The organism is Flavobacterium aquatile LMG 4008 = ATCC 11947 (assembly GCF_000757385.1).
GTDB lineage: Bacteria > Bacteroidota > Bacteroidia > Flavobacteriales > Flavobacteriaceae > Flavobacterium > Flavobacterium aquatile.
Window position 1 is genome coordinate 519043 of sequence record NZ_JRHH01000005.1, and the last position, 57671, is coordinate 576713.

General features: G+C 31.9%; 48 protein-coding genes and 1 pseudogene (2 of these 49 only partly in view). 31 read left to right on the top strand and 18 right to left on the bottom strand.

Going from position 1 to position 57671, the window contains the following annotated elements; translation table 11 throughout:
* The 3 genes in view from LG45_RS14280 to priA are tightly spaced (at most 52 nt apart) and all read left to right on the top strand, a layout consistent with a single transcriptional unit that may run on beyond the window.
* On the top strand, positions 1-215 hold the final stretch of the coding sequence (locus LG45_RS14280) for a YihY/virulence factor BrkB family protein (protein WP_035128280.1). 739 nt of this gene lie to the left of the window's left edge; the window shows 215 of its 954 coding nt (coding positions 740-954); the start codon falls outside the window, past its left edge; its stop codon occupies positions 213-215.
* On the top strand, positions 208-639 hold the full coding sequence (locus LG45_RS14285) for a DUF2147 domain-containing protein (RefSeq protein WP_035128281.1): 432 nt from the start codon (positions 208-210) through the stop codon (positions 637-639). Before LG45_RS14280 ends, LG45_RS14285 begins: the two co-directional genes overlap by 8 nt.
* 52 nt (positions 640-691) lie before the next feature.
* Positions 692-3142, top strand: a complete 2451-nt coding sequence (gene priA / locus LG45_RS14290; protein ID WP_035128283.1) for a replication restart helicase PriA — start codon at positions 692-694, stop codon at positions 3140-3142.
* Here priA and LG45_RS14295 read toward each other — a convergent pair.
* A complete protein-coding gene (locus LG45_RS14295; protein WP_035128285.1) occupies positions 3139-3834 on the bottom strand; it encodes a LytR/AlgR family response regulator transcription factor in 696 nt (231 codons plus the stop codon). The two genes, priA and LG45_RS14295, sit on opposite strands and share 4 nt — an antisense overlap.
* Before the next feature lie 172 nt (positions 3835-4006).
* On the opposite strand from LG45_RS14295, the gene rpsF reads away from it, so the two are divergent.
* From rpsF to LG45_RS14315, 4 genes are all read left to right on the top strand, one after another.
* Positions 4007-4348, top strand: a complete 342-nt coding sequence (gene rpsF / locus LG45_RS14300) for a 30S ribosomal protein S6 (protein ID WP_035128290.1) — start codon at positions 4007-4009, stop codon at positions 4346-4348.
* 2 nt (positions 4349-4350) lie between these two features.
* Complete coding sequence (gene rpsR, locus LG45_RS14305; RefSeq protein WP_007138295.1) at positions 4351-4647, top strand: 30S ribosomal protein S18; 297 nt, start codon at positions 4351-4353, stop codon at positions 4645-4647.
* A gap of 65 nt (positions 4648-4712) precedes the next feature.
* Positions 4713-5153: a 50S ribosomal protein L9 gene (gene rplI, locus LG45_RS14310; RefSeq protein ID WP_035128292.1), complete on the top strand. Its 441-nt coding sequence runs from the start codon at positions 4713-4715 to the stop codon at positions 5151-5153.
* A gap of 181 nt (positions 5154-5334) precedes the next feature.
* Entirely contained in the window at positions 5335-5808 is a 474-nt protein-coding gene (locus LG45_RS14315) for a DUF6495 family protein (protein ID WP_035128294.1), read from the top strand.
* A gap of 4 nt (positions 5809-5812) precedes the next feature.
* Here LG45_RS14315 and LG45_RS16180 read toward each other — a convergent pair whose 3' ends face one another.
* A complete protein-coding gene (locus LG45_RS16180) occupies positions 5813-6529 on the bottom strand; it encodes a LexA family transcriptional regulator (RefSeq protein ID WP_052087609.1) in 717 nt (238 codons plus the stop codon).
* Between the two features lie 362 nt (positions 6530-6891).
* Between LG45_RS16180 and LG45_RS14325 the strand changes: the two genes are divergently transcribed.
* From LG45_RS14325 to LG45_RS14355, 7 genes are all read left to right on the top strand, one after another.
* On the top strand, positions 6892-12546 hold the full coding sequence (locus LG45_RS14325) for an Ig-like domain-containing protein (RefSeq protein WP_165570812.1): 5655 nt from the start codon (positions 6892-6894) through the stop codon (positions 12544-12546).
* Between the two features lie 54 nt (positions 12547-12600).
* On the top strand, positions 12601-13533 hold the full coding sequence (locus LG45_RS14330; protein ID WP_035128297.1) for a PorP/SprF family type IX secretion system membrane protein: 933 nt from the start codon (positions 12601-12603) through the stop codon (positions 13531-13533).
* An 11-nt stretch (positions 13534-13544) separates the two neighbouring features.
* Positions 13545-15479: an OmpA family protein gene (locus tag LG45_RS14335; RefSeq protein ID WP_035128299.1), complete on the top strand. Its 1935-nt coding sequence runs from the start codon at positions 13545-13547 to the stop codon at positions 15477-15479.
* A gap of 113 nt (positions 15480-15592) precedes the next feature.
* Positions 15593-17590, top strand: coding sequence for an NAD-dependent DNA ligase LigA (ligA, locus tag LG45_RS14340; RefSeq protein ID WP_035128301.1), 1998 nt, complete (start codon positions 15593-15595; stop codon positions 17588-17590).
* Positions 17580-18257, top strand: a complete 678-nt coding sequence (locus LG45_RS14345; RefSeq protein WP_035128303.1) for a lysoplasmalogenase family protein — start codon at positions 17580-17582, stop codon at positions 18255-18257. The genes ligA and LG45_RS14345 overlap by 11 nt, the downstream gene beginning before the upstream one ends.
* Positions 18258-18941, top strand: a complete 684-nt coding sequence (locus LG45_RS14350; protein WP_035128304.1) for a hypothetical protein — start codon at positions 18258-18260, stop codon at positions 18939-18941. It abuts the gene before it with no gap.
* 67 nt (positions 18942-19008) lie between these two features.
* A complete protein-coding gene (locus tag LG45_RS14355; RefSeq protein ID WP_035128306.1) occupies positions 19009-19707 on the top strand; it encodes a hypothetical protein in 699 nt (232 codons plus the stop codon).
* Here LG45_RS14355 and LG45_RS14360 read toward each other — a convergent pair.
* Together LG45_RS14360 and LG45_RS14365 are read right to left on the bottom strand one after the other, a co-directional pair.
* Positions 19693-20607 carry a bifunctional metallophosphatase/5'-nucleotidase gene (locus LG45_RS14360; RefSeq protein WP_035128308.1) on the bottom strand — a complete coding sequence of 305 codons (915 nt, stop codon included), beginning with the start codon at positions 20605-20607 and terminating at the stop codon, positions 19693-19695. The two genes, LG45_RS14355 and LG45_RS14360, sit on opposite strands and share 15 nt — an antisense overlap.
* 5 nt (positions 20608-20612) lie before the next feature.
* Positions 20613-21362, bottom strand: a complete 750-nt coding sequence (locus LG45_RS14365; RefSeq protein ID WP_307725781.1) for a 5'-nucleotidase C-terminal domain-containing protein — start codon at positions 21360-21362, stop codon at positions 20613-20615.
* A 79-nt stretch (positions 21363-21441) separates the two neighbouring features.
* On the opposite strand from LG45_RS14365, the gene LG45_RS14370 reads away from it, so the two are divergent.
* From LG45_RS14370 to LG45_RS14425, 13 genes and pseudogenes are all read left to right on the top strand, one after another.
* Positions 21442-21960, top strand: a complete 519-nt coding sequence (locus tag LG45_RS14370; protein ID WP_035128312.1) for a DUF6913 domain-containing protein — start codon at positions 21442-21444, stop codon at positions 21958-21960.
* Between the two features lie 2 nt (positions 21961-21962).
* Positions 21963-22838: a 4-hydroxy-tetrahydrodipicolinate synthase gene (dapA, locus tag LG45_RS14375; protein WP_035128314.1), complete on the top strand. Its 876-nt coding sequence runs from the start codon at positions 21963-21965 to the stop codon at positions 22836-22838.
* Between the two features lie 105 nt (positions 22839-22943).
* Complete coding sequence (locus LG45_RS14380) at positions 22944-23738, top strand: outer membrane protein assembly factor BamD (protein ID WP_035128315.1); 795 nt, start codon at positions 22944-22946, stop codon at positions 23736-23738.
* Between the two features lie 6 nt (positions 23739-23744).
* The gene (locus tag LG45_RS14385; protein ID WP_035128317.1) at positions 23745-24062 is read left to right on the top strand and encodes a DNA-directed RNA polymerase subunit omega; all 318 of its coding nucleotides are present in this window, start codon (positions 23745-23747) and stop codon (positions 24060-24062) included.
* Positions 24063-24070: 8 nt separating this feature from the next.
* Positions 24071-25282, top strand: a complete 1212-nt coding sequence (gene coaBC / locus LG45_RS14390) for a bifunctional phosphopantothenoylcysteine decarboxylase/phosphopantothenate--cysteine ligase CoaBC (protein WP_035128319.1) — start codon at positions 24071-24073, stop codon at positions 25280-25282.
* Positions 25275-26162 (top strand): type IX secretion system protein PorD, encoded by an 888-nt coding sequence (porD, locus tag LG45_RS14395; RefSeq protein ID WP_035128321.1) that lies wholly within the window; start codon positions 25275-25277, stop codon positions 26160-26162. Before coaBC ends, porD begins: the two co-directional genes overlap by 8 nt.
* 21 nt (positions 26163-26183) lie before the next feature.
* On the top strand, positions 26184-27836 hold the full coding sequence (gene recN, locus LG45_RS14400; RefSeq protein ID WP_035128323.1) for a DNA repair protein RecN: 1653 nt from the start codon (positions 26184-26186) through the stop codon (positions 27834-27836).
* A gap of 64 nt (positions 27837-27900) precedes the next feature.
* Complete coding sequence (gene fabV, locus LG45_RS14405) at positions 27901-29091, top strand: enoyl-ACP reductase FabV (protein WP_035128325.1); 1191 nt, start codon at positions 27901-27903, stop codon at positions 29089-29091.
* 141 nt (positions 29092-29232) lie between these two features.
* On the top strand, positions 29233-36039 hold the full coding sequence (locus tag LG45_RS14410; protein WP_081932089.1) for a fibronectin type III domain-containing protein: 6807 nt from the start codon (positions 29233-29235) through the stop codon (positions 36037-36039).
* A gap of 85 nt (positions 36040-36124) precedes the next feature.
* Positions 36125-37120, top strand: a pseudogene (locus LG45_RS16680) (glycosyltransferase family 2 protein); the annotation flags it as partial.
* 147 nt (positions 37121-37267) lie between these two features.
* Entirely contained in the window at positions 37268-37843 is a 576-nt protein-coding gene (gene coaE / locus LG45_RS16685; protein WP_262493955.1) for a dephospho-CoA kinase, read from the top strand.
* A 71-nt stretch (positions 37844-37914) separates the two neighbouring features.
* The gene (locus tag LG45_RS14420) at positions 37915-39501 is read left to right on the top strand and encodes a sensor histidine kinase (protein ID WP_035128329.1); all 1587 of its coding nucleotides are present in this window, start codon (positions 37915-37917) and stop codon (positions 39499-39501) included.
* 7 nt (positions 39502-39508) lie between these two features.
* Complete coding sequence (locus LG45_RS14425; protein WP_035128331.1) at positions 39509-40213, top strand: response regulator transcription factor; 705 nt, start codon at positions 39509-39511, stop codon at positions 40211-40213.
* Positions 40214-40414: 201 nt separating this feature from the next.
* Here LG45_RS14425 and LG45_RS14430 read toward each other — a convergent pair whose 3' ends face one another.
* From LG45_RS14430 to LG45_RS14470, 9 genes are all read right to left on the bottom strand, one after another.
* A complete protein-coding gene (locus tag LG45_RS14430) occupies positions 40415-41146 on the bottom strand; it encodes an acyl-[acyl-carrier-protein] thioesterase (protein ID WP_035128332.1) in 732 nt (243 codons plus the stop codon).
* A 28-nt stretch (positions 41147-41174) separates the two neighbouring features.
* Complete coding sequence (miaA, locus tag LG45_RS14435) at positions 41175-42101, bottom strand: tRNA (adenosine(37)-N6)-dimethylallyltransferase MiaA (RefSeq protein WP_035128334.1); 927 nt, start codon at positions 42099-42101, stop codon at positions 41175-41177.
* Positions 42094-42927, bottom strand: a complete 834-nt coding sequence (locus LG45_RS14440) for an ion transporter (protein WP_035128336.1) — start codon at positions 42925-42927, stop codon at positions 42094-42096. Before LG45_RS14440 ends, miaA begins: the two co-directional genes overlap by 8 nt.
* A gap of 15 nt (positions 42928-42942) precedes the next feature.
* Positions 42943-44304, bottom strand: coding sequence for an exonuclease domain-containing protein (locus tag LG45_RS14445; protein ID WP_035128338.1), 1362 nt, complete (start codon positions 44302-44304; stop codon positions 42943-42945).
* A gap of 44 nt (positions 44305-44348) precedes the next feature.
* Complete coding sequence (locus tag LG45_RS14450; protein ID WP_035128340.1) at positions 44349-45011, bottom strand: YggS family pyridoxal phosphate-dependent enzyme; 663 nt, start codon at positions 45009-45011, stop codon at positions 44349-44351.
* Complete coding sequence (locus LG45_RS14455) at positions 45008-45538, bottom strand: hypothetical protein (protein ID WP_035128342.1); 531 nt, start codon at positions 45536-45538, stop codon at positions 45008-45010. Before LG45_RS14455 ends, LG45_RS14450 begins: the two co-directional genes overlap by 4 nt.
* Before the next feature lie 115 nt (positions 45539-45653).
* A complete protein-coding gene (locus LG45_RS14460) occupies positions 45654-46871 on the bottom strand; it encodes a DUF1015 domain-containing protein (RefSeq protein ID WP_035128344.1) in 1218 nt (405 codons plus the stop codon).
* Between the two features lie 85 nt (positions 46872-46956).
* Positions 46957-47847, bottom strand: coding sequence for a 3-hydroxyacyl-CoA dehydrogenase family protein (locus LG45_RS14465; protein WP_035128346.1), 891 nt, complete (start codon positions 47845-47847; stop codon positions 46957-46959).
* An 81-nt stretch (positions 47848-47928) separates the two neighbouring features.
* Complete coding sequence (locus LG45_RS14470; protein ID WP_035128347.1) at positions 47929-48897, bottom strand: Gfo/Idh/MocA family protein; 969 nt, start codon at positions 48895-48897, stop codon at positions 47929-47931.
* Positions 48898-49029: 132 nt separating this feature from the next.
* Between LG45_RS14470 and LG45_RS14475 the strand changes: the two genes are divergently transcribed.
* Entirely contained in the window at positions 49030-49671 is a 642-nt protein-coding gene (locus LG45_RS14475; RefSeq protein ID WP_035128489.1) for a protein-L-isoaspartate(D-aspartate) O-methyltransferase, read from the top strand.
* A gap of 27 nt (positions 49672-49698) precedes the next feature.
* Here LG45_RS14475 and LG45_RS14480 read toward each other — a convergent pair whose 3' ends face one another.
* Positions 49699-50748: a Fic family protein gene (locus LG45_RS14480; protein ID WP_035128349.1), complete on the bottom strand. Its 1050-nt coding sequence runs from the start codon at positions 50746-50748 to the stop codon at positions 49699-49701.
* A 78-nt stretch (positions 50749-50826) separates the two neighbouring features.
* Entirely contained in the window at positions 50827-51282 is a 456-nt protein-coding gene (gene smpB, locus LG45_RS14485) for an SsrA-binding protein SmpB (RefSeq protein WP_035128351.1), read from the bottom strand.
* 142 nt (positions 51283-51424) lie between these two features.
* Here smpB and LG45_RS14490 point away from each other — a divergent pair, with 142 nt between their 5' ends.
* Positions 51425-52066: a porin family protein gene (locus tag LG45_RS14490; RefSeq protein WP_035128353.1), complete on the top strand. Its 642-nt coding sequence runs from the start codon at positions 51425-51427 to the stop codon at positions 52064-52066.
* Positions 52067-52187: 121 nt separating this feature from the next.
* Positions 52188-52412 carry a VF530 family protein gene (locus LG45_RS14495; RefSeq protein WP_035128355.1) on the top strand — a complete coding sequence of 75 codons (225 nt, stop codon included), beginning with the start codon at positions 52188-52190 and terminating at the stop codon, positions 52410-52412.
* Between the two features lie 130 nt (positions 52413-52542).
* Here LG45_RS14495 and LG45_RS14500 read toward each other — a convergent pair whose 3' ends face one another.
* The 3 genes from LG45_RS14500 to LG45_RS14510 are packed head-to-tail and all read right to left on the bottom strand — an operon-like array spanning position 52543 to position 55830.
* Positions 52543-54063, bottom strand: a complete 1521-nt coding sequence (locus tag LG45_RS14500) for a hypothetical protein (RefSeq protein WP_035128356.1) — start codon at positions 54061-54063, stop codon at positions 52543-52545.
* 11 nt (positions 54064-54074) lie between these two features.
* Positions 54075-55238 (bottom strand): ABC transporter ATP-binding protein, encoded by a 1164-nt coding sequence (locus LG45_RS14505; RefSeq protein WP_035128358.1) that lies wholly within the window; start codon positions 55236-55238, stop codon positions 54075-54077.
* Between the two features lie 31 nt (positions 55239-55269).
* On the bottom strand, positions 55270-55830 hold the full coding sequence (locus LG45_RS14510) for a GNAT family N-acetyltransferase (RefSeq protein ID WP_035128360.1): 561 nt from the start codon (positions 55828-55830) through the stop codon (positions 55270-55272).
* Between the two features lie 92 nt (positions 55831-55922).
* Here LG45_RS14510 and LG45_RS14515 point away from each other — a divergent pair, with 92 nt between their 5' ends.
* Positions 55923-57671: the 5' portion of a M1 family metallopeptidase gene (locus LG45_RS14515; RefSeq protein ID WP_035128362.1), read on the top strand. 498 nt of this gene lie beyond the right edge of the window; only the first 1749 of its 2247 coding nucleotides appear in the window; it begins with the start codon at positions 55923-55925; its stop codon lies off the right edge, out of view.

Below are 57671 nucleotides of genomic sequence, written 5' to 3' on the forward strand. Positions count from 1 at the left end.
TAATTTTATCATCGTATTTCTTTGGAATTTGGGTTGTTAAATTTTCACAATACAACGAACTTTATGGTTCTATTGGGACTTTATTGATTGTAATGTTTTACATTTGGATAAACAGCATGATTTTATTACTCGGATTCGAACTAAACGCATCGATTCATAAGTTAAAAAAAATAGAGAATGATAAAGGCAAAAAAAATATATCTGAACATGAATAAGAAATTGACATTAATTACTATTTTGCTTTTATTTTTTCAAATTTCGTTTTCACAATCCGTTGTTGGAAAATGGAAAACAGTTGATGACGAAACCGGAGTTGAAAAAGGCATTGTCGAGATTTATGAAAAAGACGGTGTTTTTTATGGGAAAATCATTGAAATTTTCGAATCGCAACACAAAAATAAAAAATGCGCGTTATGTCAAGGCGAGAATAAAGATAAGCCACTTCTTGGGTTAACTTTCATCAAAGGATTGAAAAAAGATGGACACGAATATAACGGAGGAAAGATTCTTGACCCTAAAAACGGAAAAACTTACAAATGTTACATCACTTTAGAGGAAAAAGATAAACTGAAAGTTAGAGGTTTTATTGGTATTTCTCTTTTTGGAAGAACTCAATATTGGAGTCGTATTAAAAACTAAATCTTAACAGAATTGATTTTTTTCTATTCTCTATTCTATTCTCTTTAATTAAATGCATTTCATAGAAGTAATTTTACCGCTTTCATTACCAAGAACTCTTACTTACAGAGTTTCTGAAGCTGAGTACAATTATATTAAGATTGGAATGAGAGTAGTTGTTCCAGTAAAAAATAAAATTTATACTTCCATTGTTGTTGAACTTCATCAAAATATACCAACTCTTTATGAAGCTATAGAAATTCACGAAATATTAGATGAAAAGCCAATTGTAAATCAGTTTCAAATTAATCATTGGTTTTGGATTTCATCTTACTATATGTGCAACATCGGCGATGTTTATCGAGCTGCATTACCATCTTCATTAGTGTTAGAAAGTGAAACAATTATATCTCTCTGTAAAGATGCATTTGTTGATGAAGCAATTTTAAAAAATGATGAATTTCTAATTTTTGAAGCAATGCAGTATCAGTCATCTTTAAAAATTCAGAACATAGTTGATATTTTAAATAAAAAAACAGTTTTACCAGTTATTCAAAAATTGTTAGAAAAGAATATAATTTCATTGAAGGAAGAAATTATTGAAGAATATAAACCAAGATTGATTAAATATATAAGATTAAGTCAACAATATCAGGATGAAAGTAAGTTAACGGAATTATTAGATAATTTTAATAAGAATTCAATTAAAAGAAAAGAGGTTTTAATGCATTACTTTCAGACAAATGCTCAAGAGAAAAAGCCAATTTCTGTAAAATACCTAACCGAAATTTCAAAATCAACTTCTGCAATAATTAAAGCTTTGGTTGATAAGAATATTTTTGAAGAATATTACATTCAAGAAGACCGAGTAAATTTTGATAAAAATAAAAAAGAGAATAATTTAAATTTAAGTGAAGCACAACATAAGGCTTTTATTGAAATTAAAGAAAGTTTTCTTTCGAAAGAAGTTTCGTTGCTTCATGGTGTTACGTCATCTGGAAAGACCGAAATTTATACCAAACTAATAGAAGAATATATCGCTCAAGGCAAACAAGTTTTGTATTTATTACCCGAAATTGCTTTGACAACGCAACTAGTTTCTAGATTGACACAACATTTTGGTAATGAAGTTGCTGTGTTTCATTCGAAATATTCTAATAACGAACGAGTTGAAGTTTGGAATCAGGTTTTAGAGAATTCTGAAAAGGCTAAAATCGTAATAGGAGCAAGGTCAGCCTTGTTTTTACCGTATTCCAATTTAGGATTAATAATCATTGATGAAGAGCACGAACAAACCTTTAAACAACAAGATCCAGCACCGAGATATCATGCTCGTGATGCTGCAATTGTTTTGGCTCAAGCCCAAAAAGCAAAAGTTTTATTAGGATCAGCAACGCCAAGTATTGAAACGTATTTTAATGCGCAATCGGGAAAGTTTGGTATGATTTCTATTCAAGAACGTTTCGGAAAAGCACCTTTACCCGAAGTGGAATTGGTAGATTTAAAAGAAAATTATTTCAAGAAACGAATGAAAGGTCATTTTAGTTTGACTTTGATTGAGGCAATTACCGAAGCATTGAGTTTGGGCGAGCAAGTGATTTTATTTCAAAATCGACGCGGATTTTCACCAGTTTTAGAATGCATTACTTGTGGTCATATTCCGCAATGTACAAGTTGTAATGTGAGTTTGACCTATCATAAATTTAAAAATCAATTACGTTGTCATTATTGCGGTTATTCAATTGCAAAGCCTACTAATTGTCATGTGTGTTCTAGTGTAGATATTTCTGCTAAAGGATTTGGAACAGAACAAATAGAATTGGAATTGGCTGAGTTATTTCCAACAAAAAACATCAAACGAATGGATCAAGATACCACTCGTGGAAAATACAGTTTTGAGAAATTAATTGATAGTTTCAAAAACAGAGAAATTGATATATTGGTTGGAACCCAAATGCTTGCCAAAGGATTGGATTTTGACAACGTTTCGTTAGTTGGAATTATGAATGCCGATAATATGTTATATCATCCCGATTTTAGAGCTTTTGAAAGAAGTTTCCAAATGATGACGCAGGTTTCAGGTCGCGCTGGTCGTTCTGATAAACGTGGAAAAGTGATTATTCAAACATACAATGTGAATCATAACGTAATTCAGCAAGTAACTCACAATGATTATCTTGGAATGTACAAAGAGCAATTGTATGAACGTCAAATCTATAAATATCCACCTTTTTTTCGTTTGATAAAACTAACATTGAAACACAAAGATTTCGAGAAACTAAAAGAAGGATCGATGTGGTTGTATCAAGTGATGCAGCAAAATTTGAACGTACCAGTTTTAGGTCCTGAAGAACCAGGAATTAATCGAATTAGAAATGAATACATCAGAACGATTATGGTTAAAATTCCGCAAGATTCGTCCGTTTCAAGCACAAAAAAAACTATCCAGAAAATACTGAATAGTTTTGATGTTGTTCCGCAATACAGAGCTATAAAAGTCACTGTAAACGTCGATTTTTATTAAGCTATTGCTAAAGCCTTTATTAAATCTTCTTTCTTGTTTCTGCTTAGAGGAATTTTTGTAACTCCAATTTCGGCAAATTTACTATTGAAGCGTTCTACTTTATCGATATTAATTATGTACGATTTGTGAACTCTAATGAATTTGTCTTTAGATAGGTCTTTTTCAAAAGATTTCATCGTAGAAAGTACAAGATTAGTATCTTCTTCGGTTACTACTTTTACATAATCGCCATAAGCTTCAATCCATTTAATTTTATTTGTAAAAACTTTTAGTTTCTTCAAATTGCTTTTAATGAAGATGTGATCACCTTCATCTTCGTGATTGTCTTGACGTAACATGTATAAGTCTAATGCACGTTTTACTGATGCATTAAAACGTTCTAATACGATTGGTTTTTGTAGGTAATCTGTAGCGTCATAATCAAAAGCTTTCAGGGCATATTCGGCTTTAGATGTTATGAAAATCACTTGAGGTTTAACTTTTAACCCATCAATGAAATCAAATCCGCTAATTACAGGCATTTCTACATCAAGAAAAATTAAATCAACAGCGTGAACTGTCATACAATTTTTCGCTTCAATTGCATTAGAAAAATCACCAACTAAGTTCAAGTTTGGGTGATTATTTACTAACTTTGCAATGACCATCCGCTGAAGCGAACTGTCATCAACAACTACACAATTTAGTTTCATAATTTATTTTTTATTATAGATTTGGTGCTACGAAAATAAATTATTTTTTTCTTTAAAACTAATTTTAATCGGTGTTTTTTGCATTTTGGCGATTAAAGTTGAATTTAGCTTGTTTATTAAAATATTATTATTACTTTTGCACCCAATTTTATATAATTAAAACACATTTATTATGAATCATTACGAAACTGTTTTCATCTTAAATCCCGTTTTATCTGACGTTCAGGTAAAGGAAACAGTAAGCAAGTTTGAAGATTTTCTTACAAGCAGAGGAGCTAAGATGGTATCTAAAGAGGATTGGGGCTTAAAAAAATTAGCTTACGAAATCCAAAACAAAAAAAGTGGTTTTTACCATTTATTTGAATTCCAAGTGTCACCAGAAGTATTAATTGCTTTTGAAACTGAGTTTAGACGTGACGAAAGAATTATGCGTTTCTTAACTGTAAGTTTAGATAAACACGCAATTTCTTGGGCAGAAAGAAGAAGAGAAAAACTTAAAGTAGCAAAAGCTTAATCATGGCAACATTACAACAATCAGCTTCAGGAAAAAAAGACGGAGATATTAGATATTTAACGCCTTTGAACATCGAAACAAACAAAACTAAAAAGTATTGTCGTTTCAAAAAATCTGGAATCAAATATATTGATTATAAAGATGCAGACTTTTTATTGAAATTCGTAAACGAGCAAGGTAAAATTTTACCAAGACGTTTAACAGGAACTTCATTAAAATACCAAAGAAAAGTATCAGTTGCTGTTAAAAGAGCACGTCACTTAGCTTTAATGCCATACGTGGCCGATTTATTAAAATAATTTAAAAAACTCAGTTGTTGGTTTCTCGTAAAAAAGAACCTAACTTCTATAATAAGGACAACAACATGGAACTTATATTAAAACAAGACGTTCAAAACGTAGGATTTAAAGATGATATTGTATCAGTTAAAGCTGGTTACGGTCGTAACTTTTTAATTCCTCAGGGATTTGCTCAATTGGCTACACCTTCTGCAAAGAAAGTTTTAGCTGAAAACTTAAAGCAAAAAGCACACAAAGAAGCTAAAGTTATTGCTGATGCTACTAAAATTGCTGATGCTATTAAAGCTCTTGAAGTTAAAATCACTTCTAAAGCTGGTGGAGAAAAATTATTTGGTTCTGTAACCAATATCAACATCGCTGAAGCTTTAGAAAAAGCAGGTATCTCTATTGATAGAAAATTTATCACTAGCGGAGTTGTTAAAAGAACTGGAAAATACAATGCATCTGTAAGATTACACAGAGACGTAATTGTAGATTTACCTTATGAAATTTTAGCTGAGGTTTAATATCCTGCTATTATAAATATAAAGTCCCGATGAAAGTCGGGATTTTTTTTTAGTTTGCCACTAAGACACAACGACTCAAAGGTTTTAATAATTTAACAATTATCTTTGTTGCTCTTGTTTTTTTTGGTGAATTTAAACAATAAATAAACTTTGTGACTTTGCGCCTTCGTGGCAAATAACTATGAAATACAAAAGATTAACCAAAGAGCAATTTGAAGCATTACATAAAGAGTTTACCAATTTCTTAGCTTCACAATCAATAGATAAAAAAGAGTGGGACGAGATTAAGGTTGCAAAACCCGAAGTTGCCGAACAAGAGTTAGACGTTTTCTCTGATTTAATTTGGGAAGGAGTTTTAACTAGTGCGCAATTTTTAGAACACTTTTCTAAGAATCATATTTTCCTTTTTCATACCCAAGAAAAATTTATTCAATCAATTGTTATAAAATCTTTAGATACTGATGTTGATTTCATGTCTAAAGATGGTTTGCAATGGCTTAGCGACAATTTGTTTACAGAAACGGTAGAAATGCACATTGGTAAAAAAGAATATGGTACAGATCGAAATTTGGATATTTTTAATTTAATCACAGAAGGTGCAATCTTAAGTGATGGACAGTTGTATATTCAAATTAATGGAATAATTTCTACTTAAATCTCTATTTTAATTTTCGAGCAATTTTTGTACTTGGTTTTGGTGTAATACTAGATGCTGCTTTTTGATGCTCTTCCTCTTTAATATTATACGATAACACACCTTTTATTTGCCATATTTCATCAATATCGCTAGCATTTAACAGTACGTTATTGAAAAAAGAATTTTCATTGATCAATACGAAGACATCGTTGTTTTCAGTGCTTCTAGATACTCTATTTATAAAAAATCCTTTTGATTTACTGATAACAACTGCCAAGCTGTTGTTTTTTAAAATATCAATACTTGATAACTCGCAAACAACAAATGAATTTTGTTCAATGCTTGGAAACATGTTATTACTTGTAACTTGAAATACTCTCGTATCGTCACTTTTTATAAACGGAAAACTAAATTTAGGTAAATTATCAATTAGTCCTTCTTTATCGATACAATATTGATATTGCACCTCACTACAAACCAATGGTGTTTCTTGTAAAACACTATTACTATTATTAGTTACTATTTTCTTTTCGTAAAAAATTTCATTTAGATCAATTTCGTACAATTCGCAAATTGCAATTATCGAAGAAAAATCTACACTATTTCTTTTTTTCCAAGTAGATATAGTATTTGGTTTAATATTTAATAATACAGACAACTCAATGTCTGTGCTAATTTTTAAAGATTTCTTTAATCTTTTTAAAATTATATTCGCGTTTTGAGAATTATTTTCTTGCATATTCGCAAAATGATTTGTAAGTTTACCTTGTTTAAAAAATGTATTCGATAATGGGATAATTATTAAATAATTAATCACACAAAATTACAGGCCAAAATACCGAAGTAATTGTTCTTCCATGAATTAGTATAAGCGCAAGTTTGTTTAGCAGAATTGGGACTCTGATAAATATTTTTTTAAAAAAGTGTAAATCACTATTACACAGTTAATAAAGAAATATTGTCAAATATAAATTAAATTTTGACATAACAATAAAAACAACTCTTAATATTTACATAATGGGTATTTTTTTATAAAAAAATAATCTCAAATAGAGAAATTACACCATAAAAATAGATGCTTAACTAAAAAAAATGTTGCTTATGAAATTAATTATTACTAAAATTAGAAAGGTTGATTTAAATTGTTTTGTTTTGTTACTCTTCTTTTTATTTCAAAGTCAACCAATTATTGCGCAATCAATTCCGATTAACGCTTCAATAATTTCAAATCAAAATGAAGTTGATGTTGCAACAAATGCAATAGATAACGATTTAACTACAAAAGCCGATGTTCGCGCAAGTACAGGTGTTCTTCTCGGAATTGGTGCTTATTCTGGTTTTTTAGAACTTGAATTTCCTTCAACTTTACCTGCAAATACTACTTCTTATGTTAAGATTGATACCGATGATAATATTCTGCCAGCATTACTAGGTGGAAGTTTGGGTGGATTACTTTCAGATGTTTTAGGTAGTGTTTTAATTGGTAATCAAGAGTTTACAGTTCAAGCTAAAAACGTTAATACTGTTGTACTTGAAGGAAATAGCCAAATTGCGAATAGTTTTGCGAACAATAATCTTCGAATAGTTATAAATTCACAAAACGAGTATTTTATAGCTTTAACTCCTTCTTTACCTTATAACAGAATTCGATTAACCAATAGAGTAGGATCGCTTCTCGGACTTGGAAATGTGAAACGTTTAGGTGTTTATGGTGCGTTTTACGTAGAAAATCCTGATGTTTGTGGTTCAGCTAGTTATACTTCATTTGATGGTGCTGGTTTGAATCTTGACTTATTAGGTTTGGGTGGCGCTGGTGTTACAAATCCGCATCATGTTATAGATTCTGATGTTAATAATTTTTCGCATTTAAGTCTGGGAGTTATTGCCATTGCTGGATCAATCAATCAGACCGTTTATTTTGATGGACTTTCACAGTCATCAGATCAATTCTTAATTCGACTTAAAGTTGACCCGTCACTTCTCGCTTTAGGAGTTGCCAATAACATACAGATTATAGGTTATAATAATTTAACAGTTGTTCAATCAGCAAATTTGAATTCGCTCTTAAATTTAGATTTACTCACGTTACTTCAAGGAAATCAAATAGCAACAATTCCGTTTGCTCCAAATGCACCAGTTAATAGAATTATGGTGCAATATAATTCGCTTTTAAATGTGCAACTCACTCAAAGTTTAGATTTGTATGACATTAAAAGAGTTCCGCCACCACCAACAATTTCGGATGCATTTACTTTAAATCCTGTAATTTGCTCTGGTGCCGCTGCTTCATTAGTTGCAGAAACCATTACAGATACGGTTATCAATTGGTATTCGCAACCTGTAGGTGGAGTTCTTTTGGCAACTACCAATTCTGGACAACCTTTTGTAACGGGTATTTTAACTGAAAACACCACTTTTTATGCTGCTGCAAAAAGAGCTACTTGTCCCGAAGAATCTTTAAGAATTAAAATTGATGTAGAGGTAACTGATATACCAATTGCTAGTGATATCATAATTAATTCAAATATAGATGCATGTAATGGATTTGCCGTTTTATCACCTTCTTCAACTATTGGTGGAGCGATTTTTAGATATTATAAAGATCAATTAAAAACTCAAGAAATTACAAGTGGTTATGCAGGTGATTTAGGTGTAACTTATGTCGTAAATAGTACTACAGGTCAATTAACAATTTCGGGTTTAACGGCAGTTGGTTCTCCTTATAATTACTACATTTCTTTATCGGTTAATGGCTGTGAGAATGCTATAAATACACTTAAAGAAGTTATTGTTACTTATTCATCTGGATTGACTTTGAATGTTTCATCAACTATTGAAGGCTGTGGTAGCGTTAATTTAGCAGATGCAATTCTAAATTTTGATACTTCTAGCAATATTCAATACCAGTTTTTTGATAGTTCAAATAATCCAATATCATTAGATGCAGCAACAAATATCACAACAAGTGGAATATATTCAATTCAGTCACTAAGCTTGCTTGGCGGATGTTCTTCCTTGGTTGTTCAAGTAAATGCTGTGGTAAATCCGATACCAACATTAACAATTCCAAATTCTAATCTGGTTGTAGATTTAGGAAATTCGGCTACATTAATTGCTACATCAAATAGTCCGATTACTTGGTATGATAGTAATGGAAATGCGCTTCCGTCCAATATTGCTGGACCATTTTCTGCTACAGGAACTTATGCTTTTACGGCTGTAGCAAATAACGGATTTTGTACAGCCATCGGAACTATTTTTGTGACTATTGTCGATACTGCAAATTGTCCTACTATAACCCAACGCGTTTATGCCGATACTCAAAGTTGGAGTTCTATTTTAACCGGAGGCGTATTCGATCAAAATAATGCCATAGACGACAATCCGCAAACATTTTCAACAATAGTAACAGGATTAGGTTTGTTAGGAATAGGAACTACTTGGCAAACATTACAATGGAACACTACTGTTGCAGCTGGAACGCCACTTAATGTAAAATTAGGTTCGCAATACAGCGGATTAATTGTTGCCGGAGCTTATTCTATTGTAGGAACAAAACGAAATTCATCTGGTGTGCCAATTGACATTGGAGCAATTCAGCCAGTTTCGGGAACGTTATTAAATTTATTGCCCGGTGAAAATTCGTTCGAATTCACATTTGTTCCATCCGACAATACAGGTCCAAAAGACTATGATGGAGTAAGAATTATTGTAGGATCGATTGCGAGTGTAGCTCAAAATATTAAAGTTTATGAAGTATATTATGATACAACAATTACACAAGCTAATTGTGCTCTTGGTGATGTAGAAGATGTTTTTAGCGGCGCCGTAGATTTAGGAATTGGAGTGGCAACTGTAACTGTTGGAGTTGACAATCCTTACGATGCTGTAGATGCAAGTTTAACTTCTTACGCAACAATGTATAGCGGCGCCGGAATTTTGGCTGCAGCTGATTTGACTGTTTCTTTTACTACTCCGACTTTAATTGGAGAATCAATTCAAATTATAATGTCACGTCCGAGTACCATTTTAGATTTAAACTTATTGACCGGTTTTTCTATTCAAATGTACTTAGGAAATACTCCAGTTGGATCCATTTTAAATAATTCATCTAGCTTATTAAGTTTAACTCTATTAAATGGCGGATCGGAGGCTTTGGTTACTATTGCACCTCAAACTATGGTTTATGATCGAATCAAAATTAGATTTGGAGGAGTTGCCGGTGTTTTAGATTTTTTAAGAGTTCACGATATCAATCGAATTGCAAATACCGATGTTATTGATGCCGATGCTACCAATACAATAGAAGTTTGCGCAGGCGAAACCATTCAGCTTGAAGTTGTACCGCAAGATTGTGTTAATTTCATTTGGTATGATGCCGAAGTAGGAGGAAACATTGTTTCAACTGGAACATCATTTACAATTCCTTCAACGTTAGCGCCAGGAACTTACAATTTTTATATTCAACCTGTTCGTTACGGATGTGAAACCTTTACTAGAGGAAAAGTTACCGTCATTGTAGGACAAACGACTCCAATAAATGGAATAACTCAAGTTCAAATTAACGGAAATTCAGTTACCAATATTTGCTCATCAACAGGAAATGTTACCTTGTTAGCGCAATTAAATTCCACATTAACTCTTACCAATCCTATTTTTTATTGGTATAGTTTAAACGGGACAACGCAACAATTAATCGCAGGTGAAAGCACCTCTTCATTAGTTCTTACCGGTCTTGCACCAGGAACTTACACTTATTTTGTTGGAGTTAGTTCTGATGAATTTTGTCAAACTGCTCAAGGAGATCGAACACAGGTGACATTTACTATTTTACCTTTTTCACAACCTTCAGATATTGTAGCCGATGATGTTTTAATATGTTCGGCTGTAGATGCCGTTGTAATTCCAACGAGTTCACTTACAAATCCGCAGTTCTTTTGGTTTTTTGCTAATGATGCTACGCAACCGATTGTAAGTGGAAGTACAGTTGGAGGAATCACTTATACAATAGCTTCCAACGGAACTTTAACTGTTTCAGGACTTACAATTTCTGGCGGACCATATACGTATTATGTTGGATTAACCTCAGATGTGAGTTGTTTAAACTTAGCTGGGAACTTTAAGCCAGTAGTAATTTCAGTTGGAAGTGGAACTACACCAACAACAACCGATTCAACTCAAACTTTCTGTCAAAGTACTAATCCAACCATTGCTGATATTCAGGTGAACGAACCAAACGTAACTTGGTACAATTCGCAAACATCAACAACAGCTTTGGCTTCGACTGATGCTTTAGTAAATGGAACAATATATTATGGTTCGATAACAGATGCTTTTGGTTGTGTGAGTTCAGTAAGATTAGAAGTAACCATTTCAATTTCAAATGGAACTACGCCTACAACAACTGCTACAACACAAACATTTTGTCAAAGTACTAATCCAACCATTGCTGATATTCAGGTGAACGAACCAAATGTTACTTGGTACAATTCTCAAACGTCAACAACATCTTTAGCTTCGACTGATGCTTTAGTGAACGGCGCAATTTATTATGGTTCGATAACGGATGCCTTTGGTTGTGTGAGTTCAGTTCGATTAGAAGTAACCATTTCAATTTCAAATGGAACAACGCCAACAACAACTGCTTCAACTCAAACATTCTGTCAAAGCGCTAGTCCAACAATTGCTGATATTCAGGTGAACGAACCAAACGTAACTTGGTACAATTCGCAAACATCAACAACAGCTTTGGCTTCGACTGATGCTTTAGTAAATGGAACAATATATTATGGTTCGATAATTGATGGTTTTGGTTGTGCAAGTTCAATTCGATTAGAGGTGACCATTGATTTCACAGATGAAGCTGCTGCAACAATTACTGGTGGCTCAACCGAAGAATGTTCTTTAAATGAAATTACCTACACAGCAACTACTGGAATGACCAATTATATTTGGACAGTTTCTAACGGAACAATAACTTCTGGCGGATTAACTACAGACGATTTTGTAACCGTTTCCTGGCCAACCGTTGGCGCTGCCTCTATTAGTGTAACCTTTGATAACAATTGTGGACTTCCAAGTAGCGCTACATTAAATTTAGATGTTGTGGTTTGTTCCGATTTGACTATCACTAAAACTGTAGATAATGCAACGCCATCCATTGATGATAATGTAACTTTTACAATTACGGTTAATAATGTAGGAAGTAGTCAATTATCAGATATTGTTGTAAACGATCTTTTACAATCGGGTTATCAATTTGTAAGTGCAACTCCATCTGTTGGAACCTATAACAATTTAAATGGTGTTTGGACTATTCCAGTAATTAATGCAAATGAAAGTGCTACACTTATTGTAGTTGCTAAAGTGTTACCAACCGGAGATTATTCAAATACAGCTACAATTATCTCTTCAACTCCAATAGATTCTGATGTAACGAATAACGTGGCAGGAATTTCTACCGAACCAATTTGTCTATTAGTTTACAACGAATTTAGTCCGAATAATGACGGTGCAAATGAGTTTTTTATTATTGATTGTATCGAAAATTATCCAAACAGTAAATTGGAAGTATTTAATAGATATGGTGTCTTAGTTTACACAAAAAATAAATATATAAATGATTGGGATGGAACCGCAAATGTTTCTGGTACTGTAAATAAAGATGATAAACTACCAACAGGAACGTATTATTATATTCTTGATTTGGGTGAAAATGATGTAAAGAAAAACGGCTGGCTTTCAATTGTAAGATAATCTTTTTCAAATTTTTTACTCAATATAAAATTATTAAATCTAAAATTTATAAGTATGAAACTAGATATAAAACTAAAAATAAGTGCAGTTCTGTTGATGGGTTTATCAGTAATTACAAATGTAAGCGCACAACAAAATCCCGAATACACACAATATATGTACAACACAATGACCGTAAATCCTGGATATGCTGGTTCTGTGGGTACTTTGGAAGCTGTTCTTTTACATCGCTCACAATGGGTAGGGATTGAAGGCGCACCAACAACACAATCTTTTACAGCACACTCACCTTTGGCCAATGAACGAATTGGTTTAGGATTAAGTATCATTAATGATAAACTGGGACCTTCAAATGAGTTGAATTTAGAGGGTAATTTTGCTTACACAATCAATTTTACAAGAGAGAAAAAATTAGCTTTCGGATTAAAAGCTGGTGTTAGAAAACTTGACGTTGACTGGACAAAAGGACGCTACAACGATCCAACCGATGCATTGTTAAATTCAAATATTAGTAACGAAATAAAACCATCTGTTGGTGCAGGATTATTTTATTATTCCGATAAATGGTATCTGGGTGCATCGGTGCCTAATTTTATTCGCGGTAATTATTATGATGATATTCAAGAATCTGTAGATATTGATCGATTGCATTATTACTTTATTGGTGGATATGTTTTTGACTTGTCTAGCGCATTAAAATTTAAACCTGCATTTCTTGTAAAAGCAGTATCTGGTGCACCTCTGTATTATAATGCCTCTTTAAATTTTTTAATTCAAGAAAAATTAACACTTGGTGCATCCTACCAAGTTGATGATTCTGTAAGTGCATTGGCTGGTTTTCAAATATCTAATAGTTTCTACATTGGATATTCATTTGATTACACAGTCACTGAACTAAATAAATACAACGATGGTTCGCACGAAATCATTCTGCGTTATCAATTTCAAAAGAAATCACTTCAAATTCGATCTCCACGTTTCTACTAAAAAATTAAGTTATGAAAAAAATAGTTATACTAAGTTTATTGTTGTGTTTTACATCGGTTTTTTCGCAATCCAAATTAAAGAAAGCAGACAAACTTTTTAAAGAGCTTGCCTACATGGATGCAGCAAAAGCCTACGATGAATATCTTGAAAATGAAAAAAAACCTTCGATTCAAACGCTAAAACATGCTGGCGATGCTTACTATCATATTGACGACAATAGAAATGCATTACAATGGTATCAAAAATTGTATGATATTCAAGGAAATACAATGAGTGATGATTATTTTCTAAAGTACATTCAGTCTATGAAAGGCGTTATGGATTATGACAAAGCCGATAAATTAACTAGAGAATATCTGACTAAAAAAGATGATAAAAACCAAATTGAACGTTACTTATATCAGTTCAAGTACAACGATAGTTTGTCTAAAACTAAACCATTGTACGCATTAAAAAACCTTGATATAAATACAAATAAATCAGAATTTGGGACAGCATTTTACGGAACTCAGATAATTTTTGCATCGACTAAAGACACTACTAAATTAACTACAAATTTGTACAAATGGAACAATCAACCGTTTCTTAATTTGTATGTAGGAGAGCGCAATGTTAATGATGGAAATATTTACAACGACAACTTATTTCTTAAAAATGTAATGACTAAATACCATGAAGCAACCGCTACTTTTTCTGCCGATTTAAAAACAATTTATTACACTACAAATATTGTTGTCAATAAAAAATTGACACTTGATGAATCGCGAACTAATAATTTTCACATAATTAAAGGTCAAATTGAAGAAGGAAAATTAGTAAAACCTGAGAGTGTTTTCTTTAATAGTAAAAATTATTCTAATGGACATCCGTCACTAAGTGAAGATGGTCGATGGCTGTTTTTTGCATCTGATATGCCCGGAGGATTTGGTGAAACCGATTTATATGTGGTTCAAATTGCCGAAGATGGAACGATGGGAACACCACAAAATCTCGGACCAACAATCAATACTTTAGGAAACGAATTGTTTCCTTATTTTAAAAATGGAATTTTATACTTTTCATCCGATGGACATTACGGTTGGGGTGATTTAGATGTTTATCAAAGTACTTTTTTAGGAAAAATGAAATTTACAACGCCTAAAAATTTGGGTTCACCAATCAATAGTAATAAAGACGATTTCGCTTATATTGTAGATTCAACCGATACTTTTGGCTATGTTTCTTCTAATAGAGCTTTGGGTAAAGGCGACGATGATATTTACTATTTTACAAAAACAAAACCCGAGTGCAATCAAACTATTTCTGGTAAAGTTACCAATGTAAAATCTAAAGCTATTATTGCCGACGCTACAATTTCTGTTTATGATGTTTTTGGAACGTTAATTTTAACAACAAAAACCAATTCCGATGGTACTTACAATTTTATTGTTCCTTGTAATACCAAAGTAAAAATTGTCGCTTCTAAAGCCAATCACAGTAATGAAGAAAAGCAAGTTGAAACTAAGAATGTTGATAAAGATGAAATTAAAGACATCAACTTTGAATTAAGTAATTACGACGATTTAATTGTTAATGATAAAGGTCAAGAAAAAATTGCTATTAACCCAATTTTCTTCGAATATGACAAATCCAACATTACACCACAAGCTGCAATTGAATTGGATAAAGTAGTTTTTGTAATGGAGAAATTTCCAAATGTGAAAATCAAAATCGAATCACATACTGATTCACGTGGAAAAGACAGTTACAACATGAAACTTTCTGATGATCGAGCTAAATCGACTCAAACCTATATTTTATCCAAAGGAATTGATGCTTCTCGAGTGGAAAGCGCAATAGGATTTGGCGAAAGCCGATTGACAAATAAATGCAGTAATGGCATAAAATGTACAGAAGAAGAGCATTTTAAAAACAGAAGATCCGATTTTATAATTGTTGAAAAATAGAAGTTAATTTTGTTAGTAATAAGACCACTCCGAAAAGAGTGGTTTTGTTTTTTTTATAAACTAATTTTACTATTTTTAGAGTGTGAAATTTTAAATTTTTACCATTCTATTTTATGGATATTCAAAAAACAATTCTGGATTTACGCGAGGAACTTAACCTCCACAACCACAACTATTATGTGGAAGATAAACCTACAATTTCCGACTTTGAATTTGATCAAAAGTTAAAACAACTTCAAGATTTAGAAGCGCAATATCCTGAATATTTTGATGAAAATTCGCCATCGCAACGTGTTGGTGGAACTATAACCAAGAATTTTCAGACGGTTGTTCATGAAAATAGAATGTATTCGTTAGACAATTCCTATTCTAAAGAAGACTTGCAAGATTGGGAAGTAAAAATCCAAAAAGTTTTAGGAAACGTTCCGTTGCAATATACATGCGAATTGAAATACGACGGAGCATCCATTTCTATAACTTACGAAAATGGAAAGTTGAGTAAAGCAGTAACTCGTGGTGATGGTTTTCAAGGTGATGAGGTTACTAATAATATCAAAACAATTAGATCAATTCCGTTAAAATTAAAAGGAAATTATCCACAAAAATTTGATATTCGAGGTGAAATAATTTTGCCTTTTGAAGGTTTTGAAAAAATGAATCTGGATTTGATAGAAATAGGAGAGACACCTTATTCCAATCCGAGAAATACCGCTTCTGGAAGTTTAAAATTGCAGGATAGTGCTGAGGTTGCCAAACGTCCGCTAGATTGTTTATTGTATTTCATCACTGGAAATAATTTACCCTTTTCTACACAATTTGAAGGATTAGAAACTGCTAGAAATTGGGGTTTTAAAGTGCCAACACAATCTAAATTAGCTAATAATCTCGATGAGGTTTTCGAATTTATAAATTATTGGGATGTTCATCGTCACGATTTACCTTATGAAACCGATGGTGTTGTGATAAAAGTAAACGATTTTAACCATCAAAATGAATTGGGTTACACCGCCAAATCACCGCGTTGGGCAATTGCGTATAAGTTTAAATCAGAGCAAGTTACTACCGTTTTAAATTCTATTTCGTATCAAGTTGGTCGAACAGGTTCTATAACTCCAGTTGCTAATTTGCAACCAGTTCAATTAGCTGGAACCATTGTAAAACGAGCATCTTTGCATAATGCCGATCAAATAGAAAAGTTAGACATTAGAGTAGGAGATAGCGTTTTTGTAGAAAAAGGCGGAGAAATAATCCCTAAAATAATTGGTGTTGCACAAAGAGGAAATCAATTAGAACCAACAAAATATATTTCACATTGTCCAGAATGTCAAACTGAATTGGTAAGAAAAGAAGGAGAAGCGAACCATTTTTGTCCCAATTTTTATGGTTGTCCGCCACAAATCATTGGTAGAATTCAACATTATATTTCTAGAAAAGCCATGGATATTGAAGGTCTTGGTGGCGAAACAGTTGCTTTACTTTTTAATAATAATTTGGTTAAAGATTATTCCGATTTGTATGAATTAACGGTTGATCAAGTGATTCCGCTGGAGCGAATGGCTCAAAAAAGTGCCGAAAATCTTGTAAACGGAATAGAAAAATCGAAGGAAATTCCTTTTGAACGCGTTCTGTTTGCTCTAGGAATTCGTTATGTTGGTGAAACCGTTGCCAAGAAATTAGCGAAACATTATAAAACTATTGATGCTTTAAGTAAGGCATCTCTTATGGATTTAATTTTAGTTGATGAAATTGGTGACAGAATTGCACAAAGTGTAATTGAATTTTTCGAGAATCAAAATAATAGTACTATTATTGCGCGATTAAAAAATTTTGGTGTCCAATTTGAGATTGTTGAAAAGCACAATCCCAATGCTACAGAAAAATTATTGGGTAAAACTTTTGTTGTTTCTGGTGTTTTTGAGCAATTTTCTCGAGACGATTTAAAGAAAGCAATCGAAGATAATGGAGGTAAAGTTGGAAGTTCAATTTCGGCCAAAACCGATTATGTTGTTGCAGGAGAAAATATGGGACCAGCTAAATTAGATAAAGCAAATAAATTGGGAATTTCAATTATTTCAGAAAATGACTTTATAAACATGCTTAATGAAAGCTAGCAAAGTTGCCCTTATACTTTATTTTCTTTGTTGCTTTTTATCTGTTTTAGCCGATATGTTGCGAAATGATACTTTAAAACTAGTTTCACTTCCACTTGTGGTACCAGCGATATCTTTTTATTATTTGATTGAAACCAAAAAGAAAAACTATTTATTGTTCTTGTTTTTATTTTGTTGTTTTGTTGGTGATTCTATAGGAATAATGAATTTTGAAAATGAAGTATACTATATTTTAGTTCCTTTTTTTATTGGAAATCTGGCATTACTAGCAATGGTTTTTCAAAATTTAGAGAAATTTAAATTAAAGATTTTCAATATTGTATCCTTAGTAATATTGGTTTTATTTGTAGGCTATTTGTGCTATTCTATTGTTGATTTATTTTTTTTTCACGAATTATTAATTAGAATATTAATTATAATTTATGGAGGTTTATTGTTTTTTGTAGCCGTTATTGCTGGATATAATTTGATTTGTAAAATGAATAATGCCAATTTGTTTTTAGCTATTGGAGTAACGTGTATAGTAGTTTCTGATTCTTTTTACATAGTATATAATTACCAAACGCAACTTGTTGTTTTAGATGTTCTACATTTTTTAGCTCAAGTACTTTCGTATTATTTTGTTACTAAATATGCTTTAACTAAAGAAGCTTCAAAAAAAGTGTAAATGAAACAATTACTTCACAAAAAAGATATTTTAGAAATTGTAACCTACAGTTTTTTCATTTTGTCCACAATTGAGATTACTGGCGAATTTTTGTACAATGACTTTTTAATTTCACTCACTAAACCATTATTACTACCGTTATTACTTTTTTTATATTGGTATAATTCAGATCAAGTTTCTAAAGTTTACATCATTGCATTGGTGCTCAACTGGTGTGCAAATGTTTTATTTCTTTCGGTAGTTTCAAATTTAATTTTTATTGCTACTATATTATTTATGCTTAGCCGATTTTTTATTTTGCTTACAGTTTACGAAAAACTTAAAGAGCTTAATTTAATCCCTATAATTATTGGTTCTATTCCTTTTTTATTTTTATTTACCTATCTGATTTATTTAATTTACGACGAGATTTTCGGTTCAACCGTTCCAATTGTTTTTCTTCAATGTTTAATTATGTCAATTATTGGCGGTTTTTCTTTAGGAAATTATATGATGAAAAATGATGAAGCGAGTAAATATCTGCTGGTTTGTTCTTTGTGTTTTGCACTTAATATCTTTGCTTTGGGTGTAAAATACTATTACCTTGATTTAGGATTTCTTAAACCAGTTTCTATGATTTTTTTCCTTTCTGGTCATTTTATCTTTCTTCGTTTTGTAGTGATTTCAGAAAGAGAGAAATTATAGCGTAATTATCTAAAAATAAATACGTTATAAGTGTTAATTTTATTTTTTATTTTCGTAAATTTATCAAATGAATTTAGAAATAAAAAACTGTACCGTTAAAATTATTACAATAATGTATTTTTTAAATGCAGTTATTGAGATTTTAGCAGAGACTTTTTCTTTTAAAATTGTTATACTTATTTCAAAACCATTAATACCATTATTGTTAATGATTTTGTATTATTATTCATCAACTAAAAGAAATAAATTATTTTTTGTAATTCTATTTTTGTCTTTGGTAACCAACTTGTTTTTTATACCTAATAGCAAAGAGTATCTATTTTATGGATTGATTGCTTATACTGTTCATAGAATTCTACTGCTAATTCTAATTTTCAAAATAGTGAGAATTAAAGATTATGTTCCATTTTTCCTTTCAACATTACCACTCGGATTTATTTTTTTCTTTTTGATAACATCTTCAGATATTCCTGAAAACTCCTATTATTTGATTGTTTTTCAAAGTATTATGGCGGCTGTTCTTGGCGGTATTGCCATTGCAAGTTATTCAGTAAACGACTCAAAGCAAAATTCTTTATTACTTATAAGTGTTATTTTGTTCCTAGGATTGCAATTAGTTGTTTATATTGAAAGATACTTCTTAGCCGAATTTAATTCTTTTTGCCTACGACCACTTGCAATGACTCTTAATGTTTGTGCTTTTTATATTTTCTATAAATTTGTAATCGCTTCTGAAAAGGAAAAGAAAAAACTAAACAATAATTGATTTTCCTTGCGATGCTACTTGTTTGTCATTGGTTAAATAAAAGTCAATTCGCCCAAGATTTAAACCGTAGCATCCGACCTGATTAATTAAAACTTCTTTTCCTTCAAGGTTTTTTTCAATCACTGGTTTGTCTAAAAAGGTGTGAGTATGTCCACCAATAATTAAATCGATATCTTTAGTTTTTTGGGCAAGAAAAATGTCACTAGGTTTATTTGGTTCGTCCTTGTATTTAAATCCAAGGTGTGACAAACATATTACAAGATCACATTTTTGTTCTGTTTTTAAAACTCTTGCCATGTCAGTTGCAACTTCAATCGGATTATTGTAAACTGTCTCCTTATAGTTTTTCTTGTCTACTAAACCATCCAGTTCAATTCCGAGACCAAAAATTCCAACTTTTATTCCATCAACATGTTTTATAGTGTAAGGTTTTACGTGAGAATCTAAAACAGTATTTTTAAAATCATAATTTGCCGATACAAATTCGAATTTAGCATTTGGTAATTGCGAATAGAAACCATCAATTCCGTTGTCAAAATCATGGTTTCCTAAAGTTGAAACATCGTACTTCATCATGCTCATTAACTTAAACTCCAATTCACCACCATAATAATTAAAGTAAGGTGTTCCTTGAAAAATATCGCCAGCGTCAAGCAATAAAACATTTTTGTTTTCTTTTCTAATAGACTCAATTAATGCAGCGCGTCTTGCAACGCCTCCCATATTTGCATTTCTGGGATGATCTGCAGGAAAAGGATCTATATAACTGTGAACATCATTAGTATGTAAAATAGTGATATGCTTTAAATCGGATGAAGTAAAACTGCTTAAAGAAAATCCTGCAATTCCTAATAAAGCCGAACTTGCTGCTGTATTTTTTATAAAATCTCTTCTTTTCATGACGATTATTCTTTAATTATTCTTTTGTTGGAGTTAATTTTTAAGGTATCAACATCTTTAAAATAATCAATAAGGATGTTTCTTAGTTTGTAATCTAAATCGGTGCGTTTAATTCCTTTTTTGAAAAACGTCATATTATCGCCACCATTTGCCAAATAATCGTTAGTAACAACTTGATAAATTGTGTTATTTTCTAAAGGTTTTCCTTGAATTAAAATATCTTTTGCAACTCCATTTGATCCAATCGTAAATTGAATTCCCGACAAAGGATGTGGTTTTTTCTCAGAAATTAAGTAATTTACCATTTCCAAAATTTGTTCACCTTTTAAAGCAATAACTGTTGCGCTATTTTCAAACGGCATCACTTCATAAGCATTTCGAGCGGTAACATTTCCTTTCGGAATAATAGATCGAATTCCGCCGTGATTTAAAATACACATATCCAACGATTTTTTTTCACGCGATTGAAATACAACGTTACATTTTTCAAAAGTTACATCGGCTAGAAAATTACCAATATTGGTTTGCCATTCACCTTTAGATTTATCAAGAACTTCAGGAGAATAGGCGAGTGTTGTGCTCAAATCTTTATCGATGTGATCTCTATAAGGTTTAATGTAATTCTCAATTTCGGTAACTTCGGATTGATTATTTGTAATACCAATTTTCTTTCCTTCAATTTTAGAAACAGAATATTTGTTATTTCCACATGAAGTAAGAAGTAGAAATGTTAATAATAAAACAAAATGTTTCAATACAATGCTATAGTTTTTTAGATTTACCATCAGATATGCGACTAAAATTAATTAAATTTGTAACCCAAGTAAAAGTAGTATGTTTTTAGATAAGATAAAGGATTTTTGGACCAAAAAAATTGTTAAGAAAAGTTTATCAAATGTAAAACATAATGAATCAGTAAGTTCGATTAAAAAAATCGGAATTATTATTGACGAATCGTATTTTAATGAAAAGAATTTACTTTTAAATCAATTAAAATTAAACGGAATTAGCGAAGAAAATATAGAAATTTTAGCTTTTAGAAACAGAGTGAAAAAGAATGAAACCTTTGATTATACTGTTTTTAGTTACAAAGATTTAAGTTGGAATGCTACTTTTGACAAGAATGAAATAATTGATTTTGTAAATCAAAATTTTGATTTATTAGTAAGTTATTATGATGTAGAAAAAGCACCATTATTATTAGTCACAAGTTTATCTAAAGCCAATTTTAAAGTAGGATTTGCCAATGTTGACAAACGATTAAATCACTTTATGATTGATACACAAGCAGAGAATTACAAGGTTTTTATTGAGGAATTATTCAAATATTTAAAAATATTAAACAAACTTTAAACATGCAATCATTAATTGGAACCGGCGTTGCACTGGTTACACCATTCAAAAAAGATTTTTCTGTTGATACAGAAGCATTAACACGAATTGTAAATTTTCAAATCGATAACGGAATTGACTATCTAGTAGTTCTTGGTACAACTGCCGAAAATGCAACACTCTCGCAAGACGAAAAAGAAGTTGTAATTAAAACTGTAATCGAGGCAAATAATAGTAGATTACCTTTAGTTTTAGGAATTGGAGGAAATAATACGCACGAAGTTGTTACTGAATTAAAAACCAGAGATTTATCTAAATTTGTTGCTGTTCTTTCAGTTTCTCCATATTATAATAAGCCAACTCAAGAAGGTATTTACAGACATTTTGAAGCTATTGCAAATGCATCACCACTTCCAATAATTCTATACAATGTTCCAGGTAGAACTTCTAGTAATATACTTCCTTCAACAGTGATTCGATTGGCTAATGATTTTAAAAATATAGTTGCCATTAAAGAAGCTGCAGGAGATATTGTTCAAGCTATGAAATTAATTCAAAATAAACCCGATGGTTTTCACGTTATCTCTGGAGATGATATGATTACTTTACCAATGGTTTTAGCTGGTGGAAGCGGAGTGATTTCTGTAATTGGAGAAGGTTTTCCACGACAATTTTCAGATATGGTTCGTCTTGGATTACAAAGAAAAGTTGATGAAGCTTATAAATTACATTATCTTTTAGCAGAATCTATAGATATGATTTTCGAACAAGGAAATCCTGCTGGAATTAAAGAAGTGCATAAAACACTAGGTCTTTCAGAGAATACTGTTCGTTTGCCTCTTGTAAATGTTGATGAAAATTTAGCAAAAAGGCTCTCAGATTTTACTAAAAAGTTGTAAAAAATAGCAACTAAAAAAAATATTTTATTGTATCTAATTATTAACTAATTTTGCAGTTCGTTTTTTACGAAAAATAAAATCGATTACGAGCACCGGTAAATTAAAATGAGAAAAATAATATCAATCATCATTCTAGTTCTTTTTGTATCATCATGTAATGAATATCAAAAAGCTTTAAAAACAGAAGATGTGGCTGTGAAATTAGAAACAGCAACAAAATTATACGAAAAAGGAAAGTATTTTAAAGCAATTACATTGTTTGAACAAATAGCTCCTGCATACAAAGGCAAACCACAAGCTGAAAAATTATTTTACATGCACTCAATGGCATACTATAAGAATAAGCAGTACGGTCTATCAGCTTACCACTTTGAAAGCTTTGTTTCTAGTTATCCAAAAAGTGAAAAACAAGAAGAATCGGCTTTTTTAGGAGCCAAAAGTTATTCGAAGCAGTCGACGGTTTATAGTTTAGATCAAACGGATACTGACAAAGCTATTGATAAACTTCAAATATTTATTGACACATATCCAAATTCTCAATATTTTGCAGAAGCAAATACAATAATTAAGGAATTAAAAACAAAATTAGAGAGAAAAGCATACGAAAACGCAAAATTGTACAATTCAATTTCAGATTTTAAAGCTGCAATTGTTGCGTTGGATAATTTTGTTTCAGATTTTCCTGGAACTCCTTATAAGGAAGATGCTTTGTATTATAAATTAGATTCTGCTTATCAATTGGCTATAAACAGTGTTGTTGATAAAATGGAAGCAAGATTAAATACTGCTAAATTATCTTACGGAAGTTTGATCAAATTTAAAGCAGATACAAAATACAAAAAAGAAGCTGACGAAATGTTGGCTAGAATTGATAAAGAATTGAAACAATTTACTAAATAAAAAGTCATGGATTTAAAAAAGACGAATGCTCCTGTAAACACAATAACATATAACAAAAATGTTATCGAAGAACCAACAGGAAATGTATATGAAGCAATAACTATTATCGCTAAGCGTGCTAATCAAATCAATGCAGAGATTAAAAAAGAATTAATTGATAAGCTTGATGAATTTGCTACTTACAACGATAGTTTAGAAGAAGTCTTTGAAAACAAAGAACAAATAGAAGTTTCTAAATTCTATGAAAAATTGCCAAAACCACACGCACTTGCTGTGCAAGAATGGTTAGACGATAAAATTTACCATAGAAACTCAGATAAATAAAAGCTAAAATGTCAGTTTTAAGCGGAAAAAAAATAGTGCTAGGTGTTTCTGGTGGAATTGCCGCATATAAAACAGCAACTTTAGTAAGACTCTTTATAAAAGCAGGTGCACATGTCCAAGTGATAATGACACCTGCTTCTAAGGATTTTGTAACGCCATTAACCTTATCTACGCTATCTAAAAACCCAGTTCATTCTTCTTTTTATAATGAAGAAGATGAGAACGCGCAATGGAATAATCACGTTGAAATTGGATTATGGGCAGACCTAATGGTTATTGCACCAGCAACTGCCAATACCATGTCTAAAATGGTAAACGGAAATTGCGATAATCTATTAATAGCTACGTATCTATCGGCGAAATGTCCGATTTATTTTGCACCTGCAATGGATTTAGATATGTACAAACATCCTTCTACAATTGCCTCATTTAATGCTTTACGTCAATTTGGAAATACTATAATTCCAGCTGAATCGGGTGAACTTGCAAGCGGTTTATCTGGTGAAGGACGAATGGCAGAACCAGAAAATATAATCGCCTTTCTAGAAGCCGATTTAGAGAGTAAATTACCTCTAAAAGGAAAAAAAATACTAATTACCGCTGGTCCTACATACGAAGCAATAGATCCTGTGCGTTTTATAGGTAATCATTCTTCTGGAAAAATGGGTTTTGATATTGCAAATTGTGCTGCCAGTTTAGGTGCAGAGGTGATTTTAGTATCTGGTCCAACTCATTTTAAAGTTAAAAATGATTTTATAAATTTGATTAAAGTAGTTTCAGCACAAGAAATGTATGATACTTGTCATCAATATTATAAAGATGTTGACGTTGCTATTGCAGCTGCCGCTGTTGCTGATTACAGACCCAAAGTTGTTGCTGATCAGAAAATTAAAAAAAGCGATACTTGTTTTTCAATTGAGTTAGAAAAGACAAAAGATATTTTAGCGTCATTAGGCGAAATTAAGAAAAATCAGTTTTTAATTGGTTTTGCTTTAGAAACCGAAAACGAAATTGAAAATGCGAAGTTGAAAATTCAGAAAAAAAACTTAGATTTGATAGTTTTAAATTCGCTTCAAGATGAAGGTGCAGGATTTGGGAAGCCAACCAACAAAATTACCTTTATAGATTCTAATTTCACTATTGAGCCAATGGATTTAAAGTCTAAAGAAGAAGTTGCACAAGACATAATTAACAAAGTAATAGAACATTACCATGCGTAAATTTTTTTTAGTTTCATTTCTATTTATAATTGCATTCGCAAAAGGTCAAGAGTTAAATTGTACGGTTACAGTTAATTATGACAAAATCACTAATGCAAATGTTCAAATATTCAAAAATCTTCAGATATCATTGAATGATTTTGTGAATAAAACAGTTTGGACAGAGCAATCGTACTCGCAAAGAGAAAAAATTAATTGTTCGATGTACATCATTATAAATTCTTATGATTCAAATCAATTCGGAGCAACAATTCAAGTGCAATCTTCACGGCCTGCTTTCAATTCTACTTATTCATCTCCAGTGATTAATATAAATGATAAAGAATTTAATTTTAGATATGTAGAGTTTGAAAATATGATTTATAATCCAAATTCATTTGATACCAATTTAATTTCTGTTTTAGCCTATTATAGTTATCTAATTATTGGTACTGATGCCGATACATTTTCTCCTAAAGGTGGAAGTCCTTATTTTCAAATAGCGCAAGATATCGTTAATCAAGCAGCGCAAAGTGGTTATAAAGGATGGACTCAAGCTGAAAAAAACCAAAATAGATTTTTTCTTATAAATGATATTTTATCACCAGCAATGGTAGCTTATCGTGAAACTTTATATTCTTATCATTTTGATGGAATCGATATGATGCATAAAGATTTAAAATTGGCTAAAGGTGCTATCAAAAACGCATTAATGAATATTTATAAACTAAATACTGTTAGACCAAATTCCTATTTAGCGCGTACTTTCTTTGATGCAAAAGTAGATGAAATTGTTGCTATATATACTGGTGGTCCATCAATTCCAGTAGCAGATTTAGTTGATAATTTGAATAAAATTTCTCCAACTAATTCTAGTAAATGGTCACAAGTTAAATTTTAATTTTTCTATTAAATTTAAAAAATGATTACATCTTTATCTATTGAAAACTTTGCATTGATTGAAAAATTATCAGTCAGTTTTTCTGATGGATTCTCTGTAATTACTGGTGAAACTGGAGCAGGAAAATCAATACTTCTTGGAGCTTTAGGATTGGTTCTTGGTAAACGAGCCGACTTAAATTCTTTAAAAAATAAGGAAGAAAAGTGCATTATTGAAGCACATTTTCAAATTAAAAATTACAATTTAAAGTCTTTTTTCGAAGCCAATGATCTTGATTATGAAGACGAAACCATAATTCGAAGAGAAATTTTGCCTTCTGGAAAATCTAGAGCTTTTATAAACGATACGCCTGTTAACTTAAATGAATTACAAGATTTAAGTAATTATTTAATCGATATTCACTCGCAACATCAGACGCAAGAATTATCTGATGATGGTGTTCAATTTCAAATTATAGATTCGGTGGCATCCAATTTTGATTTGATATCGGACTATTCTTTTAAATTGAAGGAATATAAAAAGTCCAAATCAAATTTAAAATCGAAATCTGAGTTACTTCAGTCGGTTTTAAAAGAACAAGATTACAATACGTTTTTATTGGAAGAATTGCTTTCGGCAAATTTGAAATCGGGAGAACAAGAAGAACTAGAAGTTCAATATGAAAAGCTAAATAATGTTGAATTTATAAAAGAAAATCTTGTAAAATCGCTTGCTTTAGCAAATGAAGAGCAGATTGGTGTTTTGGAAAATCTGAAAGAAATTAAACTTTCATTTCAAAAAATAGCCAATTTTTCACCAGAATACAATCAGTTGTTCGAACGAATTTCAAGTGTTTTAATCGAATTTGATGATGTAGAAAAAGAACTTTCTCAATTATCTGAAAATCTTTTTTCCGATCCTGAAGAGTTAGATTTGATAAACCAAAAGTTACAATTTATTTACACTTTACAGAAAAAACATCAAGTGAATTCTGTTGATGAATTGTTATCAATTCAAAATGATTTAGATAATAAAGTTGTTTCGGTTACCACATTAGAATCAGAAATAGCAACAATAGAAAAGTTCATTCAAGAAATTGAAGTACAACTTAATGAAATTGCATTAAAAATTCATAAAAATAGGGCAGAAGCAGTTCCAGTGTTGACCGATAAATTAGCTGCAATTCTCGAACAATTAGGAATGGCTAATGCTAGATTTAATATTCAGCTTACTGTAAAAGAAGAGTTTTATTCGAATGGAAAAGACGAAATTCAGTTTTTGTTTTCAGCCAATAAAGGTTCCGATTTTGGTTTGTTAAAAAAAGTAGCTTCCGGTGGAGAAATGTCTCGAATTATGTTGGCAGTAAAATCGGTATTATCACAATATTCTAAATTACCTACAATTATATTTGACGAAATTGATACAGGAGTTTCTGGAGAAATCGCTCATAAAATGGGTGAAATTATGAAATCAATGAGTGAAAACATGCAAGTTTTTGCTATCACACATTTGCCGCAAATTGCTGGAAAAGGAAAAGATCACTTTAAAGTCTACAAAGTAATTAAAGAAAATCAAACACAATCGGAATTGAAATTACTGTCTAACGATGAGCGAGTTATAGAAATTGCGCAAATGTTATCGGGTTCTACCATTTCAGATTCGGCTTTAAATCATGCGAAGGAATTGCTTAACTAAAAAATAGAATTATCTTTGTTTGAACAAACTACACAAATAAATAAAACATAATAAATACAAAGTTATGATTATAGAACCAAGAATGCGTGGCTTTATTTGCTTAACAGCACATCCAAAAGGTTGCGAACAAAACGTAAAAAATCAAATTGATTACGTAAAATCAAAAGGATCAATTGATGGTGCTAAACGAGTTTTAGTAATTGGTGCATCAACAGGTTTTGGTTTGGCATCAAGAATATCAAGTGCTTTTGGTTGTAATGCATCAACAATTGGAGTTTTCTTCGAAAAACCGCCAACAGAAGGAAAGACGGCTTCACCTGGTTGGTATAATTCTGCAGCTTTTGAAAATGAAGCACATAAAGCAGGTTTGTATGCAAAAAGTATCAATGGAGATGCGTTTTCTAAAGAGGTAAAGCAACAAACTATCGATATGATTAAAGCCGATTTAGGTCAGATTGATTTGATAATTTACAGTTTAGCGTCGCCAGTTCGTATGCATCCAGAAACTGGTGTTTTACATCGCTCAACATTAAAACCAATCGGCGGAACTTTCACCAATAAAACAGTTGATTTTCATACAGGGAATGTGACCGAAGTTTCTATTGAACCAGCAAATCAAGAGGACATAGATAATACAGTTGTGGTCATGGGTGGCGAGGATTGGACTATGTGGATTGATGCTTTAAAAGCAGAAAATTTATTGGCAGCCGGAGCAACAACTATTGCCTATTCTTATATTGGACCAGCAGTTACAGAAGCGGTTTATAGAAAAGGAACTATTGGTAGAGCGAAAGATCATCTAGAAGCAACAGCATTTACAATAACAGATAGTTTAAAAGATATTAACGGAAAAGCATATGTTTCTGTAAATAAAGCATTGGTAACACAAGCAAGTTCTGCAATTCCAGTTATACCTTTATATATATCACTTTTATACAAAATTATGAAAGCGGATGGAATTCATGAAGGTTGTATTGAGCAAATCCAAAGGTTGTATAGCCAAAGACTTTACAATGGAGGCGAAATTCCTACAGATGAAAATGGTAGAATTAGAATTGATGATTGGGAAATGCGTGCCGATGTACAAGAGCAAGTTGCAAAACTTTGGCAAGAAGCAACTACGGAAACGTTGCCACAAATTGGAGATTTAGCTGGATATAAACAAGACTTTTTAAATTTATTTGGTTTTGGCTTTAGTGGAGTTGATTATGATGCCGATGCAAATGAGATGGTTATGGTTGATAGTATAAATTAATAAAGTATTCATTATAAATATTTTTTTATACTAGGAAATAAATTTCATTAAAAAAATGTTAATAAAAAAAACTCGCTTTTTAGCGAGTTTTTTTTATTTATTTATATATTTATCGCTTATTAACTTAAACTTCATTTTTTTATGAAAAAAATTACTTTATGGTTATTTGCACTCTTTATGTGTATGCAAATAAACGCGCAAGTAAATTCTTATTCATTTACAGCTGGAACATCAGGGGTTTTAGACCCTATGACTGGATCAACGCAACTAGTCGCATCTGCTTCAGATGATGGTGCGTCGGCTGTAACAAGTATAGGATTTACTTTTAATTATGCAGGAACAGATTATACTCAGTTCTCTGCTAATGCAAATGGACTAGTTCGCTTAGGAGCTACCGCGGTAACGACTCAGTGGACTAATACAACAGCTAATGTTGCTCTTTCATCGCCAGCAATTATGCCATATTGGGATGATTTAGCGACAGGTTCAGCAGCTGGTGGCGGAAAGGTTCATTATGTACTTACAGGTACAGCTCCAAATCGAAAGCTTATTATTGAATGGTTTGTTACTATTCCAAGAAACACAACAGGAGATGCTAATGCAAAATTTCAATGCATATTGAATGAGACCTCAAATACTATTGAGTTTGTCTACGGTTCAGGTATGCTTGTAAATACTCCTACAACTGGAGCTACAGTAGGTTTAGCAACTTCGGCAACACTTTTTAATACTGTTGATGTTGTTACAAATACTAATTCAAATGCAACTTTTAAAGTTGATAACACAGCTGCTATTACAGCTGGAACGACTTACACTTGGACTCCTCCAACGTGTCCTAGTCCGGTGACATTAACAACAACTGATATTACTAGTAGTAGTGCTACATTAACTTGGGGTATTCCTTCAGTTGTTCCTTCTTCTGGTTATGAGTACTTTTATTCTACAACAAATGTTGCTCCTACAGGTGCTGGTACAGTGTCTGCAACCAATTCTGTTGCAGTGACTGGATTAACTCCAAACACAGTATATTATGTATTTACTAGATCTAATTGTGGGTCTGAATTTGGAGTTTGGACAGCTACAGGTTCATTTATTACATTGTGCGTAGGTGTTACTGATTTTATTCAAACTTTTGACACTTCTACAACAGGTCTTGGTAACTTACCATCATGTTGGGATAGAACAGGTACGTCTGCAAATGTTTATACAACTACTGGTAGTGTGGCGCCAATGTCTCCTGCAAACAGATTGTACATGAATATTTCTGCAACTACTACTGCTTATGCATTAATGCCTCCTGTAACTAACTTACAAGCAGCAACGCACAAGTTAAAGTTTAAAGCGTATGCAACAGCAGCTTCAAAAAAAGTGCAAGTTGGATATTTTACAAATCCAGCTGATGCTACTACTTTTGTTTTAATTCAAGAATTTGACTTACCTAGTACAGCGGCTACAACAGCGTTAGAGTTTACAGCGATACCAACCGCTATACCAGCTGGAGTTTCTAGATTGGTATTTGGTCTTATAGCAGGTTCAGCAACTACTGTTTACATAGATGATGTTAAATGGGAAGTTAACTCTTCTTGTGTAGAACCTACAGCTTTAAGTACAGCATCTATTACAAGTAATAGTGCTCAATTGTCATGGGTTAATGGTGGTCCTGAAACTGAATGGGAAGTTCAATATGGACTTACAGGTTTTACTTTTGGATCTGGAACAATAGTTCCTGGAGTTACAACTAATCCTTATTTATTATCAGGATTAACTACTGATACTTCATATCAATATTATGTTAGAGGTGTTTGTACGGGTACAATCTATAGTTCATGGTCTGGTCCATATACTTTTAGAACTTTATGTGTTGGAGTTACAGATTTTGTTGAAACATTCGAGACTACTCCTACAGGAACAGCTTTTTTACCAGCTTGCTGGTCAAGATCTGGAACTTCTGCCAATGTTTATAATACTACTGGTAGTGTGGCTCCAATGTCACCTGCAAACAGATTGTACATGAATATTTCTGCAACTACTACTGCTTTTGCTACATTACCTCCAGTAACAAATTTACAAGCAGAAACGCATCGTTTAAAGTTTAAAGCTTATGCAACTGCAGCTGCTAAAAAATTAAGAGTTGGATATTTTACAAATCCAGCAGATGTAAGTACTTTTGTATTTATTGAAGAAATTGATCTACCAAGTACTGCTGCTACTACAGCAACAGAATTTACAGTAATTCCTTATTTAGGTATGGTTCCAGGTATAACAAATTTAGTATTTGCATTAGTACCTGGCACAGCTACTACAGTATATATTGATGATATAAAATGGGAATTCAATTCTACTTGTGTTGAGCCAACTGCATTAAATGTATTGTCTGTCACTAACTCAACTGCTCAATTAAGTTGGGCAAATGGCGGTGGGGAGACTCAATGGCAAGTACAATATGGAGCAAATGGATTTACACTTGGTACTGGAACAACTGTTTCTCCAGTAACAACAAATCCTTATACACTTACAGGATTAGCTGCTAATACAACTTATCAATATTATGTTAGAGGAGAATGTCCAGGACCTGAATTCAGTTCTTGGTCAGGACCATTCACATTCAAAACATTATGTAATGATGTAATGACTTTTACAGAAAATTTTGATACTTGGCCATCAGGTACTAATAGTTTACCAGATTGTTGGAGTAGAGCAGGTTCTTCTACATCAACATACATTACTACAGGAGCGACTACACCAATGTCACCTAGCAACCGTTTATATATGTTTGCTACTTCTGGTGCAGATGGATATGCTATCATGCCTCCAGTTTCAAATTTACAAGCAGGAACTAACAGATTAAGATTTAAAGCTTATGCTACAACTTCTCCAAGAGATTTGATTGTAGGGTATATGACTAATTCAGCTGATGTATCAAGTTTTGTAGCTTTACAAACGTTTACAATTGCAGGAACTGTTATTGCTAATACACAAGAATATGTTGTTTATCCAACTGGAGTTCCAGCAGGTGTAAACACATTGGCTTTAAAAAATGTTGGCTTTACTGGTGCATCTTCAACTTTTTACATTGATGATGTTGCTTGGGAATTAATTCCAGCATGTGCTAATCCAACAGGTGTATCTTCAAGTGCTGTTACCTCTACTTCAGCTTCAATAGCTTGGACAGGTAATCCAACTGATGTTTCTTGGGAAATTGAATATGGTGCTCCAGGTTTCACAGTAGGTACAGGTACAATTGTTCCTGCTGCGACGAATCCTTTCACTATAACTTCTTTAGCATCTTCTACAACATATCAATATTATGTAAGATCTATTTGTGCTGGCCCAGTAACAAGTTCAAGCTCTATTTCTGGAACTTTTACAACTTTATGTGCGGCTTTTACACCTACATACACTCAAGATTTTGCTACTTTTCTACCTTTATGTTGGAGAACAGCAGATGCTGGTACAATTGCAACAGGTCCAACTGGAACTGGAGCTGGATATTGGTTTAGTAGAACTTACTTAAATACAGCAGCACTTGGTCAAGGTATTGTTGCTAATTTATATCAAGATGCAAGAATTGGTTGGATAATATCTCCAATCTTTAATTTATCAGCTGGTGGTTATCAAGTTAAATATGATGTTGGAGCAACTGATTATTTTAATGCAGATCCAGCAGTACTTGATGCTGATGATAAAATTGACTTTTTAATGTCAGTTGATGGAGGAGTAACTTGGACTTCTTTAGAGTTGTTCAATGCGGCAAATACACCATCAAATGTTTCTACTACTAAAGTATATAATATTACAACAGTTACATCTCCAAACGTGTTGTTTGCTTTCCGTGCAGACGAAGGTTCTATAGCTTCTACAACTGACTGGGATTTCTTTGTCGACAACTTTAAGGTAGATCTTCCAGCTGTTGCTGTGCCAGGATGTGCAACTAACGTAGTAGCTAGTCAACCAGCAGGATGTGGAAATTTCCCAATATCTATCTCATGGGATGCGACACCAACTGCAAATGGTTACAGAATTAATGTTGGTACCACAATTGGAGGTACAAATATTGGTAATAATGTAGATTTAGGTTCTGCCTTAACTTACAATTTAGCGGCACCTAATGTTGGTACAACTTATTATTACACAGTTATTCCTTACAATACAATAGGAAATGCTACAGGATGTATTGAGCAATCATTTTCAACTGCTGCTACAGGATGTTATTGTACAGCTGCACCTACTTCAGTAGATGGGACTGGTATTACTAATGTACAACTTGGAACAACAAATTTCCCAAATACAGTAGCAACTTCTCCTGTGTATAATGATCATACTGCAACACTAGTTGATTTAAATCAGGGTTTATTGAATAATTTACAGATTTCATTAAATACTTCAATTTATGACTACAATACTGTTGTTTGGATTGATTTTAATAATGATTATAATTTTGATTCTACTGAGATAGTATTTACTGGAGCATCAAGTGCAGTAAGTCCAAATGTGCAAAATGCATCATTCACACTATCTCCAACAGCTCCTATCGGAAGTCATAGAATGAGAATTGTATCAACTGATGCATTACAAGCACCTGCTAATCCTTGTTATAGTGGTAGTTTTGGTGAAATTGTAGATTTTACAGTTAATGTAATTGCACCACCAACATGTCCAGCTCCAACTGGAAATGCTGCTCAAACAGTTTGCGGTAGTGGTACTTTGGCAGATTTAGTGGTAACAGGAAGTTCAATTGTATGGCATGACGCTGCTACTGCAGGAAACGTTTTACCAAGTACAACTGCTATTGTTTCTGGAACTATTTATTATGCATCTCAAGATTTAACTACTTGTGTTAATGGTGATAGATTAGCTGTAACAGCAACTGTTACTGCAATTCCTGCAACTCCAACTGGTGCTTCTTCTCAAACTTTCTGTAATACAGATAATGATGATTTATCAGATTTAGTTGTAACTGGTACTAATTTAGTATGGTATGATGCTCCAACAGCTGGAAATGTTTTACCTACAACTACTCTTGTTACAGCAACAACATATTACGTAGCTTCAACTGATGGAACTTGTGAAAGTCCAAGACTTGCAATTACAACTACGTTAGATTGTAGTCCAGCTCCATGTTTAACTGCTGCAAACGGTCAATGGCCAGCTACTACTTTTAACCCATCTGCAAACTGTGATGGTTATATAGTTCAAGATATTACTACTTGTGGTTATGCAAGTGAATACTCTGTTGTAGCTGTTGTATCAGGTCAAACTTATACTTTTAGTAGCTCAGTTGTAACTGATATAATTACTTTAAGTGCTGATGCTGGTGTTACTTCTGTAGCAACTGGTACAGGTTCTTTAACTTGGGTATCTACCGTAACAGGTGATATTCGTTTCTATACACATATTGCTGGCTGTTTAGAAGAAGACGTATGTAGAATTAAAAGAGTTACTTGTGGAACTATTACTACAGACTCTCCAGATTATGCTAACTTACAATTTCCAGCTACATTGACAATTGTTCAAGGTGGATCAGGTGTTGTTTATGGTCAAATTTACGAAGGTGGATTAACTGATGTTGCTCCAAATATTACAGGACAAGCTCCTGGTATTATTGCATGGGTTGGTATTAGTCCAATAGGAAGTAATACAAATCCAAATACATGGACAACATGGGTTCCTGCAACTTGGAATTCTGGTAATGTTTCGAATAATGATGAGTATCAAGCTACAATTGGAGCTACCTTACTTCCAGGAACATACTATTATGCAACAAGATTTAGATTAAATTCTGGTGCTTATGTATATGGAGGAATTGATTCATCAAACAATGGTAATTTCTGGAATGGTACTGTTTACAACAGTGGAGTGTTAACAGTAACACCACCACCAGCTCCAGCTAATGACAACTGTTCTGGTGCTTATTCAGTAACTGTTAATCCTACTTTAACTTGTACTGCTGTTACAGCTGGTACTTTAGTTGGAGCAACAGCTTCAACAACTGATGCTGCTGCTTGCTCTGGTACTGAAGATGATGATGTTTGGTTCTCATTTGTTGCAACTGCAACTTCACACCAAATAAGTTTAACTAATGTTTTAGGTAGTACATCTGACTTGTTCCATTCATTATGGACAGGAGCTGATTGTGCAACTTTAGCTTTGGTTCCAGGAACTTGTTCAGATCCAAATACAAGTACTCCTGCAGGTTTAACTATTGGTCAAACATACTACATTAGAGTTTACTCTTATACAGATACAGCTGGACAAACTACAACATTTGATGTTTGTGTGGCTACGTTACCAGCAGTTCCAGCAAATGATGCTTGTGCTAATGCATTTTTGATAGGTGCTATTCCTTACACAAACACACAAGATGCTACTGCTGCAACAAACAATGCTGGATTTATAAATGCTTGTACTGCTAATACTATGAATGATGGTGTTTGGTACACTGTTGTTGGAAATGGTAACGATATTGTTGTTAATATAACTGCTGTTGTTGGTTGGGATCCTCAAGTTGATGTTTATACAGGTTCATGTGGGACATTTACTTGTGTTGGATCTGCAGATGCAGGCGGAACAAGTGGTTCTGAAACTTACACAATTGCTGCATCAACTATTGGTACAACGTACTACATTAACGTAGGACATTATAGTGGATTTACAAATAGTCCAGAAGGACCGTTCACAATTGGAATAACACAAAATTTAGCAAATGATTCATTTGATGATGCTAACTTTGCATTCTATCCAAACCCTGTAAACGATGTGTTAAACTTATCTTACACAGAAAACATTACTAAAGTTCAAGTAATTAATTTACTAGGACAAGAAGTTAAAACAAGCTCAATGGATGCTACTCTAGCTCAAGTTGACATGTCTAATCTTCCATCTGGAACTTATTTAGTAAAAGTTACTGCTAATGATAAAGTGAAAACTATTAAAGTTATCAAACAATAATTTTAATTAATTTTATTTATAAAAAGTCCCGCTTAGGCGGGACTTTTCTTTTATAGAAAGAGTATATTTGTTAAAATTTTTTCAGATGTTTTTTTCAATAATTATTCCAGTCTATAATAGACCAGACGAAATAAAAGAATTACTAGAAAGCTTACTGCAATCAACCTATAAAAACAATTATGAGATTGTAATTGTTGAGGATGGATCTACTGTAACTTGTAAAGAAGTAGTTAAAACTTTTTCTGATAAACTCTCTATATCTTACTATTTTAAAGCAAATTCAGGGCCAGGTGATTCTAGAAATTTTGGAATGCGAAATGCAAAAGGAGATTATTTCATAATATTTGATTCAGATTGTATTATTCCTAACCACTATTTATCTGAAGTTGAAAAAGAGCTAAACCTAAAATATGTTGACTGTTTTGGAGGTCCAGACAAAGCATTAAAATCATTTTCTAACATTCAGAAAGCAATAAATTTTGCAATGACCTCATTTCTAACTACCGGAGGAATTCGTGGCGGATCTGAGAAAATCGATAAATTTCAACCTAGAAGTTTTAATATGGGAATTTCTAAAAAAGCTTTTGAGGCATCAAATGGTTTTGGAAATATTCATCCTGGTGAAGATCCAGATTTATCCATTAGATTGTGGAAATTAGGTTATGAGACACGGTTGTTTAAATCAGCTTTTGTTTATCATAAAAGAAGAATTGATTGGGATAAATTTAGCCTGCAAGTATCAAAATTTGGAAAGGCAAGACCAATTTTAAATCATTGGTATCCCGAATACAAAAAAATCACTTATTGGTTTCCTGCGTTATTTGTAATTGGATTTATAATTTCGGCTTTACTACTTTTTATTTTATTTGATTGGGGTTTAAAGTTATATTTTCTATACTTCGTTATAATTTTCGTTGTTTCTAGTATTCAAAATAGAAATCCTCTTATTGGATTGTTGTCAATTGTCGCCGTTTGGAAACAATTTTTCGGTTATGGATTCGGATTTTTAAACTCCTTTTTCAAAATTAACATTCTACGAAAAAAACCACAAGATGCATTTCCCGAACTATTTTTTAAAGTAAATTCTTCTCAAGAAATTCTTTCAGAAAAATTATCATTTGAAAAAACATCCGAACTTCCAATACAAAAGACATTTGAAAAAGCTATCGATAAGATTGTTACACCAATTCAAAATATTGTTGAACCTATTGCCAAAAAAACTAAAATCATTGGTTTAACCGGCGGAATAGGAAGCGGAAAAACTACAATTGCAAATTACCTTCAATCGAAAGGAGTTCCGGTTTATGTTTCAGATATCGAAGCCAAAAAAGTAATGGAGTTTCCCGATATTGTTCTTAAAATTGCTGAAGTTTTCGGTAAGGAAGTTCTTGATTTGAATAATTTGTTAAATCGAGATAAGTTAGCCGAAATCGTTTTTAACAATCCAGAAAAGTTAAAACAATTAAATGCAATTGTGCATCCGGCCGTGAAAAAACATTTTGATAATTGGATTATACAAAATAAGGATGTTCCAATTATTGTTAAAGAAACTGCCATTTTATTTGAAAGTGGAAGTTATAAAGATTGTGACCAAATTATTACAGTTTCGGCTCCATTGGAAACTAGAATTGCTAGAGTTTTAAAGAGAGATAATTCTACAAGAGAAAAAATACTTCAAAGAATAAATAATCAATTATCTGATGATGAGCGAATTGCAAGAAGTCAATATGTGATTATGAATGAGAATTTCGAAGAAACTAAAAAACAAGTTGATAAAATTCTTATTTTATTGAAAAATAAATAATAAATGGCCTCAATGTTAATGTTTGGTTAATGCATTAACAGAATATATGTTAAAATGCTAATTTTGTTGTGATGAATAAGTTTGTTTTTCGCCTTTTAGTATTCTTAATGAGCATATCCTTATTGGGTATCATTTTCGTACAAGTGTACTGGTTTAATTCCTCATTAGAAAAAAGTGAAGACGAATTCAAATTTCACGTCAAGCAAGTTTTAGGAAATGTAGCAGAAAAATTGCAAAAAAAAGAGCAATATGCTTTTTATAATAAATACAATAAGGTAAAAGAAAGCACTGGTAAACCTCCGCAAAAGGAAGATTTATTAGAATATGGATATTACCAACGGAATTCTAAAACTAACGAAACAATAATATATTCTAATAGCATCATTTCAGATAATTATGATATATTTTCAAAGTTCATTGATAAAAATGCAGATAGTTCTAAAGTAAAAGGATTTTCTGCAAAACGAAAAACAGAAATCTTTAATAACAATAATGCTTTTGATAACTCTGGAATAAATAAATCTATTAATCCAGAAATTACAATAAGTAAAGAAGGTGCAGTTGCCATTTTAGAAAATGCTCAATTTGAAATTTTTTATAAAGATATTGCTGCTGTTACACCAATTCAAGAACGAGTTTCAACAAAAGATTTATACACGCTTTTATCTAATGAATTAAAAGAATACGGAGTAAAAACGCCTTTTGAATTTAATGTTTACAGTAACGGTTTAGCAACAAAACTTAAGTCGGAACATTTTAAATATGATAAATATTCCACTTATTCTATTCCAATTTTTATTGATAATGATAATAACAATAAATACAATCTTCATGTAAATTTTCCTCAAAAGAAGAAATTTTTATTTAGAGAAATTGTTGGAATCACAATGTTATCAATAATTTTTACATTGATAATTATAATTGCTTACGCCAATGCATTGCATCAAGTAATAAAACAACGTCATATTTCTGAAATTAAAACCGATTTCATCAACAATATGACACACGAGTTCAAAACGCCAATAGCCACAATAAATTTAGCTCTTGACGCCATAAAGAACCCTAAAGTAATAGACGATAAAGAAAAAGTTTTTCGATACCTGCAAATGATTCGAGATGAGAATAAGCGAATGCATGCACAGGTAGAAAATGTTCTTAGAATTTCTAAATTAGAAAAGAAAGAACTTGAGATTTCAAAGGAATCGTATGATGTGCAACAAATAATCTATGATGCGATAGATCACGTACATTTAATTATTGAAGATAGAGGCGGAAAAATAACAAAAAATTTCAATGCCAATAGAACAACAGTATTGTTAAACGAAGTGCATTTTACTAATGTAATTGTTAATATTTTAGACAATGCAATAAAATATTCGCCAGATGCACCCGTTATAGATATATACACTGAGAACATTAAAGATTTCGTAGTAATAAAAATAAAAGACCAAGGAACCGGAATGAGTAAAGTGGCTCAGAAACGAATTTTTGAAAAATTCTATCGTGAACACACCGGAGATTTACACAATGTGAAAGGACATGGTTTAGGTTTGGCCTACGTAAAAAGAATTGTTGAAGACCATAACGGTCAAGTTTTCGTTGAAAGCGAAAAAGGAAAAGGAAGTACATTTATTATTAAAGTCCCATTGATAAATTAAAAAAAATATGGAAAAAGAAAACAAAAGAATATTATTGGTAGAAGACGATCAAAACTTTGGTGCCATTTTAAAAGATTATTTAATGCTTAACGACTTCGATGTTGTTTTAGCCAAAAATGGCATGGAAGGTTTTGAAAAATTCAAAAAAGATACTTATGACTTGTGTATTCTTGACGTAATGATGCCATACAAAGACGGTTACACATTAGCCAAAGAAATTCGTGAGAAAAATAAAGAAGTGCCAATCGTGTTCTTAACGGCTAAAACCATGAAAGAAGACGTCCTTAAAGGTTATAAAGTAGGAGCAGACGATTATCTTAATAAACCGTTCGATTCAGAAGTTTTATTGATGAAAATCAAAGCAATTATGCAAAGAAAATCATCAGAAACTAAAGCGGAAAACGTTCAATTCGAATTCCAAATTGGGAAATTTCACTTGAATTCTAAGTTGCGTTTCTTGAATTTCCCTGGTAACGAACCAATAAAATTGTCACCAAAAGAAAACGAATTGCTAAAAATGTTAGCACTTTACGTAGAAGATTTGATGCCTAGAGAATTAGCATTAACTAAAATTTGGAGAGACGATAACTACTTCACATCTAGAAGTATGGACGTTTACATCGCCAAATTAAGAAAATACTTAAAAGACGATCCAAACGTTGAAATTTTAAATATTCACGGCGAAGGATTTAGATTAGTCGTAAAAAAATAAACCATAAAGCTCCAAGAAATTGGGGCTTTTTTTTTACAGCTATTTCCTGCTATTCATTACAATCTTTTGTAAATAAGTCTTCTTTTCTAAGCCATAAAAGGAGCTTCTATGGTCGCTCTTTTATAGCAAGAAAAAAATAGACTTTTTTACAAAAGGATTTCCATTACTATCAGGGCTAGGGTTTTAGTGGAAAATAGAACATTAGTTTTTCAATTCAAGCTCCAATCCAAAGCAAACTTTTCCATCTTTAGTTACCGTAAAAACAGTTCCGTTTTTACCAATTTCTATGGTTTCATTAAGCGAAACTTCTTTTAAATAATTCATTTCAAATGCTTGAATTTCTTGTTTTAAAATCAACTTTGAATCGACATAATCCAAACACCATTCAAGATATTTCACACTATTAGCATGATTAACAATATCCAAATCAGATAATAAAACAGTTCGCGCTGCAACTATTTCAAATTCTTTCTGCAAATCTATTTTAGCGTAACTTTTCTCAGTGGCACTTGCTTCTGGAAATTTTTCAAAATGCTCGTGAGGCAAAGCCAAAGCTTCAGGTCGACGTGTTTTGGTATTGAAAACTGCCCAAAAGGTTTCGCAACCTACAATTTTTTCATCACCAACATACAATTCTAAACAACGTGTAGAACGTGAATTTTCTAAAGATTTTATCCAAGTTTTAACCGTTACTTTATCTTTCCATTTTGGTAATCGTTTAATCTCAACGCGCATTTTACTTAAAACCCAAGCTTGATGAAATTCTTGCATGTCGCTAAAACTAATACCGCCAACTTCAGAATGCGTTGCAGCAGTCAATTGAAATAAATTACACAATTCGGTATATTTCAAGTAGCCGTTAGGATAACATTGTAGAAAATTAATTTCCCAATCTTTGTTTAGAATAGAGGTGAAGTTAGGTGAAATTGGCATTTTTGTAATAAGATAAGAGTATTAAGTATTAAGACTTTATATGCTGATTAATATGATTAATGATTTCTTTTCTATCAACTAAATAATCAAACCAAACTGCATTTTCTGTTCGCTTGAACCATGTTAATTGACGTTTAGAAAATCTTCTTGTGTTTTTCTTGATTTCTTCAATTGCAAAATCCAAAGAAATGTTTCCTTCTAAATATTCGAATAATTCTCTGTAACCAACTGTTTGTAAGGCATTCAAATCTTTATTTGGAAACAACTTTTCGGCTTCTGCCAACAAACCTTCGTGCATCATTATATCAACGCGATGGTTGATTCGGTCGTACATAACTTGTCTTTCGGCTTCCAATCCGATGATTATAGGAGTGAAGTTTCTGCTATTTTTCTTCTGATTTAAAAACGAAGAATAGGGTTGATTACTTCCTAAACAAACTTCCACAAAACGCATCATTCGTTGCGGATTTTGTAGCGTCTGTGGATTATTTGACGAAAGTAAATTGAAATAATCTGAATCTTTTTCTTTTAAAATTGTTTGTAGATATTCTATTCCTAGTTGTTCATAATTTGCACGAACTTCATCACGAATAGTAGAATTAATTTCTGGAAAATCATCAAATCCTTTTAAAACAGCATCAACATATAATCCAGAACCACCAACCATAATTTGAACATTATTTTTTTCAAATAATTCATCTAATTTGGCTATCGCATCACGCTCAAAATCGCCAACAGTGTATTCTTCAAAAATCGATTTATTCTGGATAAAATGATGATTCGCACTTGCCAATTCTTCATCACTTGGAACTGCAGTACCAATTCTCATTTCTTTAAAAAATTGTCGACTGTCACACGAAATAATATCACATCCAAAATGTTGTGCTAAAGCAATACTCAAGGAAGTTTTTCCTATGGCGGTTGGACCAATAATTGTAATTAAATAATTATGCATTTCTAATTTTTTCTCCACAATGATGACAAAATGAGGCGTCTTTTACTACTTCTGATTTGCAAGAAACACACTTTTTCCCATCATTTGGTTTAATGTTATTTTTCATGTTAGAAAATTCGGCAGTTACTATTCCTGTTGGAACCGCGATAATTCCGTAACCCATAATCATTATAAAGGAAGCTATAATTTGGCCTAAAGTTGTAACTGGTGCAATATCGCCATAACCAACTGTCGTTAGTGTTACAATACACCAATAAATACTTGTGGGAATGCTTGTAAATCCGCTTTCTTTTCCTTCAACTACGTACATAATTGAACCAAGTAAAATGGATACAATTAGAATAAAATATACAAATACTATAATCTTCGTTCGGCTGGCTTTAATTGCTAATTTTAATTTGGATTCTTGTCCAGTGAAATGAACTAAATTTAAAATCCCGAATAATCGCAGTAATCGTAAAGCACGAATTACCGATAACATTCTTGAACCCGGAATTATAAACGATAAATACATTGGTAAAATAGAAATTAAATCGACAATTCCATAGAAACTAAAAATATAACTCCACGGTTTTCTATTGGAAAATATTCTTAAAATATATTCAATGGTAAAGAAAATAGTAATAATCCACTCGGATATTATAATAAAATCGTGGTATTGAGCATCCAATCGTTCTACCGATTCTAGCATTACTAAAAGAACGCTTAATAGAATTACGCCAAGTAAAATTAAATCAAATAAGCGTCCAGCAAAGGTATTTGCACCATAAATAATGATGTAAATCTTTTGTCTTAAAATATCAAATTTCGATTTAACTTCTCTCATGGGATTTTAAATTTATTAAAATTTGAGTACTTTCATTACTCTATTTTTCCTTAAATATCCCTGAATTATTGTTCGAGTATCTCTATTGTTTTGCATCGGAATAAGAATATTTTTCATTACTTCGATATTCGATATTTGATAATTCAAATCATAAAAACAGTAGCCTTTGTAAATTCCGTTTTCAATTAGAACAGCGCTTCGTTCATCTACTTTTCTACCGCGATCAATAACAATCATATTATTATTACTAAAAGTCATTTCGTTTATGAATTCTTCAACTCTTTCGTTATAGATTTCAGGTGATTCTATGCCTAGGCAAGCGCCATTACATTCTTTTATTTTATATTGAAAACAGCCGTTTTGAGTTTCATACAAGCCGTTTAGTTTCTGGCATAAATTGTATTTTTCAGTGATTCTGAACAATGCATTTTTTCCTTCTTGAATCGTGGTGAATGCAGTAATTTCTTTCTTTCGTCCATCTGCTTTTTGAAGGCGTAAATTAAGGTAACCATTTTCATCCAAAACCTCATACAAAGCCCATTGGAAAATACTTTTTCGTTGCGCTCGGTTATAGATCGGTTTGTTGATTTTTATCTCTTCACTTTCTTTTAAAAGTGCAATTAGTTCGCTTCCAGTTTCTTCATATGTAACTGCAAAAACTTCTATTTGAATTTTTTTACACTTATTGGTTTTACCAGTAAAATGCTGATTAACACGCTTTTTTATGTTTTTACTTTTGCCAATGTAAATTAAATCACCTTTCTCATTATGAATGTAATAAATCCCGGTTTTGTTAGGCAAACTTTCAACGATATCAAGCAATTTGGGCGATAATCCGCTTTTAATTTCTGCTTTTATAGAACTGATTAAAATTTCTTTTTCAGTATCTTTTGATAGAATTAATTTGAATAATTTTACGGTTGCTAATGCGTCGCCGCTAGCTCTATGTCTATCGGTAACAGGAATTCCGAGTGCTCGAACTAATTTTCCTAAACTATACGATTCCATTCCTGGAATTAATTTTTTCGACAGCTCAACTGTGCAAAGTGTAGGACGAATAAAATCGTAACCCAATCGGTTAAATTCTGTTCGTAAAATTCGATAATCAAATGAGGAATTATGAGCAACAACTATGCAATCTTGAGTGATTTCTATAATACGTTTGGCAACTTCATAAAATTTTGGAGCCGACCGTAACATAGCATTATTGATACCTGTAAGTTTAACCACAAACGGCTGAATTTCTTTCTCTGGATTGACCAAACTGATAAATTGGTCTACAACCTCATGACCATCAAATTTATAGATGGCGATTTCGGTAATTCCTTCTTCGTTGAATTGTCCTCCGGTGGTTTCTATGTCGAGTATTGCGTACAAATAAGTGATTAGTAATTAGTGATTATTAAATAGTCATTTCTTCTTTATCTTGTTCCAAATATACTACTTCCTATTCGAACCATCGTACTTCCGCATTCAATCGCGAGTTTATAATCGCCAGACATTCCCATAGAGAGAGTGTTCAGTTGGCAGTTTTCAGTTTTTAGATGACAGTTTTTATCGAAAATCGATTTCAAATTATCAAATTCTTTTTTAATTTGGTTGTGATTATCCGTAAATGTCGCCATTCCCATTAAACCAACAATTTTGATATTGTTCATACTTTTCAATTCATCAGAATTCAGAATATCTGACAATTCTTCTTCATCCAAACCAAATTTAGATTCTTCTTCGGCGATGTAAATTTGCAGCAAACAATCAATTACACGATTGTGTTTTTGCGCTTGTTTGTTGATTTCTTGTAATAGTTTCAAACTATCAACTCCATGAATCAAACTCACATATTCTGCCATGAATTTCACTTTGTTCGTTTGAACGTGCCCAATCATGTGCCACTGAATATCTTTAGGCATTTCTTCCCATTTATCAGTCATTTCCTGGATTTTGTTTTCCCCAAAAATGCGTTGACCAGCATTATAGGCTTCCATTAAATCTGCAACTGGCTTGGTTTTAGAAACCGCTACAAGAGTTACATGATCTGGAAGTTGGGATTTTATAGTATTGATTTGTTGGGCTATTTGACTCATGTTTTCTTGTGAAAAATTGTATTAATTTCCTTTGATTTTTCTGTAATCCAATCTTTAAAGCTTTTACAAAAATTAAAATCAGTTAAATCTTCTTCTTCTAAATTTGATTGTGATAAAAATACTTGTTGTGATTTAATTTCTTTCCCTAATTTATATCTTTCCTCGATAAAAAAGCTATCCACTGTATTTTGTTTGTAATAGATGTCGATAAAAACATATTCAAAATTACCAAAAGAGTAATTTACTAAATATTCGTAGCTAACTTTAATAATTTCATAAGTTTCTACAATATTTCTTGGGTCATTTTCTAAATGTTTAAAAATTCTAATTATTTCTGAACCAGTTCCATTAAGAGTTTTTATTTGTTTATTTTTTAATGTAATTTTTTTACTTTTTTTTAGAGGAGTTTTTTGATCAATAAAATCTTTTGATCTCAAACAGATACTATCAATTTGTTTTTTAGTGAGAGAATAATCTTGAGAGAAAGAAGACACCGAAAATAAGAGGAATAGAATAATATTTTTCATTATATTTTTTTATAAATATTTTCAAGTGTGCATTAAATAGCAAAATTGTGCCTGTTTTCTTTTATCTCTTTTCTATTTCTGAACTTCCATCTTCCAGCTTCCATCTTCCAGCTTTCTACAATTCATAAACCATCAATCCGCTGCGAAATTTAGGCTCAATATAGGTTGATTTCGGCGGCATGATTAAATTATTATCTGCCAATGCCTTAATCTCTGAAATATCACTTGGAAATAACATAAATCCTACTTCAAATTCGCCTTCGTCAACCAATTCTTTTATTGTTAAAATGGATTGTTTTCCAGGAATGTATTCAATGCGTTCGTCGTTTCGTAAATCTTCAATTCCTAAAATGGGTTGCAACACTTTATCATATAAAATTTGAGCATCGAGATTTTCTAATAACGAATTAGTATTTTTTTCTAATTTATAAAAAAGGGCATAAAAAGCACCGTCTAGATACATTCCAAATTCAAATTTACTTTGCGGTTTCCACAATTCTTGTTCTTTGGATTTAATAATGAAATTTTCAGATAATTTTTGTAGAAAATCTTCTTTCGAATTACCATTTAAATCGCGAATAATTCGGTTGAATTCGTATATTTTAACGTTACTTTCAGCAATTAGAAAACTCATAAAATTATTTAAGTTTTCATTTCCTAAAGCTTTATTTTGATCGTATAGTAATTCTGCCGAAGCCGAACGATGATGTCCATCGGCAATATATAATTCTGGAATTTTTTCAAATTGATTTTCTAACCAAGTAATTTCTGCATCGGTTTCAATTTTCCAAAGTGTATGTTTTTCTTTGTTTGTTGTCGAAAAATGATAGATTGGCTGTTCTTTTTTCTTTTCAGTTATCCATGAATTTACAGCAGCATTATCTGGATATGTAATTAAAACTGGTTCTGTGTTAAAACCTGTTTGATGCAAATAATCCTTGAATAATTCTACTCGATATTGTAAGGTATCTTCGTGTTTTTTGATGACATTGTTTTTGTAGTCTTCAATAGAAGTTCCAGCAACTATTCCTGTAAACGACTGGTTTTTAGTCTGAATTTCATACAAAAAGAAGACTGGCTTTTCTTCTTCCATAAAAATACCGTCGTTTTTAAAATCCTGATATTTGAGCGAAACTCCTTTAAAACGTTTGTCCAAAGTGATTTTTTGAGAATGCACATAAGCCGGATTAATCACGTGCAAAAATGAATACGGATTGAAATCCAACCACGAAGCCAGTTCTGCAGGAGAATAATCATCGTAGTTTCTACAAGTTACTAATGCCACTTTATCTGGCGTAGGACGAACGGCTTTGAAAGGAATTATTTTGCTCATTTTTTGAGTGATTAGTGATTAGTAATTAGTGATTAGCAATTAGTAGTCATAGTTTAAATACTATTCACTAATCACTATTTACTAATTACTTTGAAAATTGCTTGGCAATTTTTTCTGCTTTTTTACTTTCAGAATAATCGTAGAAACCTTCACCCGATTTTACTCCGAGTTTTCCGGCCATTACCATATTTACTAAAAGTGGGCAAGGAGCATATTTTGAATTTTTAAATCCATCGTACATTACGTTTAGAATGGAAAGACAAACGTCCAATCCTATAAAATCTGCTAATTGCAATGGTCCCATTGGATGCGCCATTCCCAATTTCATTACCGTATCGATTTCAGAAACTCCGGCAACGCCATTGTATAATGTTTCAATTGATTCGTTAATCATTGGCATCAAAATTCTGTTAGCAACAAATCCTGGATAATCGTTTACTTCTGTTGGAGTTTTTCCTAATTTTATAGATAAATCCATGATGATTTTAGTCACTTCATCTGAAGTAGAATAACCACGGATGATTTCAACCAATTTCATAATCGGCACCGGATTCATAAAATGCATTCCAATTACGCGCTCAGGATGAACTACTTGTGCTGCAATTTGAGTAATAGAAATTGAGGAAGTGTTTGTTGCCAAAATCACATTATGGTCGCAAACTTCACTCAATTGTTTGAAGATATTTAATTTTAACGTTACATTTTCTGTGGCAGCTTCAACTACTAAATCCGTTCCAACAACGCCATCTTTTATGTCGGTGTAAGTAATTATATTTCCAATGGTTTTGTGTTTATCATCTTCAGTAATTGTTCCTTTTGTAACCATTCGGTCAAGGTTGGAAGCAATTGTTGCCATTCCTTTTTCTAAAGATTTTTCGGAAACATCGATTAATTTTACGGTAAAACCGCTTTGTGCAAAAGTGTGGGCAATTCCGTTACCCATTGTTCCTGCGCCTATTACAGCTATTGTTTTCATTATGTTTGTTTAGTTTGTTTTAATTTATTCCATTGCAAATTCACAAATTTTATTTTTTAATTTACGAATTTGCGGTCAATATTATTTTTCGTTCATCGAATCAATAATCATATAAGCCACTCGCAATGCTTCAGTTCCGTCTTCTAAAGTTACAATTGGGGTGGTATCATTTACTATTGCATCTGCGAAAGTTTCCAATTCGTCTAAAATGGCATTGTTCGGAGAAACATCAGGATTGTTGAAATAGATTTGTTTTTTTTCTCCTTCAGCATTTTGTAAAATCATATCAAAATCACCAGGAACTTCTGGTGCTTCTTTCATTTTTACAACTTCACATATTTTATCTAAATAATCAACAGAAATGTAGGCGTCTTTTTGAAAGAAACGCGACTTACGCATGTTTTTCATCGAAATTCTACTTGAAGTAATGTTGGCAACGCAACCGTTTTCAAACTCAATTCTAGCATTGGCAATATCTGGCGAATGACTTAAAACGGAAACTCCGCTTGCGTGAACGGCTTTAACTTTTGATTTTACGACACTCAGAATGGCATCAATATCGTGAATCATCAAATCCAAAACCACAGGAACATCGGTACCACGTGGATTGAATTCGGCAAGTCTATGCGTTTCAATAAACATTGGATTTTCAATTTGATCTTTCACAGCAATGAATGCCGGATTGAATCGTTCTACATGACCAACCTGACCTTTTACGTTATATTCTTTTGCTAAAGCAATAATTTCTTCAGCTTCTTCAACGGTTGTAGCAATTGGTTTTTCAATAAAAACATGTTTGCCCGATTTTATAGAAACTTTAGCACATTTGTAATGCGAAAGAGTAGGAGTGACAATGTCAATAACATCAACAGCGTGAATTAATTTGGCAATAGTATCAAATTGTTTGTACCCAAATTCGGCAGCAATTTTAGCTCCGTTTTCGTGATTTTCATCATAAAAACCAACTAATTCATATTTTTCTGATTGATTTAATAATCGTAAATGTATTTTTCCGAGATGACCAGCACCTAAAACGCCAACTTTAAGCATAGAATTAAATTTTATCAAAAGTACAATTTTAGTTTAAAGTTTAAAAGTTTAAGAGTTTAAAAAGTTTTTAGAATTTGGAACTTGCATTTTGTGATTTTAAAGTTAATTTTACAAAATAAACACTTGCCCAAATTGAAAGATACAAATAAACACCAAGGACTTAGAAATCAGTTAGCTAAAGTTTTAGAAGAAAAAGGAATTACAGATAAAAACGTATTGGAAGTAATAAAAAAAATTCCGAGACATTTATTTTTGAATTCTAGCTTTGAAGATTTTGCCTACCAAGATAAAGCGTTTCCGATTGGAGCAGGACAAACTATTTCGCAACCTTATACTGTCGCATTTCAAAGTCAATTATTAGAAGTTAAAAAAGACGATAAAATTCTTGAAATTGGAACAGGAAGTGGTTACCAAACCGCTGTTTTATGTTTACTTGGAGCAAAAGTATATTCGATTGAAAGACAAAATGAATTGTTTAAAACTACTTCTTTATTATTACCAAAACTAGGAATTCGTCCGAAGCATTTGTCCTTTGGCGATGGATATAAAGGATTGCCAAATCATGCACCTTTTGATAGTATTATTGTTACAGCTGGTGCGCCAATTATCCCAAAACCATTGATGGCTCAATTAAAAATTGGTGGTAAACTGGTAATTCCTGTAGGTGATAAAGATCAAGTTATGACAATGTTGATTAGAAAAAACGAAACGCAATTTGAAAAACATGAATTTGGGGATTTTAAATTTGTACCTTTATTAGAAAATAAAAATTAATGAAGAAACCCACTAAAAAGTGGGTTTTTATTTACTTATAATTCCTAGATAACGCTCTAGACATTCTTTTTCTATTTGAGCAATAAATAGTAAAAAATCTTCTTTTTTACCTGATGTTTGCGCGGTTTCCAAAGCTTGATAATAACTCATTCTTGAATCATAATCACCTTTTATATTGGCAATTACATAGCCGTTTTGTAGCAAAATTAAGTTCATTACCAAACGAGAAGTTCTTCCATTTCCATCAATAAAAGGATGAATAGTTACTAAACGTTCGTGCATTTCTGCTGCAAGAATCACAGGATGTAACTTACCTTTATTTTCGCTGTACCAAATAAAATAATCTTCCATTTCTTTTGGTACAATAAAAGGTTGTGGTGGCATGTGACTGCTACCTTTTATCATAACTTGAACTCTTCTATATCGACCAGCATCTTCTGGAATAATGCCTCTTAAAATTAAATTATGAACAGATAATAATTCTCTTTCATTGAAAGGAAAATTACGCTCCATTAATTGCTTGATATAAGCTATTGCCTCAACGTGATTTATCGCTTCAAGATGTTCACGCATACTTTTTCCTGAAATCGTTAAACCTTCATTGATGACTAAATCTGTCTCACGTAATGTTAATGTATTTCCCTCAATTCTATTGCTTTCAAAGGTGTATTCTAGTTCTAACGCTTGTGCAATTCTAAAACTATCAAATTCTCTAAAAGTATCTAGCTTTTTCTTTAAAACATCAATTTCATTTAAAAGATTTTGAAGGTTTTTAGAAATTGATTTTCTAACAAAACTAACATTGTATTTTATTTGTTCTTCTGCTAATGATATTGCTTTTAGAGCCAAATCATCATCACCAATTTCATAAAGAATTCGTTCTTTAAGCCAAATAACCATTAAAGTTTCAAAATCAATTTCTAAGATTGAAGCTAACTTTGTTATTTGTTCTTTTGTTGGTTTTCTTGAACCGTTTTCAAACTTGCTAATTAATGCTTGATCAATACCTAATAATTGAGCAACTTCTCTGGTTTTTAAACCTTTTTTCTCTCTTGCATTTTTAAGTAATGTTTTCATGTTAAATGACATTAATTTTCTTGACAAATTTAGTCATCTATATTTGATAAAAAAAACATTTCTACATTTTTTTCAATATTAAAATGATTTCTTAATTCGATCGATATCGCGTTTAGTATCTTGTTCTTTCAAAGATTCACGTTTATCGTACGTTTTTTTACCACGGCAAAGTCCTATTTCTAGTTTGGCAAGTCCTTTTTCGTTGGTAAAAAGGCGTAATGGAACTATTGTTAATCCTTTAGTATCCACATTTTTTTCTAACGTTTTTAATTCTCTTTTGTTAAGTAAGAGTTTACGTTCGCTTCTTGCTTTATGATTGAATTGATTTCCAAAAGCATATTCTTCAATTGAAGTATTGATTGCAAATAGTTCTCCGTCGTCATTAAACTCGCAAAAACTTTCGGTAATGTTGGCTTTTCCTAATCGGATGGATTTTATTTCGGTACCTGTTAAAACAATTCCAGCCGAATAGGTTTCGAGGATTTCATAATCGAATCGTGCTTTCTTGTTAAGTATATTGGCGGTTTTAATCATATTGTTGCAAATGTAGTAACAATTTTATGAAACAAAAAAGAAATTTATTTACTATCAAAAAAAAAGTCAAACTATGATTTATATCAGTTTTTAAATAATTAATTGACAATAAATTTGTCCTATAATTTAAAACAAAAACAAAATGAAAAAATTATTTTTATTAGCAGGAATTGCTTTAATGAGTTTAAATGTAAATGCACAAGAAAAAGAGGATAAAGGATTAGAAGGTGCTTGGTTTGCTACTTCACAATTTGGTTATACTCAAACTAAATCTGGCGATGTTAAGAGTACAAACATTACTGTATTGCCAATTGTAGGAACATTTATCACACCATCTGTTGCTGTAGGAGCTGGAGTTGGTATGATGAATATCAAAGCCGAAGATGGAACAGGTACATTAGCAAATTCAAGCTTAATTGTAGTTGAGCCATTGGTAAGAAAATATTGGAATGTTGCGGGTAATTTATACTTCTTTGGACAAATAGCTACTCCAATTATTTCAGGTAAAGAAAAAGAAGCAGATACTAAAATTACTCAATTTGGAGTAGCAGCATCTGGTGGTTTTGATTTCTTCGTAACTAAAAATTTCTCAGTTGAGTTTTCATATAATTTAGCAAACTTTAGTTCTACTACTATTGATCCAAAAGTTGGAGAAAAAACAACAATTACAGATTTCTCTTTAGCTCACGTTGCAAATGTTGAATCTACTTATAATGGTGTTTTAGGTGGAAGTAATCCAACTTTAACGACTCCACTTTCTTTCGGATTTAAATTTGTCTTTTAATAAAGTTATTGGTTAGTTCCGAATTTATTCGGGGATATAAGAGTCACTGTTCTTAATTGAATGGTGACTTTTTATTTGATTTAATCATTAATATAATTTCATATAATTGTACTTTTGCCTCATGGAAAAATCTAAAGACCCGCTTCACGGAATTACACTTCAAACGATTATCGAGCAATTGGTTGGTTTTTATGGATTTGATACTTTAGCTGAACTTATAAATATTAAATGTTTTAAGGATAATCCCAGTGTGAAATCGAGTTTGACTTTTCTTAGAAAAACTGATTGGGCTAGAAAAAAAGTCGAAGAATTATACATTAGAACTTTGCCTAAATTGAACAAATAATCAATGCAGAAAGCTATTTAGCCCTGATGGGAATGGAAATAAAAAAACCTTTCTGGTGTTCAGAAAGGTTTTTTTATTGCAATGTACAGCAGGAATTACGACGGCAAATAATGACCAAGCCATTCGCTCCTTAACCTTCGGCTAAACCACGCCATTGTTTTATTTTAACGGATAAAAAGAGCATGAAAATAATTATAAAAGCTATGTTTAAATAAGCGAAAATAACACCATAATCTTTCAAGAATTGAATTGCTGGATAGTATTCGCTAAGCAAATAATCTACTGGATGCGCTTGCGCCAAATCGCGTAAAATTTCTAAAATGACATAATAGATTAAAGGGAAAAACGACGGAAATAACCACAACATTGCATTGAGAATCACGCCCGAAATGTTTTTACTTTTCTTTCTTGAAATGGTTACAATAAAGTAAATAAATGTGAAAAGAGTAAGCAAAATAACAGCTAAGGCAAAACTATAATCGGATCGGATAATTATGCTAAATATTCCCAATAATATTGAAATAACACCAAGACTAATTACTGCAATTAACCAGTTTCTTCCAGAGGTTACTCTAAAACCAAAAATTAAAAGCGATAATCCGATGGCGAAATAAAATGATATTAAAATAGAGGCGAAGCTCATATTAGGAGCAACCCAAGCTTCTGAAATTTTACTATAATTGTAGTTCAAACTTTTTTCTGGAACAAAATACTTGTAATATTCATATTTAACTCCATTAACCACTTTAATATACTTGTTTAAACTGTCTTGCGGCTGATTGACATTGTCATAATATTCGTAATTCATATTACTGCTTCCAATTTCTCTGTAGTTTACAAAATTGGGATAATCATATATTAAATCTAACCATTTATTTTCATCAATATTACCTTTTAAATTGTGTTCCTTTGCAATGGCTAAATATTGCTTAAATACTGATTTAATAGAATCTTTCTGCTGATTAACTAACCATGTTTTAATCGTTTTTTTACGAATAGAATCGGATTCATGATCGAAGAAACTGTAACTATTTACGTTTTTATTTAGTAAAGAAAAATAGCTGTATTTTTTACCATTAAATTTTATAGAATCATTAGCAACAACAGCAGTATCTGCCGCGATAACTGATACTTTTGAAGCTTCAGCAACTGGGATTTCATCGTAATCTTCATCGTAATAATTATTAGAGTAAGAACCTTCTACGAAAAACGATGCTTTACTTAATATTTCACAACGATTTTTAGCTTCTTGTTCTGTGAAATAACTGCGCATTCTAACATCTTTTCCGTAGTAATAAGAACTAGTAAACAATGAAATTAAAAAACTGATAAACAATACAATACACCATTCTTTAAACAAAGAAAGCGTTCTTTTAGGATAAAATGATTTAAAGGAATTATTCTTAAAATAAAAAACAAGCCATAGTATTAAGAGTAAAATCGATACTAAAATGCTGAAGAAAATTACAACCGCTTCGTCATCGTATGTGTAGTTATTATCATTTTCGAAGAAGTCAAGTTTACCTTTTTCAAGTCCGATGAAGAAGAAAATTAGATTGATTACTATTAAAATAAATGTTGTTGGAACTACTTTGGTATTCCACAATAACGGATAATTTATTAGAAGGTATTTTTGGATGTTTTTAAACATGATTTTGAAATTTAAGATACAAAAAAGCGACGAGTAGAATTGGATATGTTTCTGAAATACTGCAACGGAATTTTATGAGAAATTGCCAATTGCATGAAATCGTAAACCGAAACAGTGTCTGGGAAATTCACAATATAGGTTCCACCGTTAAATTGTAATGAAATCATATTTAAGTTTTCAAAAATAGTTCCAAGTTCGCCTTGAGTTAATGAGCTTTCAAATTCAATTACTAAATTGTTTGCCACAACAACTTCATTTTCTTGTGAGGCTTTTTCGTGAAGATTTTTCTGTTTTCCTTGTTTTAGGAAAATTACTTGATCGGAGGTTTTTTCAACTTCATACAATTGTTGCGAACTCAATACAATTCCAATTGGACGAAAAGGCGATTTTGCAATCGATCTAAAATCTTCAAGAACTGTTTGTTGTGCAAGAATATCTAAATTGGCTAATGGTTCGTCAATTAGTAAAATTTCGGGCTTTCTTAGTAACATTCGAGCCAATTCGAAACGCATTTTGTAACCCGATGATAAGCTTTTCCAACTGTGATTTCTAAATTTTCGCAATCCCAATCGAGCGATGATTAGTTCTACAACTAGTTCATTTTCTTCTGGTTTGTAGCCATAATTTGTAGCAGTAAATTGCAAATTCTCAAACATTGAACCATACCAAGTTTCTGTTCTTTGCGGAATGTAAACCAATTTAGTTCGTAAATGATAATCATCTTTAAAATTAAAATGATAATTTATTTTTCCGCTTGTGGCAAATAGTTCGCCGCACAAACAACGTAGAAGTGTCGTTTTTCCGTTACCGTTTTCGCCAACCAAACCTAGAATTTCACCTTGACGAAGTTCCATATCAATTGGACCTAATCCGAAACTTGAACTGCCGTAACTTTTCTGCAAATTGGATGTAGAAACTAAAACTTTCTTTTCTAAAATAGGTTTAGAAATCAGTGTTTGATGTAAATCGGAGAGGATTTCTTGGTATTTTACCTTTTTTGCGTCTACATTATTTTCATTATGATCAAGCCAAATTAATAAGTCATTTGTCTTTTTGTAATAATTAATATCTTCTGTATCAAGAGTTAAATCAATAATACGTTTAGTTAAAATTGAAAAGTCTTCAAACTTTAGAAAGTTCAATAACTCTTCATACTGTTTTTCAAATTCGCTCATATACTTTTTGCGCTTAAAATAGGTTCTCTTTTTATTTTCTAAAATTTCTTTTTAATATCGAATAAATTACGGTGTCCCAAAACTTGCCGTCATACAATTCATTTTCTAAAATATGAGCTTCTTTTACAAAGCCGTTTTTTTGTAAAACACGTTCCGAAGCTGTATTATCTGGATCGATAATGGCCTCAATCGAGTGCATTTGTAAATCGTTAAAGCCGTATTCTAAAACTACATCAATTGCTTCAGAAACAATTCCTTTGCCTTGATATTGTGGTAAAATCATGTAACCCATTTCACAACGATGGTTTTCGGCACTTATTCTATAATGACCGATAATTCCGAGCATTTTTGGATTACCTTTCATTGTTATTGCCCAATTTATACCTACATTATTAACGATTTTGTCTTCAATCATGTCAATATGAACCATAGCATCTTCTTTAGTTTTTGCTAAAGGACGCGGAATAAATTTCATGGTTTCTGGATTTCCTCTAAGTTCTAAAACCTCATTTACATCGTCTTTATTTAAACGACGCAGCAGTAATCTTTCGGTTTCTAAATTTTTAAACGGATGGAAGTTTATTGTTAACATAAATAAATAATATTTTGTGAAATTAAACATAAAACTAAAAATAGTGTAACATTTTTTTATTTATTTGTTCTAACTATCAAACTTATATAATTATGAAGCACATTTTCGCAAAAGTACAATTAGTATTTACGTTGGTTTTTGTTTTTTCTTTAGCACATGCTCAGCAAGAAAAACCTTTATCAACCTACAATTACAACGAGGCGTTTGGTAACGGTTTTTATTCTAAAGATGGAACCGATACTCGTTCTGCAAGTGGTCAGCCAGGAGCAAAATATTGGCAAAATAGAGCTGATTATCAAATTGCTGTTTCTTTAAATGAATCAACAAACGAAATTTCAGGTTCTGAAACGTTGACTTACACCAACAATAGTCCTGATAATCTTGGATTTTTGTGGATGTATTTAGATCAAAATTTATTTAGTAAAGATTCTCGTGGCAATGCTGTTGTTCCGTTAAACGGAAGTAGAAATGGAGCAAAAGGTCAAGAATTTGATGGTGGACATAAAATTAAATCGGTTAAACTTGTATCTACAGTTAACGGAAAATCATTTGAAAAAGAAACCACTTTTACAATTACCGATACTAGAATGCAAGTTGATTTGCCGCAAGGTTTGAAAGCAAATGGTGGAAGTGTAAAAATAAAAATAGAGTTTTCTTTTGTTTCTCCAGAATATGGTTCGGATAGAATGGGAGTTCTTGAAACTAAAAACGGCAAAATATTTACAATCGCACAATGGTATCCAAGAATGTGTGTTTATGATGACGTTCGTGGTTGGAATACCAATCCGTATCTTGGTGCAGGTGAATTTTATTTAGAATATGGCGATTTTGATGTGGCAATTACAGCACCTTCAAGTCATATTGTAGTAGGTTCTGGTGATTTACTTAACACAACAGAAGTTTACACAGCCGAACAACAAAAAAGATGGAATACTGCTAAAGCAAGTGATAAAACGGTTATGATTCGTTCTGTCGAAGAAGTTACAAATGCAGCTTCTCGTCCAGCAGGAAAAAATACCTTAACATGGAAATTTAAAATTAAAAACTCGCGTGACTTTTCTTGGGCTTCATCGCCAGCATTTATTATTGATGCAGCAAGAATTAATTTGCCAAGTGGTAAAAAATCATTAGCAATTTCGGCTTATCCTGCAGAAAGTAATGGAAATAATGGATGGGAACGTTCTACAGAATACACTAAAGCATCTATAGAAAATTATTCTAAACGTTGGTTCGAATATCCTTATCCAGCAGCTACAAACGTTGCAGGAAATGAAGGCGGAATGGAATATCCGGGAATCGTTTTCTGTAGTTGGGAATCTAGAGGTAAAGATTTATGGGGTGTAACCGATCACGAATTTGGACACATTTGGTTTCCAATGATAGTTGGTTCTAACGAGCGTTTATTTGCTTGGATGGACGAAGGTTTTAACACGTTTATTAATTCGTTAAGTGGTGAAGATTTTAATAATGGTGAATATAAAGATCCAGCAATGAATTTGCACAACATGGCAGAATATATGACTGGAACAGATAATGAGCCGATTTTCACTGCGCCAGATAACATGAAAGAAGCTAATATTGGTTTGCTTGCTTACCTAAAACCAGGTTCTGGATTGACTATGTTGAGAGAAAATATTTTAGGGAAAGAGCGTTTTGACAAAGCTTTTAGAGAGTATATCAAACGTTGGGCATACAAACATCCGCAACCAGATGATTTCTTTAGAACTATGGAAAATGTTGCTGGTGAAGATTTAAGCTGGTTTTGGAGAGGTTGGATTATCAACAACTGGAGATTGGATCAAGCGATTACTAAAGTGCGATACAATAAAAATGATGCTAAA

Coding starts and splice junctions, on each gene's coding strand:
- LG45_RS14285 (WP_035128281.1), top strand. CDS start 208: ATGAATAAGAAATTGACATTAATTACTATTTTGCTTTTATTTTTTCAA.
- priA (WP_035128283.1), top strand. CDS start 692: ATGCATTTCATAGAAGTAATTTTACCGCTTTCATTACCAAGAACTCTT.
- LG45_RS14295 (WP_035128285.1), bottom strand. CDS start 3,834: ATGAAACTAAATTGTGTAGTTGTTGATGACAGTTCGCTTCAGCGGATG.
- rpsF (WP_035128290.1), top strand. CDS start 4,007: ATGAATCATTACGAAACTGTTTTCATCTTAAATCCCGTTTTATCTGAC.
- rpsR (WP_007138295.1), top strand. CDS start 4,351: ATGGCAACATTACAACAATCAGCTTCAGGAAAAAAAGACGGAGATATT.
- rplI (WP_035128292.1), top strand. CDS start 4,713: ATGGAACTTATATTAAAACAAGACGTTCAAAACGTAGGATTTAAAGAT.
- LG45_RS14315 (WP_035128294.1), top strand. CDS start 5,335: ATGAAATACAAAAGATTAACCAAAGAGCAATTTGAAGCATTACATAAA.
- LG45_RS16180 (WP_052087609.1), bottom strand. CDS start 6,529: ATGCAAGAAAATAATTCTCAAAACGCGAATATAATTTTAAAAAGATTA.
- LG45_RS14325 (WP_165570812.1), top strand. CDS start 6,892: ATGAAATTAATTATTACTAAAATTAGAAAGGTTGATTTAAATTGTTTT.
- LG45_RS14330 (WP_035128297.1), top strand. CDS start 12,601: ATGAAACTAGATATAAAACTAAAAATAAGTGCAGTTCTGTTGATGGGT.
- LG45_RS14335 (WP_035128299.1), top strand. CDS start 13,545: ATGAAAAAAATAGTTATACTAAGTTTATTGTTGTGTTTTACATCGGTT.
- ligA (WP_035128301.1), top strand. CDS start 15,593: ATGGATATTCAAAAAACAATTCTGGATTTACGCGAGGAACTTAACCTC.
- LG45_RS14345 (WP_035128303.1), top strand. CDS start 17,580: ATGAAAGCTAGCAAAGTTGCCCTTATACTTTATTTTCTTTGTTGCTTT.
- LG45_RS14350 (WP_035128304.1), top strand. CDS start 18,258: ATGAAACAATTACTTCACAAAAAAGATATTTTAGAAATTGTAACCTAC.
- LG45_RS14355 (WP_035128306.1), top strand. CDS start 19,009: ATGAATTTAGAAATAAAAAACTGTACCGTTAAAATTATTACAATAATG.
- LG45_RS14360 (WP_035128308.1), bottom strand. CDS start 20,607: ATGAAAAGAAGAGATTTTATAAAAAATACAGCAGCAAGTTCGGCTTTA.
- LG45_RS14370 (WP_035128312.1), top strand. CDS start 21,442: ATGTTTTTAGATAAGATAAAGGATTTTTGGACCAAAAAAATTGTTAAG.
- dapA (WP_035128314.1), top strand. CDS start 21,963: ATGCAATCATTAATTGGAACCGGCGTTGCACTGGTTACACCATTCAAA.
- LG45_RS14380 (WP_035128315.1), top strand. CDS start 22,944: ATGAGAAAAATAATATCAATCATCATTCTAGTTCTTTTTGTATCATCA.
- LG45_RS14385 (WP_035128317.1), top strand. CDS start 23,745: ATGGATTTAAAAAAGACGAATGCTCCTGTAAACACAATAACATATAAC.
- coaBC (WP_035128319.1), top strand. CDS start 24,071: ATGTCAGTTTTAAGCGGAAAAAAAATAGTGCTAGGTGTTTCTGGTGGA.
- porD (WP_035128321.1), top strand. CDS start 25,275: ATGCGTAAATTTTTTTTAGTTTCATTTCTATTTATAATTGCATTCGCA.
- recN (WP_035128323.1), top strand. CDS start 26,184: ATGATTACATCTTTATCTATTGAAAACTTTGCATTGATTGAAAAATTA.
- fabV (WP_035128325.1), top strand. CDS start 27,901: ATGATTATAGAACCAAGAATGCGTGGCTTTATTTGCTTAACAGCACAT.
- LG45_RS14410 (WP_081932089.1), top strand. CDS start 29,233: ATGAAAAAAATTACTTTATGGTTATTTGCACTCTTTATGTGTATGCAA.
- LG45_RS14420 (WP_035128329.1), top strand. CDS start 37,915: ATGAATAAGTTTGTTTTTCGCCTTTTAGTATTCTTAATGAGCATATCC.
- LG45_RS14425 (WP_035128331.1), top strand. CDS start 39,509: ATGGAAAAAGAAAACAAAAGAATATTATTGGTAGAAGACGATCAAAAC.
- LG45_RS14430 (WP_035128332.1), bottom strand. CDS start 41,146: ATGCCAATTTCACCTAACTTCACCTCTATTCTAAACAAAGATTGGGAA.
- miaA (WP_035128334.1), bottom strand. CDS start 42,101: ATGCATAATTATTTAATTACAATTATTGGTCCAACCGCCATAGGAAAA.
- LG45_RS14440 (WP_035128336.1), bottom strand. CDS start 42,927: ATGAGAGAAGTTAAATCGAAATTTGATATTTTAAGACAAAAGATTTAC.
- LG45_RS14450 (WP_035128340.1), bottom strand. CDS start 45,011: ATGAGTCAAATAGCCCAACAAATCAATACTATAAAATCCCAACTTCCA.
- LG45_RS14455 (WP_035128342.1), bottom strand. CDS start 45,538: ATGAAAAATATTATTCTATTCCTCTTATTTTCGGTGTCTTCTTTCTCT.
- LG45_RS14460 (WP_035128344.1), bottom strand. CDS start 46,871: ATGAGCAAAATAATTCCTTTCAAAGCCGTTCGTCCTACGCCAGATAAA.
- LG45_RS14465 (WP_035128346.1), bottom strand. CDS start 47,847: ATGAAAACAATAGCTGTAATAGGCGCAGGAACAATGGGTAACGGAATT.
- LG45_RS14470 (WP_035128347.1), bottom strand. CDS start 48,897: ATGCTTAAAGTTGGCGTTTTAGGTGCTGGTCATCTCGGAAAAATACAT.
- LG45_RS14480 (WP_035128349.1), bottom strand. CDS start 50,748: ATGAAAACATTACTTAAAAATGCAAGAGAGAAAAAAGGTTTAAAAACC.
- smpB (WP_035128351.1), bottom strand. CDS start 51,282: ATGATTAAAACCGCCAATATACTTAACAAGAAAGCACGATTCGATTAT.
- LG45_RS14490 (WP_035128353.1), top strand. CDS start 51,425: ATGAAAAAATTATTTTTATTAGCAGGAATTGCTTTAATGAGTTTAAAT.
- LG45_RS14495 (WP_035128355.1), top strand. CDS start 52,188: ATGGAAAAATCTAAAGACCCGCTTCACGGAATTACACTTCAAACGATT.
- LG45_RS14500 (WP_035128356.1), bottom strand. CDS start 54,063: ATGTTTAAAAACATCCAAAAATACCTTCTAATAAATTATCCGTTATTG.
- LG45_RS14505 (WP_035128358.1), bottom strand. CDS start 55,238: ATGAGCGAATTTGAAAAACAGTATGAAGAGTTATTGAACTTTCTAAAG.
- LG45_RS14510 (WP_035128360.1), bottom strand. CDS start 55,830: ATGTTAACAATAAACTTCCATCCGTTTAAAAATTTAGAAACCGAAAGA.